Origin of the sequence: Bradyrhizobium cosmicum, from assembly GCF_032290525.1 — a bacterium.
Taxonomy (GTDB): Bacteria; Pseudomonadota; Alphaproteobacteria; order Rhizobiales; family Xanthobacteraceae; genus Bradyrhizobium; species Bradyrhizobium cosmicum_A.
This window is the reverse complement of sequence record NZ_JASXTA010000031.1, coordinates 1-57,411: the sequence shown is the minus strand read 5'-3', so window position 1 is coordinate 57,411 and position 57,411 is coordinate 1. Positions and strand designations below refer to the sequence as shown.

Genomic DNA, 57,411 nt, shown 5'->3' with positions numbered 1-57,411 from the left:
CGCATTCTCGTGGCCGACGAGACCAATTTTACCAAGGACAAGCGGCAGCGTTTCCTGTCGCGTGCCGCGACGGCGACATGGGACGCGATCATCATCACACATTCGGCGTTCCGGTTCATTGCCGTCCCCTCGGCGTTCGAGCAGCGGATGATCCAGGACGAGCTGGAGCTCTACGAAACCTTGCTGACCAGGGTCGAGAGCGACGACCGCGTCTCGCGCAAGCGGCTCGAACGGCTCAAGGAACGCCTGAAGGAGCGGCTGGAGTCGCTGTCGACCCGCAAGGACGATCTTCTGACCATCTCCGAGATCGGCGTTGACCAGATCATCGTCGACTAGGCGCAGGAGTTCCGGAAGCTCAGCTTCGCGACCAATATGAGCACCTTGAAGGGTGTCGATCCGAACGGCTCGCAACGCGCCTGGGACCTTTATGTGAAGTCGCGTTTCATCGAGACCAAGAACCCTGGCCGGGCGCTGGTGCTCGCCTCCGGCACGCCGATCACCAACACGCTCGGCGAGATGTTCTCGGTGCAGCGCTATCTTGGCTACGCGGCACTTCTCGAGCGCGGCCTGCACGAGTTCGACGCTTGGGCCTCGACCTTCGGCGACGTCTCGACCGAGCTCGAGCTCCAGCCCTCCGGCAAATACAAGCCGGTCACCCGCTTCGCCACCTTCGTCAATGTGCCCGAGCTGATCGCGATGTTCCGCTCCTTCGCCGACGTGGTGACGCCGGAAGACCTGCGTCAATATGTGAGGGTGCCGTCACTCTCGACCGGCAGGCGCCAGATCCTGACGTCCAAGCCGACGGCAGCCTTCAGGCGCTATCAGGTCCTGCTCGACGAGCGCATCAAGGCGATCGAGATGCGTGATCGGCCGCCGAAGCCCGGCGATGACATTCTGCTCTCCGTCATCACCGACGGTCGCCACGCGGCGATCGATTTGCGTCTGGTCGATTCGGACAATGTCTCCGAGCCGGAGAACAAGCTCAACAATCTCATCTCGAACGCCTTCCGCATCTGGGAGGAGACCGCGGAAAACACCTATGTGCGCTCGGACGGCAAGTCGTTCGAGCGTCCCGGGGCCGCGCAGATGATCTTTTCCGATCTCGGCACGATCAGCGTCGAGAAGAGCCGCGGCTTCTCCGCCTATCGCTGGATTCGGGACGAGTTCATCCGCATGGGCGTGCCCGCATCGGAAATCGCCTTCATGCAGGACTACAAGAAGTCCGAAGCGAAGCTGCCTGTTCGGCGATGTGCGCGCCGGTAAGGTTCGCTTCCTGATCGGCTCCTCCGACACGATGGGAACCGGGGTCAATGCGCAGTTGCGCCTCAAGGCGCTGCATCACCTCGATGTGTCCCCTGGTTGCCGTCGCAGATCGAGCAGCGCGAGGGCCGTATCGTGCGCCAGGGCAACCAGCACGACGAGGTTTTTCGCCTATGCGACCGAGGGCTCGCTCGACGCGACGATGTGGCAGAACAACGAGCGCAAGGCCCGCTTCATCGCGGCCGCGCTCTCGGGCGACACTTCGATCCGGCGGCTCGAGGACCTGGGCGAGGGGCAGGCGAACCAGTTCGCCATCGCGAAAGCGATCGCCTCGGGCGACCCGCGCCTGATGCAGAAGGCGGGGTTAGAGGCCGATATCGCACGGCTGGAGCGTTTGCGCGCCGCTCATGTCGATGATCAGCATGCCGTGCGCCGCCAGATCCGCGATGCCGAGCGCGAAATCGAATACGCGACACGGCGCATCGCGGAGATCGGACAGGACATCGGTCGGCTTGTGCCGACCGCGGGCGATGCCTTTGCGATGAGCGTGCAAGGCAAGCGCTATGCCGAGCGCAAGGAGGCAGGCCGCGCGCTGATGAGGGAGATTCTGTCTCTCGTCCAACTTCAGCAGGAAGGCGAAACCGTGATCGCTTCGATCGGCGGCTTCGACCTCGAATATACGGGCGAGCGTCTCGGTCGCGACGGCTATCGCTACACCACGATGCTGTTGCGGACCGCCGCCGAATACGAAATCGATCTGTCGGTCACGGTAACGCCGATCGGCGCGGTCTCCCGCCTCGAGCATGCGCTAGGTGATTTCGAGGGGGAGCGGGAGCGCTTTCGTCAGTGTCTTGCCGATGGACGCCGGCGCCTTGGGGCCTATCAGGCACGCGAAGGCGGCGACTTCGCCTTCGCCGACGAGCTTGCCGAGAAGCGTCGGCAACTGGCGGAGGAAACCGCCGAAGCGGCGTCTTCTGCCGGTTCCTTCAAGCTCCGCATCGCGGCATCGACAATGTCCATGTCGTCACCGACATGGATGCCTTCGCCCCCATCGTCCGGATAATACCCCGGCAGTTCGACCGTCATGCTCTTGCTCTTGTAGGTGACGATGAACGGGCGAAGGCCGCGGCGCGGCGTCTCTCCGGAGATTGGAGAAACCATCGTGTCCGGCAGGTCCGTCTTCGATACGGCCATGGTCATTTCTTCTGGGACGGTATGATCCGCTAGCGCGAGAGGCGGTTCTCGTCGTCGATCAGCACCAGCCGGGCCGGGGCCTCCGCGCCCCATCGCCACAGCACGAGGTTCAAATCCTCCGCGGTCGCGCCCGGCGCGAAGCTTCGCACCAGCAACGCATCATAGCGTGCGTTAATGAGTCGGCGGACGAAGGCTTGCGTCTTTGCCTCTCCGGTCGCCTTCATCTGGTCGCGCCATGTCGTATCCGCGAGCGCGGCGGCGTCCATGTCATACTTCAACAGTTCGCTGTCGTCGCGGCTATCGAACACGTGCTCAATGTCGGCATTATATGACACGAGCGTCGTCGGTTGCAGGTTGCCGACTTGGTTGGCTTCTCGCAATGCCGTCATGATCGACAGGGACGTGTAGAGCGCCGGCATGCCCTTTGGATTGAAGCGACCGCCGTAAAGCTCCGCACCCCGGCCCGACAACGGTTCACGCGCATAGATCGGGTTCAGTGCCCGGTAGAGCTTCCCCTCAAACCGGATCGCCACGGTCAAGCGTGAACGCCGGCATCGACTGCGTCGATATAGTCGAGCACCTCATCGGCACGCCCGCTGCGTACGAGCTGCATGGCTGTCTGGCCAGAAAATCCCGGCAGCGGCTCCGAGCGATACCAGGCATAGGCCATCAGCGCCGAACCGAAGCGCGGCTCGACCTTGTTGATGACCTCGATCATCGCGCGCAGCCGCCGTTGCGTCCGGTCGGATCGCACCCGCTCCTTCCGCTGCACCGCGTCCCGGCCGAGCCCGGCCGTGCGGGCGACCTCTTCGCTGGTGGTGCGCAGCGCCTCGGCGATCTTGCTCGGGGCGAAAAACCCGTCATCCGCAAATTGAGACAGGCCCATGGTCGACCTCCATCACACATTATGACCCAATATAGCGTCAGAATGAGAGGATTCAAGAGGGGAAAGGCGGGGAGAAAGGCCCGCTCGCGGAGCGGGCGGGCCGCCGGCGCTGCCGCTCAACCGCCGCCTGCGCGATCCCGGCCCCTCGTCCTACGCAGGGCTTTGGCCCTGCTGGTCCTGCAGGGCCGGGATGCTCGGCCGCAGTTGCACCGGCCCGCTCGCTCCGCAGGTCCAGGGGATGTCTTCGGAAAGAAGACGAGAAAGGCCGGCCGAGCCGGTCCGCAATCCCAAAAGGAGCATTTCCATGCATCTCATGAAGGTCGATCCGCGCGCGTTGAAGGAGAACCCCGACCGTCTGCGCCAGACCAAATCCACCCCGCAGGCCGACGCGCTGCTGCTGGCCACGATCAAGGCCGTCGGCATCGTGCAGCCGCCCCTCATCACGCCGGAAAGCGGCGGCGGCAATGGCTTCGTCATCAATGCCGGGCATCGCCGCGTGAAGCAGGCGATTGCGGCGGGCCTCAACGAGATCGACGTGCTCGTTGACGAGCCGGCCAACGACAACGGCGCGATGCGTTCGATGGTCGAGAGCATCGCCTTCGAACCGCTGAATCCCGTCGATTCTTGGCGTGCGGTCGAACGCCTTATCGCCCTCGGCTGGACCGAGGAGGCGGTCGGGGTGGCGCTCGCCCTGCCGGTCCGGCAGATCAGGAAGTTGCGCCTGCTCGCCAACGTCCTGCCGGCCATGCTCGACCGCATGGCCAAGGGCGACATGCCGAACGAGCAGCAGCTGCGCACCATTGCCGCCGCCTCGCTCGACGAGCAGAAGGAGGTCTGGAAGAAGCATAAGCCGTCGAAGGCGGACCCGCAGGTGTCTTGGTTGAGTGTTGCCCAGGGCCTCCAGAAGACGCGCACGTATGCCCGCCACGCCTGCTTCGGCGACGATCTCGCGCAGGCTTACGGAATCCAGTGGGTCGAGGATCTGTTTGCTCCGGCCGACGAGGACAGCCGCTACACCACGAATGTCGAGGCCTTTCTCGGCGCGCAGCATGAGTGGATGGCGAACAATCTGCCGAAGAAGGGCATCATCGCTGAGACCACGAACTGGGGCGAGGTGAAGCTGCCGCCGAAGGCCGAACGGATCCACGGCAAGCCGACGAAGTCCGATTGCACCGCTCTATATCTCGACCGCGAGGGCCGCGTGCAGACGACGCATTACCGTATGCCCGAAGCGAAGAAGCCGAAGGGCAAGGCCGCATCCGGTTCGGAGAGCGAACCGGACGACATCGGCGCGATGTCGAAACCCCGCCCCGATGTGACGCGGAGGGGCGTCGAGATGATCGGCGATTACCGCACTGATGCGCTGCGCGAAGCGCTCGACCGTGCACCGATCGAGGACGACATGCTGATGGCGCTGCTGATCCTCGCCTTCGCCGGCCAGAACGTCTCGGTCACGACGGGAAACGGCGGTTTCCACCACGGCCATAGCCGCCTGGCGAAGCACACGGCGGTGCTGTTCGACGGCGACGGCAAGCTCGCCTTTGACATCGACACGTTGCGCGTTGCAGCGCGCGCCATGCTCATCGACGTGTTCTCGTGCCGGGAAAACGCCACCAACAGCGGCATCGTCGCCCGTATCGCCGGTACGATGATCGGCGCCGACGAGTTCCTGCCCAACATGGGCACCGAGGACTTTCTCTCGTGCCTGTCGCGCCCCGCGCTCGAGGCGTCGTGCAAGGACACGCCGGTCCTGCCGCGCCAGCGCGCGAAGGACACCCGCGCCGCGCTCGCCGAGCACTTCAAGGACGGACGATTCGTCCACTCCGTCGCGCTCTTCGCACCGGACCCGACGAAGCTTTCCGGATGGCTGGCGTCCAGCACGAAGGCAGCCGATGCCGCCGAGGACCCGGATGACGTCGATGACGAACTTGATCGCATCGCCGATGACCCGACCGAGGAAGACGTCGGGCCGTTCAGGGAAGCGGCTGAATAACAGCTGCCCCCTTTTCTTCTTCCGAACGATCTGCCGCCGCCGGCCATGCCGGCGGCGGTTCTGTTTCCACGCTTGCGCAAACATGGAGGACAAAATGTCCGCGCACAGGATTTTCGACAACGCACCCATCGGCTCGATCGTCGCCTGGTCGGACGGCACGCCGCGGCCGCCGACTCGCTTCACGAAGAAGCTCGCGGCCTGGCAGACCAGCAACAGTCGGGGCCGACTGATCCGGAAGCAGGGTGAGCGAGGTGTCGGCAACATCTCACTCTCGGCGTCTTTCACACTGCACGAGGCAGATTTTGGCGCCGGCGGTGTCACCGCGATCCGCGTGCATCGGACGTTTTCGCTGGATTCGAAGCTCGACTTCACCGTTGTCGAACGTCCGGCCATCGGGTCGGTCGGCGTGTTCGACCGTGCTGATGACGGCGCCGAGCTCGTCTATCTCGCGACCAACGAGGCCGACGCGACGGAGTGGCTGACGCGCCATGGCTATCCAAACGCTGTGCGCGAAGAGGTGACGGCCGACGAGGTCGGGGCAGACACTATCGAGGGGAGGACTGAGGCATGAAACCGTCTTTTCTCGCTTGCATAGACAGCGATGCCCCCGGATTTCCGGGGGTTTCTTTTGGACGCAGCGCTGACGGTCTTCTCGTCGCGCTCGTGGGCGACACGGCCTTCGCGATGGCGCCCGCCCGCGATGGCCGGCATAATCTCGTCACGGCGTGGCGCATCTCCCGCCCCATGGGCGAATGGACGCGCGGCGATTTCTGCGGCCATTCCGGCGTACTTGCCGATGAAGCGGCATTCCGTGCCCGCGTTCTCGAAAGCGCCGAGCATCAGCGCGAGCGCAAGATGCTTGGCCGCGTCGAAGTGCCTTCGCACGCCCACACGCCGTGGGGCGCGTCGCAGGGTGCGACCGTCTATGCCGAAGGTGTCACGACGCATTCCACGGCTGGCCACGGTGGCTTCAAACTCTCGGCCGAGCGAAACCGCAAGGTCCATCCCATGCTGCGATCGAAGGGCGGTTGGTATGAGGAAGATGCCGAATGGACGATCGTCGCGATCACCTTTCCGCATCTGTTCACCGCGTTCGAACGCCGCGGCGCCGAGCGCACGATCAAGAATTCATGGCCGGACGCCTGGGAGACGATCTTCGGCACCCTGCTCGCACCGGGAGAGTCCTACGAGAAGGATCGTCGCACTTTCCAGCAAACGCATGCCAGCGACTGGATCGTCATCTCGGCGATCACATCCAGTCACAGCAAAGGATTCGTGGAGTGCGTTGCAACGCCCGGCGGCAGGCGCGGTGCTGGAACGGAGGAGCGGCGCTTCCTCGTTCCATCCGCCGAATATGAGGCCGGTCGCTTTGGCTTCGTGATCAACCCGAACCGGCACCAGGTCTATGGCGGACCGTCGGAGTTCGTCGGCTGGCAGGCCGGGAGGGTAACATGAGCCGATGCCCGGATCACATGGTGCTCCTGCATCGCATGCACGAGGCGCGGCGGCAGATTCAGCGCCAGCTCGACTTGATCGATCGCCAGATCACGCGGCGGATGACGGCGCTGATCCCGCAGCTGAAGCCAAAATGCGCCGGTTATCGGCGGGGCAGGGCGCCGGAACCGAGTGCCTTCCTCGAGCGGTATCGCTCGCATCTTGCGGCAATCACGGCGGAACGCCAGCCGGAGATCGACGCATTGTCCCGCAAGCTCGTCCGGCAGGATACGGCCATCGCGGCGTGCTGCCTTCGCAACGGGCTTCCATCCGATCAGCTCGATCCGCGCGGCTCGTGCAATCGGCCCGGCCTTGCTGTGCGGTCGCGCAGCCATGGGGAGCGGCACCATGGATGACAACGCGCGGCATTCGAGCGTCTCCGCATCGCCACGATCGATGCCGGCCAGTCGTGCGGCGTCGCGAACTTCATCTCGACCTTGTGGAACGCCGACAGCCTCGGCGGATTCGACTTGTCCTATATCGACGCTGCCGATCGCGATATCTGAAGCGATGCGTGAGTTCGCGACAGGTCATGGCGATCCTTGCCGCCCGGCTTTCTCTTCATCGTTACCGGTCCGCCGGATCTCCCCTCGGGTTTGTCGCGCTCGTAAACCGGCGGCCGGGCGCTTCAAGGCCGCTATCGCGCCGCGTTGCGGCCGGGACCGCCGATCTCGGCAAAGCGGGTCCGCGTCCCGCGCGAGGGCTCAAAGCCCTGCTTGTCCGCAAACCCGCTCCGCTCGATCGGCAGCCCCGGACCCTGAAGCGCCCGTCTTTCCGCCGGTTTTTTTCGATCGCACCCGAAGGGAGGACCGGCCGGAGCCGGCCCAAGCCTTCAGGGAGAAACCGAAGGAAAGGATGTTCCCATGACCAAGACCGCTCGCGCTCCCCGCCAGCCCGCCAAGGTCGTCCAACTCCGCAAGGGCACCACCCTCGAAATGGTCAGGCTCGCCTGCCCCGACGCCGCCCAGGCAACCCTCATCTCCGAGAGCTTTGGCCTTCCCGTTCTCGATAGCGACGGCATCCGCGATCTCCATGAGCGCCTGATCGTCGAGACGGCCGCGAGCCTCAGCGAAGGCCTTGGCGAGCGCGCGATGCAGATCCATCTGCAGCGGATCGTCGGCGCCTATGTCGGTTCCGCCCACGGCGCGGGCCAATTCTATAGCCGCGCGGTGACGGAAGCCCGTGACGCTACGGCGAAGGCCGCCAACGACGCTCGCGACGAGGACCTCGATGGTCCGGTCGGCTTCAACGGCACCGCGCAGCGCAAGCGCGAGTTCGCCGCCGACATGGCCCTTCAGTCACACGCACTCCGCATGGCAGCCGAAGGCGCGATCGCAGCCTACGAGCAGGTCGTCGGCGAGCACTGGAAGCCGTTCGAGCGTCCGATCGAGAATCCGGGCAACGCCGTCGATCGCAAGGCGGCCGCGCTCCAGATGGAAGCTCTCGGCTGACTAGCATCGGGCGAGGCTTCGGCCTCGCCCCTCTTTCTATCGCTGCATCTTTAGGGCCGGTCCCGTATGGGTCCGGCCCTTTGTTATGTCTCCGCCGTCGCCATGCGGCGCGCGTTCGCCGAACGTCCAGATCGTGATGCTCGAAAGAGAAAGGCGAACGGCGAGCGAAGGAGAGCAGGCCGCACCCACGGGCCGTCCCGGCTGTCGGTCCTGCCAGGGCCGGAGGTCGGCGCAGCGGCTTCGCCGCCCTCCACTTCGTTACGGCCAGGGGTGCGCCGTCCTCCTGAATTCCCCGGCAACGGACCGCCGTGACGGGCCGCGATGGGCGCGGCCTTCGAAACGGAGATTCAGGAAAATGAGTGGGAAGAAAGAAGGCGGGCGCGCCGACATCTATGCGCTAATCACAGAACGCATCGTCGCCGATCTGGAGAAAGGCGTGCGGCCTTGGGTGCAGCCCTGGAGCTCCGGCAATGCGAACGGCCGGATCACCCGACCGCTGCGCCACAATGGCGAACCATACACTGGCATGAATGTGCTGCTGTTGTGGTCGGAAGGGTTGGCGCGTGGTTTCACGTCCCCGATCTGGATGACCTTCAGGCAGTCGATCGAGCTCGGAGGCCATGTCCGCAAGGGCGAGTCGGGATCAACTGTCATCTATGCGAGCCGGTTTATCAAGACCGAGACGGATGAGCAGGGCGGTGAAGTCGAGCGTGATATTCCGTTTCTCAAAGCCTACAGCGCGTTCAACGTCGAGCAGATCACAGGTTTGCCCGAACACTTTTATCACCGGCCGACGCCGATCCTCGATCCCGTCGAGCGGATCGAGCACGCCGATCGTTTCTTCGCCAACACCGGCTCCGTAATCCGGCATGGCGGCTCGAAGGCGTTCTATTCGCCATCGAGCGATCACATTCAAATGCCAATCTTCGAGAGCTTCCGTGATGCCGCGTCATATGTGGCGGTGCTGAGCCATGAACACATTCATTGGACGGCGGATTCCCGTCGCGTCGGCCGCGATCTCAGCCGCTACGCGAAGGACCGAAGTGAGCGAGCGCGGGAAGAACTTTTAGCCGAAATTGGCTCCGCCCTGGTTTGCGCCGATCTCGGCATCGTCCCTGAGCTGGAGCCGAGACCGGATCATGCGGCCTATGTGGCAAGTTGGGTCGCCGTTCTTTCCAACGACCGTCGCGCAATCTTCTCGGCAGCCGCCCATGCGCAGCGTGCTGTTGCGTATCTCCACGGCCTTCAGCCGCAGGCCGAAAGCGACCAGGAGGCTGCCTGATGTTTCATGCTCCGTGCATGCGAGGGGTGGGCCTCGTGCCCTTCCCGATCGCTCTGTGCGCGATTGACCTCCACGCGGTCGTGCGTTCCACCATGCTTGTGGCCCTTTGCACATGGCGTCTTTGTAGGTCGCAAGCCACGCTCGAAAAGAGAGAAGACGCCGCCTTGCGGCGGAAGCGCTGGACGTATTCGTTCGCGATTGCGTTTGTGGCCAGATCGCTTGTCTTCGCCTCCGCAGATGATCGATGGCATGGATCTGTTGTGGCGAGGTTGCATCCGCGCGACAAGCACGTCTGCTGGCTCGTTGGCGATCTTCGGCAGCGACCTCGACAGATGCGCCGTGACTGCTGAGAGCAGCGCTTCTTTCGCGTGGGGATGCGCGGAACCAGAATGGCCTGGTTGAGGAAAACCGCGTTTCGTCGCCTGTGCTCGTTGCCTCGAGATCCGAACGGCCAACGGCGCCTGTCTTCATTCCCCGTGTTTTCGCGACGGGCACACCCATCTGCGTCCTCGATAGAGGCTGGTCTGACCGAAGGCCGCTCCCGCTGCGCGGGCTCTCGATCTTGTCCCCGCAACGTCCGTCCTCGACTTTCTTCCCCTGGCGCTACGCGCCATTCCTCGCGGTTCAAGAAAGTCGCTCCCGGCCGCCCTCCACTTTGTTTCGGCCCTTCGGGTGCAGGTCGATCGCCTCCGGTCTCACGACCGCCATCGAGGTCGCGATAGGCGCGGCCCGAGAAAACAAAGGAATGAGACAATGGCTACCATCGGCACCTTCACCTCGAACGGCAACGGCGGCTTTGCGGGGACGATCAAAACTCTCAACCTCAACGTCAAGGCCAAGCTGGTCCGCGTCGAGAACCCCTCCGAGAAGGGACCGCACTTCCGCATCTTCGCGGCGGCGAACGTGGAACTGGGCGCTGCCTGGCAGAAGGTTTCCAACGAGGGCCGCGACTACCTCTCGGTCAAGCTGGACGACCCGAGCTTCCCCGCTCCGATCTACGCCACCCTGATCGAGGTGGAGGGCGAGGAAGGCCTGCAGCTGATCTGGTCCCGGCCGAACCGGGACTGAGGCTCCCGCCAGAGGGCTCCGCCGCGAGGCGGGGCCTTCTTCCTTTCAATCGGAGACGCCCTCATGACCGTCGACACCATCGAGGAATTGCGCGCCGAGCTGCGGGAATGTCTGTTCACGCCCGCGGAGCGCAAGGCGCTCGAAGCCGAACTGGCCGACCTCATCCGCCAGCGCAACGAAGCACTCGCGGCCGAGCAGGAGGGGGCGTAAGCCCCCTCGTCTAACGACTTACGGCACGACTGTGAAGGCTCCGCTCATCCGTTGAGGACGTCCTTGATGGCTTTGGCTGGCGCAAAGGTGAGCTTCTTGGAAGCTGCGATCGTGATCGTTGCGCCGGTCGACGGATTACGCCCCTCGCGCGCAGGCGTGTCCTTGACCTTGAACTTGCCGAAGCCGGCGATACTTGTCTCGGCCCCGCTCACGGCTGCATCGGCGATCGCCTTGAACACGCCGTCGACGATGGCCTTCGCCTGCGTCTTTGTCAGGCTGTTCTCGGTGGCAATCTTCTCGGCAATCTCATTGGCGGTGGTCATGGAACAGGCTCCGTCTTGCTGTGATTTTCCTCCGTCTGACATGAAGAGCGCCGGACGGGTAGGGTCGATATCACAGGCAGAGCCACAATCCCCGGAAAACTGACGAACTATCAGACCTTCTCCTCTACACCCGCGTATCCACGTTTGCGCTTGGCGCGTTCCAATCGTCCGAATGCGTCGCTCGCTTCATCGCCGCCGTCAAAGGTCTGCACCATCGTCTGGCCCTTGGTGCCGATCCGGCCCCAGTTGCGGATCAGCGAGAGCCCGCCGAATAAGGTCGGCTGGATCGAAAGCAAGTAAAACCGCCGCATGTTGCGGGTGGCGTCGATGCGGCGAAGATGAAGCGGCGCTGGCTTGAAGTTCGGCATGCGCGGATTCTCGCTTCCTGCAAAAGCGAGGTCCAATGCTTTCTATGAATCGATCAGGGCCAAACGATTCAATCTCTCGATAGGTCAGTTGCACCACGGATGCCGCGATCCGCTCCATCGTCGCGCGAGACCTTCTTCCACGAGAGTCTCATCGATGGACCGGCCCTTACGCGTCACCGTTTACCATAGCGATCCATGACAGCTGCCTCCGCGGGTCTCAATTGGTTTTGGCATTCCGTTTTTCGAATATGGCCGCATGGACGCTCGAAGGTCGAAGTTTGCTATTCCAGCCGCACGATCTCAATAGGCTAGCCGCCGGGTCCAGAGAGAAAAAGCCACGGCCAACGCTTCGAAAGCCGCATTTTTGGCAGAAGCCTTCGGCGACTGATCGTCGCCTCGAGCTTGATTGTAAGACTCCGGAAGTCAGCGACGGACCTGTGGCGGCGCCGCGGGTTCAAGACAACGGTCGCCTCAGAGCGGCGAGGTATGCTTGAAGCTCTCCGTGCACGAAGATGGAGCCATTCCCGACCCTCATCATAAAATTGAGAGCTTCCGCGCTCCGCAACAACGGTCGTAACCGAAGAGGCAGTATTCCGGCAAACTTTAGGAGCAGCCGCAAACAAGCGTGTTTTCCGAAGTCGAAGGCCCCGTACACGAAGAAGGCTCCGGCGCCGATCACCAGACCCTTCGTCACTGCAGCTCGAAGCCAAATACCTGCATCGAAGATCATGGTCCCCCGGACAAGCCAATCGACCACGCCCAGGAAGAACACCGCGCCGGTAACCGCTCCGCCAAAAATCAGAAATGACTTGAGCGCATTTCGCAGCCAGAGTCCGGGTCCCAGCTTCTTGAGTTCATCCGACGTCGGTCGCCGATTTCTTATGCCTGCCCACGACGCGCCGAGCATCGCGATGATCGCGAGATAGATCCCGCTATAGGCGAGGTCGCGACGATCCAGATAGTTGACGAGGAAGATTGCCGTGCCGACAAACAGTCCCCAGACCAATCCCTTGGCGGCCCGCTTGGACGAGAAATGCAGGAATTGACCTAGAGGGATGTCGTTCGAATAGACCGGCGTGGAGGCGCACGTGCCGAAAAAGATGCCAATCGCGAGCGGAAACAGAAGTGCCGAGTCCGTGCCCTTGAGGACTCCCATGCGTTCGCCGACGAGATAGCTCGACGAAACAGTGAATAGGACGAGCGCCGCGCTATAGCCGATGACGAATTTCTTCTCCTCTCTTGGTCTGGGCCGCCGGCGCCACAGGCGATACGCCTCGAAGATTCCGACGATGAGACCCGTGACTGCCGCGATCGCGAGACTCTTCTCCACGTCGACCGGCAATCTCTGTGAAACCGGCCATGCCGGGAATTTGCCCAAGGCGGCGCCTAGGGGCATGCCCGTGCCCGCGGTGACGCCGGTCAGAAGTCCCATCATGACGATGGGCACAAAGCGCGATAGGAACGCATAGGAAGCGATCAGCGTCGCCGAGCGCAGAACGTTTGGCTGCACGCGTTCGATCTGGAAAATAGTCTGCCTGTTGTCCGAAAGGATCTTCGCGAGCGAGGAAAGGCGAGCCAGGAAGCGCTTTTCCGGCACGTATCTATCCGAGGACCTGGCGCCGGCAAGCATCGCCTCAATGTACAGGCGGAACGTACGCCCACGCAGTTCGGCTGGATCCTCGGGGATATTCGAAAGCGGGTCGTCGCCGGCGCTCTGGTAGGAGCGCATCAGGAACCGCAGCATCAGTGGCGAACGCGCCAGCTTTAGAAGGATGGCGGATTCTTCCAGGTGTCGCCCGAGTGTCTCCGATACTTTTTCGGCGTGGTCCCGCACGTCCTGGGGATGGAAGGTGTCGATCGCCAACAGGCCGCCGAGACGCAGTATTTCCTGGATTTCACCGGTTCGGCCACAAATGACGAAATCCGGCTTCGGAAACTCCTCCAGAAAGTGGTTTATGCCTTTCAATGCTTCGGCGCGTTCTGCCTCGTCGATCTCGTCCAGTCCGTCGAAGAGCAAGGTCACCCGACCTTCGAGCAACCATCTTTCCGACACGTCGCGGCGAATTCGGTTGCTGCGCTCTAGCTCTCCATGAATCCAGTCGACGAGATCCTGGCTTCGCGGTCGCCAGGTCTTCAGCAGAAAGATCGCTGGCCCCGGCTCGGATGCGGGGCGCCCCACCTCGTAGCGCCAGCAGAGGAACTCCGCGATCCGCATCAAGGCATGTGATTTGCCGACGCCGGCTCTTCCCCTGATGAACAATGCCCGTCCCGAATCCAGAAAGGCCGCCACCGGATCGATTTCGGGGAGATCGGCGCCCAAGGAGCCGGAGCCGAGCGCGTCCGGATCTGCATCCTTCTGCTCGAAGTGTCCGCGGATCGGAAGTGGCTTGTCGCCGTCCAGGCTTTCGGACAGGACGCCGGATATCCAATTGGCACGAACGTATTGGACGAACTGCTCAAGGTCGGCGTCCCGATTGCTCGGTAAGGCCAACGGAACGGGCCATGTGCGCGCGGCGATCCTCGAAGGATCCCAGAGACCGCTGAGTTTCGCGAAGTCGGCGATGTCGGCTCCGCCGTCTAACACATTCGACATAAGCGTCAATTTGAGGACGTCGTTGCCCGAAGAACGCTTCGCGGACGATACGATGCCGACGAGCCGGCCTTCGTCGTCGAACGCGACCGATCCGGAAAGGCGTTCCCAGCCCGTACCCGCGAATTTGTCGTCGATGGGCGCGCCCGATAGCACTTTCCCCTCTGTGAAGGGGCTGTAAAGTTGAGGAGCCGGCTTGGCCGTGACGTGAACGACGTGTGGCTCCAGCAGTTTGCCGACCTCGCCGGCGTCGAGCTCGCTCCACCGCGGAAACCCCAAGGCTCTTATGGGGGTACCGTCCTCCGCGGTGCCGACCAAAGGAGGGACGACGAAAGCGAGCGGTCCGGTGGACGAGAACTCGGTGAACTCGAGGAGAGCGACTTCGAACCGCGGTACGGGATCGCCGACTTCAGGCCAGATCAGCTTGACCGATCTCCACGACTTTCTGGATCTCTCGGCCATCTCTGCGGCGGCACGCTTCGGATCGACGTGGGCCGATCCACCTTCTCGTACGAGTTCGCCGATCAGCCTGACCTCTATCGTCGCGGCAACGGGCCCCAAGGCCGGCTGGTGCAGCGCTGCTTCACCGGTGATCACGTGAAGGGCGGTCAGAATCCTCCCCGGCGAGACGAGAAAGCCCGTCCCTCTCCGCTCGCGGCCGTCCGGCAGGGAGACGCGGACGTCCGTCACGCGATGGTCGAGGGGAATCGACATGGCTCACCGCGCGGCCGGCGAGCTCTCCTCGCTGACGAATGCATCCTTTCCGCGATAGCTCGGCACGAGGCCGATTTTCAGCTTCTGCGTTCTCTTCGATTCGAGTTTGGCCTCGCCGCCCGCCGAGGCGTCGAACACCAAAAGCTTGAACTTGCCTCCGGCCTTCACTGCGCTCGACGCGTCGAAGACGACCTCGACCTCGAGCTCGACCTTCTCGAGTCCGAATTTGAGGTCGCTGGTTTCGGCGTTCTCGATCGCCACCAGCAGCTCGTCCCTCAAGCTCGCGATGTATTTGGACAGTTCGATTTCGGCCATGTCCACTCCCTGCAATGTCATGAAGAATTACGACGGTATCCGGCATTCCAAAGCGATTGGGACGTCTCAATGCAAGATGTGATTACAAACGCTCCAAGCTCGCTCGTCAACGGGCCGCGCATTCGTTTCTTCGTTTTTGTCGGGCAAGCTTGACCGCGCACGCGATATATGTAGGATCAGCAATCAAAGATTGCGTGCGTTTTTTGATCGGGAATTTATTGCGGGGCAGAATATGTCGCGGCACTTGGAGAGCCCGGCGGTTTCACGAAGCGCGAGCATTTGGGCGATAGGCGACAATTTTCAACGCGCTCTCCAGTGGACCACCGGATGCAACATGCTCCTGACGATATTTTGTGACGTTGTCATGACGTAGAGATGTCCGAATGTGAGGAGCGCGGTCGCATCCACGGGTCAGCTCAACGCGCTTTCGATCGGGGTAGGCTGACCCATGGAAATCGATCAGGCGCGTTTTCGGAACGTCGTCGAGCAGACGCGCGAAGATCGCGATCGCGTGCGCAAGCTCGTGGAAGGCAAGCAGTGGCGCCAGGCCGAGCCGGACCGGACGCGTATGGCGATGTTCAGCTTGCGGGCCGCGCGACAGACCATGCCGCGAGGCGCGGAGGCCGTGCAGGGTCCTGACGACATGCAGGCGTCGTGGTTCCTGCCGGGCGGCGCGACGGCGCGGCGGGCAATCGCGTTCGTCGAGGCGACGGCCGGAGGCAAATGGACTGCCGGCACTGGCTTCATGATTAGTCCCACGCTTTTTATGACGAACCAGCACGTGATCCAGAACGAAGCCGCCGCGCTTTCGGCACAGATCACTTTCGATCGGGAGATGGGCGAGGACGGCTCGATGCGGCCCACCACCATCTTCCGTTTGGCGCCCGAGCGCTTCGCCCTGTTCTCGCAGCAGGAGGAATTGGACTACGCCCTCTTGGCTCTCGGGCAGAAGGTAGCCGGCGACGCTGACCCACGAGATTTTGGATTATGCGTCCTGTCCGATCGGCCAGACAAGCACGTGATCGGAATGAACATGAATATCGTGCAGCACCCGAACGGTCTGCCGAAGATGATCGCGATCCGGAACAACATTTTGCAGTATCGGACCGAGCGTACGCTTCTGTACGAGACCGACACCGACCACGGTTCGTCGGGAGCCGCGGTCTTCAACGATGCGTGGGAACTCGTTGCGCTTCACCACTTCGGTGAGCCGTTCCTCGAACGCAAGGATGAGAACGGTAATCCCATTCCGACGAACGTCAACGAAGGCGTGCGAATCAGCGCCATCTATCGACATCTCTCGGACAGGCTCGCGAGCCTCGACGGGGAACGTCGCGACCTGTTGCGGGCCGCGCTCGATCTGTCGAAAACGGCTCTCGCGCAGACGGGCGGAAAGCGACTCTCGCCGCCGCATCCTTCCGCGGATGCACAAGAGAGTCTGGTGATTGGGGAGGAGGGCGTCATGGCCAGCGAAGCCGGTGGAAACGAGATCAAGGTGACGATTCCGATCGAGGTGAGCGTCCGGGTGGGCGGAAGCTACGCGACCGCCGCATCGATCGGGCCAGCGCCAGCTCCCCAGAAAACGCTCACGCGTGCGGCGGAAAAGATATCGGTCGACGAGGACTATTCCAATCGCGACGGCTACGACCCGCGGTTCGTGCACGGCGTGACGTTTCCGCTGCCCACGCCGGTCGGCAAACTGGCGAAGCAGATTGCTCCCTTGAGGGCCGGTGAACAGAACGCCGAGGCCGGTGAACTGAAGTACGAGCACTTCAGCATCAAGATGAACAAGGCCAAGAAGATGGCTCTCTTCACGGCGACCAACGTCGACGGCAAGAGTTTCCTCAATGTGGATCGCTCCACAGGAGAGGTCACCGACGGCGCTGAAGGAGAGACATGGTACGGGGACCCCCGCATCAGCGCGAGCTTCTTCATCGACCAGACCTTCTATTCTGGTTGGTCCAATCTCTTCGATAGGGGCCATCTGACTCGCCGGATGGATCCTGACTGGGGAAGCAAGGAAGAAGCCGAACGCGCGAATGCGGATACCTATCATTTCACCAATTGCACCCCGCAGCACTTCCGCTTCAACGAGAGTACGAAATTCTGGCAGGGCGCCGAGCAATACGTCCTCGAAAACGGGGCCATAGCCGAAGAGACCGCAAACCGCATCTGCGTCTTCCAGGGACCGATTTTCGACGACAAGGCCGATCTTTGGGCTGATGACATCCAGATTCCGTCCTCGTTCTTCAAGGTGATCGCCTGGAAGGGCAAGAACGGAGTGAAATCTGTCGGGCTCGTCGTCGATCAGCGACAACTGCTGTCCGAACAGCGCAAGGGAGGAATTCCGCCGAAGCCGCCGGCCTTCGTCGACGTCTCACAATGGCGCGTCGCCATCACCGAGATCGAACGCCGGGCCGGCCTTGACTTCGGCGATCAGGTCAGGTCGGCCGATACGTTCGAGAGCAAGGATCAGCCCGTCGTGGGCGAGGCGCGGCCGGCGATTCCAGTGAAATCCGAGTCCGATCTTCTGCCTCGCAACCTTTGACGATCGCGACATCAGGCACGATTGAGGAGGAACGCGCGTGAAGAAAGCCGCCGCGATAACGTTGTTGTGCCTCATCGCGCTCGCGCCGGGCCGGGCGTTGGCGTGGTGGGACGAAGGGCACATGCAGATTGCCTACCTGGCCTACAAGCGGCTCGATCCCGCGATCAAGGACAAGATCGATGGCCTGCTCAGGCTTAGTCCCGACTATCAGGTCTGGACATGCGGTGCGCAAGACGAAGCTTCCCGAAGGACCCATGCCTTCGTCCACGCGGCGACATGGACCGATGACATCAAGACGAAGAGCGAATACCGGGAGGATCGCATTACGGACGCGACCGCCGGGCAGAACGTAGCTTACGACAAGCTAAAGCACAGCTATTGGCACTATGAGGATATATTGTTCTCGCCCGACGGCACGACGCTGCCCACTCCGGATCCGGTCGATGCCGCGAAGATGGCGAAGATCATGATCGCTACGCTGCCCGCAGCTTCCGGCGCCCCCGATCAACTCCGTTCTTACGACCTCGTCTGGTTGCTGCACCTCGTCGGGGATCTCCATCAACCGCTTCACGCGATCGCCCGCTATACCGCCGAGCTTCCGCACGGCGACCGCGGCGGCAACGCTGAGATTGTCGTCCCGGCCACCGGCGAAACGATCGCGCTGCATGCCTATTGGGATCGTCTCTTCGGCGGATATTCTTCCGTGTTCGGGGCCATCTTCGACGCCGACGATCGGGGCGGTCTCGGCTCCGTTGCGGTCGACCCCGACGCGGAGAAGGTGCTCGATCCCGATCAATGGGCGCAGGAGAGCTTCGAGGCCGCGAAGAGCTTCGCATACGCTCAGCCGGTCGGGCTCGGATCGACCGCAGTCCAACTTACGCGCGACTACGAGACGAACGCGCGCAACGTCGCCCGCACCCGCGCGGCCCTTGCCGCGGCAAGGCTTGCGAGAGTGCTGGACGCGGCGTTTCGCTAAATCCCGAGGGGAGAAGTTCGATGCTGCCGACGATGCTTCAGAGGCTGTACACGGCGTCCGACCTCCTCGATGGCTTCAATCCGTTCGACGAATTGGGCTTCACGCTCACCCGCGACTTCGAGGTGTTCCGGCAATTCGTGTCCGACGGAGGACCCGTGCCATCCTCGCTGGAAACGCGATTGGAGCAAGCCCGACACGACGCGACGATCGCCGATGCTCTCAAGAGGTTCCTGAAGGTCGGACGGCCGCTCGTGGGTTTCATGGGTGGCCACACCGCCAAGCGTAATTCGCCCGCGTTTGCCGACATCGCCAAGCTCGCCTGGAGCGTGGCGCAAGACGGCTACCTCATCGTGACCGGAGGTGGTCCCGGCGTTATGGAGGCTGCGCACGTCGGAGTGGCCTTTAGCAGAAATGGAATGGACGATCTCGAAAGGGCCTTGGCGAAGCTTGCGGCGACCCCGGATTACGGCAATCTGGACGATCTCTTCGAGAACGACGGCAGCCTTAAGAAATCGAAGCGGAAGGACGTGATGGCCGCCCGCGATTGGCTCGCGGCTGCGCTCGACGTGCGTTCGGCCGCGCCGTCGACGCTGCCAGTCAGGCTGGCCATTCCGACCTGGCTGTACGGTGCTGAGCCCACGATGCCGTTCGCGACGCACTACGCCAAATATTATCAGAACAGTCTTCGCGAGGAAGCGCTCGTCAACAATTCGCGGGCTGGGATCATTTACGGCCGAGGGGGCGGCGGAACGCTGCGCGAGATTTTCCAGGACGTGGAAAGGAACTACTACGCTAAGGACGCTGAAAATTTCACTCCAATGATATTCTTCGACAGGGGCGCCTACTGGCTGCGCTCCGCGGTCTACGAGAGCGGCAAGGTTACGAGCTACGGCTTGAAATTGGACGAAGCCGTCGCCGAAATCCTCAAGTTCGGGATCTGCAGCCGATTGAGTCCCGACGAAGCCGCATTGCGGCAATTTCTCGATAAAATGGCTTTCACGGACGACGTATCTGTCATCAAGGATGTCTTGGCCAGGCATTTGGGCGTTGCGAAGCGGAATATGTCTTTCGCGCTTGCCGGCGAGTCGTTCAGGATACCTACGCTGCGCATGAACCGGGCGTAAACCAAAATTCCGCTGCGCACGGTGGTCCTCTGGACATTCCGGAAGGGTATCGCCGATGCTGTCCGGAACTCCCGCGACCGCGATCACCGCGGCCTGAGGCGGGACACCCTGCGGCGGATCTTGGCGTTCGATATTGAAACGCGCGCGGGCTAACGATCTCAAATGTGTGAAGCGTTCCTATTATCTTTGCTTCGCGGATCGTCGACTGGCCGACTTTCAGCGCCAATACAATCCAGGTCGCGCGGCAGAATAATTCATCTGCCGGAGCGACGAATGATAGGAAAAGCCTGTGTAATTTCGAGGGTTGGTGACAGCCGCTCCCACAGTTTGCTGTTTTCGCATGATCCAGCGTATCGAACAGGACAGGAATGAACCTAGTAACGACATCCTCGACATGTTCGAGACCTTGCATGGACGGCTGGTACGCGCCGCGGGCGCAATCGCTGACGAGATTTCGCTGCGCAGGTGATGAAGAGCACGGGTGAGAAAACGCCTGACCGCCTCTAGCTGTGTGACGTCCTCTGTGCTTGAGCTCAATGCCGCTGATTGTGCGACCAGCACCGGCGGGAGCGCATCGGACGCAACCCTGCTCCGGATTCGCCCAGCTCGTCGCTCATGTTCGGATCAAAGTCTTGCTCAAGATTGCCCTCTACATCCGCGCGCGCGGTCCTGGCAACCTCAATAATGGACTGCCCAGCTTCTGGGCACGCAAGTTGGAGCATCTCGACATCGCGCGCGGCGATCGCGTGCTCCAGGTCGGTGCCGGGACCGGGTACTACTCGGCGGTGTTGGCTGAGATCGTCGAATGCGCCGGTCGTGTGACGGCCATTGAAACCGACCCAATGCTGGCCTAGTGACCTTCGCGGCGCCCGTACCTGAACGTCGCGCGGATCATCTGCCGCCAACTGTCGATCGTAACGCGTCGGTCTTGCGATGCAGGCGAAAATTCTACGATGCTATCTCGTTTCGTAATGAACTGCCGTTCGTTGCGCGGTAGGCAGGCATTTCTATCTATCGGGCAAAAAAGTCTTCCGTGAAAGGTGAACGAAGATGCGGCCGTCCGTCCTAATGAAGACCTGGGATATCGCCTCGCAGAAGATACTTATAGCCCACCTCGGTCATCCATTTGGCGCGCGCAAGATGACTGTCATAGACCTGCCGCGCGTGGTGCGGTTCGCGCGCCGGATCGATGCGGAGGACAATCCGACTGACCTCGCGCCAGTCTGCCCCCTCGCTATCCGCGTCCAACAGACGCCAATAAGTGACAAGATGCACGAAGTCATAGGGCGTCACGATCGAATCGGCAGGAGCCAGATCCGCTACATTGCGTTCGAGCGGTCGTTTCCGCATAGCAGTTTCCCGAGATGAAGTAGCATCATCAGCAGATTCCGATACCTGCCATTTGGGCAGGAAGCTGTGTCGTGTCTAGTCCAAGATTTGGTATCACGTGATGCTCTAAATGCATCACCTACGTCGGTTGCCTCCGAACAGCGATCGCGCGTCGCTCCAGCCGCAGCGACGTCTATCTGCTCAGCCAAGCTTCAGCGTCGGCGGCTCCAACGAGGACGCCCGTCTGGCGCAGGAGATCGAGCCCCCGGTTCGGCAAGTCCAGTTTGGATGTGGGATCCGTCATGCTTGGCGTTTAAATAGCCAAGTCGCTGCATGCTCGGTCATGGAACTACGACCTAGTCCAGCGCCGACCTAATATGCTTTGATGAGTAGGATGGAAATGAGACGCGTGGTGCTTCAATGTACATGGTCATTCGCAGGTACACCAAGGTTCATTCGGTTGCGGATGCCGCCCGCCGCGCGAAAAGCGGCATCGGTCAGATACTAAGGGAATCGCATGGATTCAGATCGTACTATGTGCTGAACGGAGGTGAAGGCGTCGGTGTCGCTGTGATGATATTCGAGGATCGCGAAAGCGCCAATGCAGCGAACAAAAAGGTCTTGGAGTTCGTTCAAGCGAGTCCGCATGACCTCCATCTTGGGGACCCCGAAATCGTCGCCGGCGAGATATTGGTGAATATCCAATCCGATCAGTAGCGCGCGCCCCCTTTCATAGAGCAAACGCCACGGCGCGGAACGATAAGCTCGGTACTGAGAGCCCTTGTTGAAAAACGCACGATCAATTTGGCCGCAGCTCGAATCCTCTGCCTGGCGGGCGCGAACAAGCGCGTAATTGAGGCCGTGCCGCTCGTCGTGCCGATCATCGGCTTTCCGGGAGAGACAACAAGGGGCGGCCGGATGTGTCATTCGAATTCTGGCTCTTCCATCATGCAGCGGAAGGGCCTCGGGGGTGAGCTTGAGGCAAGGACGTAGCTGTCCTCCGGAGAGCGGGAGCGAACGAATTGGATATGCGAGCGACGCAACGACTTTGCCTTATTATTGGTTTTTCCTCGGCGTCGTTCTTCATTGTCGGCGTCGGCGTCGTCTTGCCGGCGTGGATTGCGTTCCACGCCGGAGGATCGAGCCTGGTTGGCCTTGTGCTGCTGAGCTCCAGCGTCGCTGGATTCGTTCTCGCGCCGCTCAGCGGGTACATCGTCGACCGACATAGCCGTCTCACAGTCACCGCAGCGGGACAAGCGATCAGGACTTTCGGCCTTTTTACGCTGGCATTCGTGGAGGTCCTGCCCGAAGGGCTCTCACCTCCACTCCTGGTTTTGTCGGGCGTTCTCGGGGCGTTCGGCTATGCGCTCCTGGCAGGCGCCATGAGCGGCCTGCTCCAGTCGATCATTCCCGAGTCTGAGCGCATGGCGTTCAACACGCGCCTGTCCTTCTTCAATCAGGCAGGGCTCGCCATGGGGACAGGTGTAGCCGGCTACGCGATCGATCGTCTCGGCAGCGCTACGGCGGCCGTCCTGTCTGCCTGCATCGCGTTGGCCATTCTGCCTCTGCTCGGGACGCTGACGAGGACCCCAAGCGGTCGCCGATCGATGAAGGGGCTCAATCCGCTTTCCGCCTCGCGTGAAGCGTTCCGCTATCTTCTGGACGAGCCGCAAAGCCTGTCCGCCGCAATCACGGTGGGACTGGCGTTCGCCGTGATCCAGATTACAAACCTGTTGTTGCCTGGTTTCGTTATCCATTCGCTTGGCGGCGGCAGCGATCTCTTCGGCATGCTTGAGATGACGGCCGCGATCGCCGGCATGACCGCTCTCGCCATCGCTGGGATACCAGTGTTCGCCAGGAAGATGGCCGGAGCAACAGCGACTGTTCTCGCAGGGGCAGCGGCCTCGTTGATCGTTCTGTCCTTCGTGACGAACCCGCTGGTCGCGATCCTGCTCTATGCCCTCGCTGGAATGCTTTGGAACCTGTCACGGGCTGCGGCCAACGGACATCTTTTGACCGTTGTGGATTCGGCCCTGATCGGACGCGTCCAGGCATTCACGACCTTGCTGACGGGCGGGCTCGGCGCTCTCATCTTCCTTCTGCCAACCTTGGTCCCCAACGCTACTGAAGCTGGCCTCTACATGGCCTGTGGGGTGACGATCTTCATCGCCACGGCGCTCGTTGGCCTGTGGACCGGCCGCCGCAGACACGTGCGCATCTGAGTGCTCATGCGTTCAGAGCGCATCGTATTGGAGCTCGGCTGTCTCCCGCAGACTGACGGCCGCGACGATGTGAGGGATGATTTGCCGCCTTTACGTTCAAGGTTGGGCTTTGCGCCGGTGAACGTCGATGTTCACAATTCCATCCGCACAATTTCAATAGGCTCACAGCCGAGTCCATGAGAGAAGAAAGTCTCGGCCCGCGTTTCGAAAGCCGCATTTTTGGTAGAAGCCATCGGCGTTGATCGTCGCCTCGCAGTCTGATTGGGCCCGCTATGGCCCGTCCGCTATCCCGATTTCGAGCAGCCGACGGCCGAGTCCAACACCTGCAAGGCCCGCTCTATCGCGGCGATCACGGACGCTGCCGGGCGCCCATCGTCATAAGCGCTTGAGTTGGGACGCAATCAGGGAAATCGCCGTGTAACCGGTTTCGAACTCGGCCCAGACCAGGAAGGCACGATCTCCTTCTGAACAGGAAGGCGCAGCTCCCTTGCGCGCTCGATGCGCTCGGCTTGCTGAAATGCAATCTCTTTGCGTACAAACTTCTCTAGTTCGTCTTCTGCGGTTCGCCTGAAATGCTCGCGCGGCGTTCTCGCAATCCCTTTCCGTTCAGTCATAATCCCGCTCCCTGAAGGCTATCACAATACGGCAACAGGGAACCCGGCGCTAGGTTCTGGGCGCTGAATGCATGCCAGCACGGCGGGCTAGACGTCCGCCAGCGGCCATAAATTGAAAAAACATCAGACGCTGGACGACTTTGCGAGCTTCTTCCGATATTCGGCACGGGCATGCCAGCCCTAGGCCCAATTTTCCATTTCGACTTCCTCGATGACAACGAAGGCCGCCCCCAGCGGCTTATTGAGGACATCCAGGAGCAGCTGGCTTGCTCCCCTGTGTGTTTCGGCATGGAATAAGGGCTCTTCTGACTCATATGCGGAACGGCCCGGGCTGCAAGATCTTTCTCTGGTTGAACAAGGGATGACGGTGCGGTCATATGTTCGGCCTGTGAAGCGGCGCCTGGCCGCTGGCCACGATGATATCCGCGGAAGCAATCGCCCAATCAATTTCTCGCGCTCGAAGCGCAGTGAGTCAGGCGGTCTGATTGCTACCGGGAATGACGTCATTCGGGGTTCATCCAGATTTGCACCTTGCCTCCTCGGCAGCTTTCTTCTTCCGCCGGAGAGCTCTTAAGATTAGGATTTCAGCATTGCGGCCGGCGCCTGATAGATGCCGCCTCTGACCAGCAAGGCCCAGATCGTGCGCGCAATCTTATTGGCGAGCGCGACCGATACGACCTTGACCGGCCGTCTTTGCAGCATGGTCCGAATCCAGAGTGGGACTTTCAAGCCTCGTTTAGCAAGCTTGATGATAGAGGTCGCACCAACGATCAAGAGCGTCCGTAGTTGCCGATTTCCACGCTTTGATATCGCGCCGAGCCTTTCTTTTCCGCCGCTCGACTGTGCCCTCGGTGTGAGCCCCGTCCAAGCCGCAAAATCTCGTGCAGTCGCAAAATTGCGAGCATCCAAAACCGATGTCCGAACGGTAGCGGCGATGAGAGGACCGACACCCGGAATGCTCATCAGACGCCTTGCATCGGGGTCCTTTCTGACGGCAACCAAAATCTCTCTGTCGAGCTTCTCTATGCGGGTTGTAAGCAGCTCAATCTGTTCAGCGAATAGGATCAGGGCAAAGCGGGCGGCGCCGGGGATCCTATTGTCTTTTTCGTCCCGGAGAAGCACCAGGAGTTTTGCGATGCTTGCCATGCCTGTGCCGGCGATAATGCCCAATTCGGCCATATGAGCACGTAGGGCATTTGCAGTCTGGCTGCGCTGCCTCATCAGCAGCTCTCGCGTTCGCAAAATCATGCTGGCCGCTTGTTGTTCGGCAGTCTTCACCAGTACGAACCGCATTGTCGGGCGGGTGACCGCCTCACAAATGGCTTCAGCATCCGCCACGTCGGTCTTGTTTCGTTTGACGTAAGGCTTCACGTAGGCTGGCGGCATCATGCGGACAGCGTGGCCCAGCGCCGCTATCTCGCGTGCCCAGTGATGGGCACTCGCACAGGCCTCCATACCTACCAAGCAAGCTGGAAGGCTCCGAAAGAAGGGCAGAACCTGCGATCGCCGCAATGTGCGACGAACCAAGACTTTCCCGTTTTCGGCGATGCCGTGAACTTGAAAGATCGACTTGGCCAAATCCAAACCCACCGTGATAATCTTCTCCATGGAACGGTCCTTCCTTTGTGGCGCCTCTCTACGCGACCACGTTAGGCACTTTTGATGCCGGTTCGAAGGGCCGTTCCACACCATCACTTTTGATGCAGTTCGAGGGATGTCTGGCGCTTTGATTTGGGGGAGAATCAGCGCCATGCAGCAGGCACTCCAGCGCTCCAGTCTGGTGCCGAGTGGATTTGTTGTAGAGAGTGCGTACTACGAAGGTGATAAGGCTGTTATTGCGGTCCGGGCGTCGGGAAGCATTGGTCTGTGCCCATCTTGCGGAACGGTTTCCCGACTGTCAGACGCGTCCATAGCCGATACCGGCGTCGTGTGACTGATCTTCCCCTTTCGGGCCGGATCGTACAGCTTCTGGTGATTGCTCGTCGCTTCCGTTGCGGCGCCGTCCTATGCGGGCGCCAAATCTTCACCGAGCGCTTCGCCGAAGGGGTGCTGGCACCGTCGGCGCGACGCACGGCAAGGCTGGACTCTATCGTCCATCACCTTGGTCTGGCGCTTGGCGGTCGACCGGCAGCAGGCTTCGCAAAACGGCTAATGCTGCCGGTGAGCAAGGATACGCTCCTTCGCGTGGTCCGACGCCGTAGCCGTCCGCCAGCTGATCCGCTCAGGGTTATCGGCATTGATGATTGGGCCTGGCGGCGCAACCACCGATACGCCAGCATCATCTGCAACCTGGAGCGGCGCCGAGTAGTCACCCTGCTCCCGGATCGGGAGCCCGCAACTGCCCAAGCCTGGCTCGCTGCTCATCCCACGATCGCGATCGTTGCCCGTGACCGTGGTGGGGGATATGGCGAAGCGACAGCAAGAGCCTTACCGCATGCGGTACAGGTTGCAGATCGTTGGCATCTGATGGAGAACGCCAGTCGGGCCTTCCTCGATGCCGTTCGCAAATCGATGCGCCAGATACGCACAGTGATCGGCGCGACCACGATTGATCCCAAGCTGCTAACAGCCGCAGAGCGGATCCAGTATGAGGGTTATCTGCGCCGCGAGGAGACCAATGCGGCTATCCTGGCTCTGTCGAAGAATGGCATACCCATCAAGCAGATCGTGCGTCAGACTGGTCACAGCAGGAAGCTGGTACGGCAGGCGATTCGCGGCGAACGACACGATGTCTTCCGGACCCGGCAAAGTTCGTTGGACTTACACTTGCCGTGGCTCGACGATCAGTGGGCGTCCGGCTGCCGAAACGGGGCTGAACTTTGGCGTCGTTTAACGGCGCGTGGCTTCAGAGGCTCGCTCCGCGTCATCAGCGAGTGGGCGACCCGCAGACGAAGGGCTGAAAAGCCCGACGCACGAAACCTTCAGCGGATTCCATCGGCCAGAACGATCGCGCGCCTCATGACAATCGGCGGAGATCTGCTCACGAAAGCAGAGACCGTCACGGTCGCGGCAATCGAAACTGGCGTACCATCCTTTCGAGGCTCGCGAGATCATCGCCGAATTCCACTTGATGATCCGGCGCAGAGCCGAAGCAGGGCTCACGCCGTGGATCGACCGCGCCCGCGCCAGTCTCGTGACTTCCTTCGCCAGCGGCGTCACGAAGGATGAAGCGGCGGTTCGGGCGGCAATCACATCGCCCTGGTCCAACGGACAGACTGAAGGTCAGATCACCCGCCTCAAGCTCGTGAGAAGGCAGATGTACGGTCGCGGGAAAATCGATCTCCTTCAGGCCAGGCTAATCGGTGCAGAATAATCGGAGCTGCACCAAAATTGCGTCAGAGCCCCCTTTGGATGCCGATCGGGGGTCCCAGTCCAACGCCGATTGACACCCCTGTCCAATTTGGTGCGCGCAATGTGTCCTCCTGTGATCAATGAGGGATCGCGCGAGCCCCTTTGGGGACGGCTCTACTCGCGCCGCTGAACGGCTCTCCGGAGCCCTCGACCGGTCTCCGAGTATTCGCGTGACGATCCTCTTGCGGGTCATCGCCGCGTTTCGCGATCATCAGCTACGCCCACCAGCTTCTCTCCGGTAGAACCTGTTCTCGCCGACGCAGGCTCGCATGTCGGAGCGCCGGAACCAGATGGCCCGTCCGCACCGCAGCGGCGGGTTGCCGGCCGTGAAGATGACCTGCTCGTCGGTCCGCATCCGCAGGACCTCATGCGGCAGCATGAGCGGCCGGCGCGCGAGCTGCTTGGACCGCGTCCGGGAGGAACCCGACACCTGCGAGGACCGGGTCAGTTGATCAACCTCGACCGTCGTGTCGCCACAGCGCTTTGAGATGTAGTCTGCCGTCTCGGGATCGTTGATCGCCGAGAAGGAGATCCAGGACGCGCTCTCGAACCACTTGCTGGTGGCATCACGTCCGCCATAGGCCTCGCGCATCTGGCCGATCGATTGGTAAAGGATCAGCAGGATGATGCCGTATTTGCGTCCCGCATCGCGCGCAGTTTCGAGAATGCGTAAATATCCGAGGCGAGCGACCTCATCGAGCAGGAACAGGGTGCGGCCGGTCACTTCGCCATTGCGATTGTAGATGGCGTTGAGCAGCGAGCCAATGATGACCCGGGCGAGACCGGCATGGTTCTCCAGCGTCTTCAGGTCGAGATTGATGAAGACGTCCGTCCGGCCCTCCGCGATCTCGGCCGTCGTGAAGCTCGAACCAGACACCAGCGCGGCATAGTTGGGATAGGAGAGCCAGTGGGTTTCCTTCACGGCATTGGCATAGACGCCGCTGAATGTTTCCGGCGTCATGGCGATGAAGGGCGCGACATTCTCCTTCACGAACCCCGACTCCGAATTGTCGTAAATCGTCTGAAGCCGCTGGCGCAGCTTCGGCTCCGGCTCGGACAGGTTGGCGCGGACCTGGCGGAGATGTTGATCCTTCTTTTCCGTATGACCGGAAAGGCAGACATCGCCGATCAAGGCTGTCAGCAGTTGCAGCGCCGAGGCGCGAAAGAAGTCGTCCCGCGCCGAGCCTTGGCGCGGATTGTCGGTCATGACCCATGACGCGACGGCGGCAATGTCCTCCTCCTTTGTCGCGCCGTGCTGGCCGATCCAGTCGAGCACGTTGAAGCCGATCGCGGAAGAGCGCGGATCGAGGACGAAGACCTGGCGACCTGCCTCGTGCCGGTGTCCCGTGACCATCGGTGCGACCTCGTTGGAAGGGTCGAGAACGACCAATCCGCCGCCCCATTTGAGCGCTGTCGGCACCGTCACGGATGTCGTCTTGAAGCCGCCGGAACCAGCGAACACGATGCCGTGCGACGAGCCGAAGGACGCATCGAAGCAGAGCAAAGGAGACTTGCCGCCTGCCCCCCATGTCCCGCCGTCTTCGGCGCGGAAGGACTGATCAGTGATCGCATCCCGATCGACGCGATAGCGCTCCCCGACCACGATGCCACCTGCCTCCGGGAACAGCCGCGCAGCCGCAGTCATCGCCATCCAGTCGGACTCGCCATGGATGGCGCGTTGCCCCCGGATGCGGCGCGGCTCAGCGGCCGCGAAGGCGGCATTGCCCCTCATGGCCACCCTCAACCCGAACACGGCCACGAGCGCAGCGAACGTCGCTCCGATGATGGTGGAGGGATCGGCATAACTCAAAAGCCGGTCTCCAGAGGGCAGGGCGTTGGCGAAGGAATGGAGCCGTGCGATCTCGCGCGAGGTGGCGATCACGACCACAACGAAACCACCGAACACGACGCTCCGGCCGGCGAAGCGGATCGCCGTCGCACCCGCCGCCGCGAGCAGGAAGACCACGCCGATCGCCGCGGCCATGAGGTAGGGCAGGGCGATGCCGATCCGGCCGAGCATCAGGCGCGCGTTCGGGCTCGCCCCGAACTTGGAAAGCCACGCTTCGACGCCGGTGAGGGCAAGGCATAAGCCCACCATCAGCACGGCCGGCGCGAGCGTCATCGCGATCTTATTTGCTCTCATGACCGAACGCTTTCACGCCGATCGCCATCAGCCGCTCGCGTTCCGCCTCGTTGCCCCGCAGACGGTCGGCGGCATCGATCAACAGGCCGAGCAGCAGCGCGCGCTTCTCGTAGCGAAGCCCGGCCTTCGCGATCAGGCCGCCGAGCTCGATCTTCTTCCGCGTGTCCTTCTTGCGGGACTCTGTGGCGTCAGAGCGGCGCATGCGCTCAGCCCTGTTCAGCCACGCCCGAAGACGCGCCAGACGCGACGGCCGCCGCCGCCTTCGCGGTTCGGGTCCCGCCTTTGCGAAACCGGCTGGCGACCTCCTCGAAGGCCGACAGCAGCGCGTCCTCGTCGATTTCGATCTCTCCCATCCCGGCCTTGAGCGCGATGCGGCCGATGCGCTCGGCTTCCCGCGTTTCAGCCTGCTTCAGCTGCTCCTGGAGGCGTGCGATTTCGTCTCTGATCTGCCGCGAGGGCTTTTTCATTCCGGAAGACCTTTCCTGTCATGACTTGCGCGAAGCGCTCGACAGGAAAGCCGGGGTGAGCGCGAAGCGCGACCCGTGTAATTAACGGGGTCGGCGAAGCCGACGCTTTGGAAGATCATCCCGCCGTTCCGAAGGAGCGGCTCCAAGGGCGCAGTAATACGTCGCTGACGCGACGTCCTGCTTCCCGCCCCGAATGGGCGGGCCGATCCCGATGAACGGCATGTGCATTTGTCTTATGGATCGCTCCAGCCGTGGCCATCACCCATTTCACGCCCCAGCTCATCGGACGCGGCGATGGCCGCAGCGCCGTGCTGGCCGCTGCCTACCGGCATTGCGCGAGGATGGAGTTAGAGGCCGAGGGCCGCACCGCCGACTATTCCAACAAGCGCGGCATGATCCACGAGGAGTTCCTGGTGCCGGCCGACGCGCCCGCCTGGCTCCGGACCATGATCGCCGATCGCTCCGTTGCGGGTACCTCGGAGGCCTTCTGGAACAAGGTCGAGGCCTTCGAGAAGCGGGCGGATGCGCAGTTCGCCAAGGAGTTCATCATCGCGCTGCCCGTCGAGCTGACGACCGAACAGAACGTCGCGCTGATGCGCCAGTTCGTGGTCGAGCAGGTGCTGTCGCGCGGGCAAGTCGCGGATTGGGTCTATCACGACGAGCCGGGCAATCCGCATGTCCACCTCATGACGACGCTGCGGCCTCTCACCGAGGACGGATTCGGGCCAAAGCGGGTCGCGGTCCTCGGCGACGACGGGCAGCCGACGCGTATGAAATCCGGCAAGATCGCCTACCGGCTTTGGGCCGGCGACAAACAGGAGTTCCTCGAGCAACGCAACGGCTGGCTCGACCTGCTGAATCAGCACCTCGCGCTGAACGGCCACGAGATTCGCGTCGATGGGCGCTCCTACGCCGAGCGCGGCATCGATGTCGTGCCGACCACCCATATCGGCGTTGCGGCCAAGGCCATTCAGCGCCGGGCGGAGCGCGAGGGACGCGATCCCGACCTCGAACGGCTGCGCGTCTTCGACGAGAACCGGGCCGAGACGCTAAGACGAATCCAGCGTCGTCCAGAGATCGTGCTCGACATGATTTCGCGGGAAAAGAGCGTGTTCGACGAGCGCGATGTCGGCAAGGTCCTGCATCGCTATGTCGACGATGGTGGAGCCTTCCAGCAGTTGATGGCGCGGGTGTTGCTAAGCCCGGATGCGCTCCGGCTGGAAGGCGAGTCGGTCGATTTCGCCACAGGCGCGCGGGCGCCCGCGAAATACACGACGCGCGAGCTGATCCGGCTCGAAGCGGAGATGGCGCGCCGCGCGGTCCACCTGTCGGGCAGTGCGGCTTTCGCGGTGAAGGCACCGGTCATCGCGGCCGTCTCCGCGCGGCACGCCAACCTCTCGGCCGAGCAGCGCTCCGCCATCGAGCACTTAGCGTCCGGAGAAAGGATCGCCGCGGTTGTCGGACGGGCGGGGGCGGGCAAGACCACCATGATGCGGGCCGCGCGCGAGGTGTGGGAGGCCGCTGGCTACCGCGTGGTTGGCGGCGCCTTGGCGGGCAAGGCGGCCGAGGGATTGGACAAGGAGGCGGGCATCGAATCCCGCACGCTCGCCTCCTGGGAATTGCGATGGAAGAGCGGCCGTGACGGCCTCGACGACAGAACGGTTTTTGTCCTGGACGAGGCCGGCATGGTCGCGTCGCGGCAGATGGCGCTGTTCGTCGAAACAGCCTCGAAAGCCGGAGCGAAGCTCGTCCTGGTCGGCGATCCCGAGCAGCTCCAGCCGATCGAAGCGGGCGCGGCGTTTCGCGCGATCGTCGAGCGCGTGGGCTATGCCGAGCTCGAGACGATCTATCGCCAGCGTCAGCAATGGATGCGCGACGCTTCGCTCGATCTTGCCCGTGGCCGGACGGCGCAGGCCCTGTCCGCCTATCGCCATCAGGGACGTGTGTTCGGCTCGGAGTTGAAGGCACAGGCGATCGACAATCTCATCGCCGATTGGAATCGCGACTACGATCCATCGAAATCGACTTTGATCCTGGCGCATCTGCGCCGCGACGTCCGCGCGCTGAATGAGATGGCGCGGGCCAAACTCGTCGAGCGCGGTCTCGTCGAAACGGGACATGCCTTCCGGACCGAGGACGGCGAGCGCCGGTTTGCGCCGGACGACCAGATCGTCTTCCTGAAGAACGAGGGCTCGCTTGGCGTCAAGAACGGCATGATCGGCAAGGTCGTCGAAGCCGCGCCGGCACACCTGGTCGCCGAGATCGGTGAGGGCGAGGGCCGCCGCCGCGTCGAGGTCGATCAGCGCTTCTATCGCAATATCGACCACGGCTATGCGACGACCGTGCATAAGGCGCAAGGAGCGACCGTCGACCGGGTCAAGGTGCTCGCAACGCTCTCCCTCGACAAGCACTTGACCTATGTCGCGCTGACCCGCCATCGCGAGGATGTGGCGCTCTATTATGGCCGGCGTTCGTTCCAGAAGGCCGGTGGCCTGATCCCGATCCTGTCGCAGCGCAGGGCGAAGGAGACCACGCTCGATTACGAACGCGGCAGCCTCTACCGCGATGCGTTACGCTTTTCCGCGAACCGTGGACTGCATATCGTTCGGGTGGCGCGCACGCTCATGAGCGACCGCCTGCGCTGGACGGTTCGTCAAAGGCAGCGCCTTGCCGACGTCGGCCGTCGGCTGCGCGCGCTCGGCGAAAAACTCGGCCTCGTCGATGCCCGCAAACCCACCATCAGCACCGTACACAAGGAGGCGAAGCCCATGGTCACTGGGGTGACGACATTCCCGAAATCGCTGATCGACACGGTCGAGGACAGGATCGTCGCCGACCCCGCCATCAAGAAGCAGTGGGAGGATGTGTCCACCCGCTTCCGCCTGGTCTTTGCCGATCCCGAGCGGGCGTTCAAAGCGACAAACTTTGACGCCATGCTGAAGGATTCCGCCACGGCGACTTCGACGATCGCTCGTCTCGCCTCGAGCCCAGAATCCTTCGGGGCGCTGCGCGGCAAGACCGGTCTGATGGCAGGCAAGGCCGACAAGCAGGAGCGCCAACGTGCCGAGGCTAATATGCCGGCGCTCAAGCGCGACATCGAGCGTTACTTACGTCTTCGCGCCGAGGCTGAGCACAAGCACGAAGCCGAGGAACGCGCGATTCGGCATCGCGTCGCGATCGACGTCCCCGCTTTGTCGCGCGATGCACGTCGCGTGCTCGAGCGTGTACGGGATGCCATCGACCGCAACGACCTGCCGAGCGCGCTCGAATTCGCGCTCGCGGACCGGATGGTGAAAGCGGAGATCGACGGTTTCAACAAGGCCGTCGCAGAGCGCTTTGGCGATCGCACATTCCTGCCGAACGCCGCCAAAGAACCCAACGGGCAGACCTTCGAGAAGGCGGCCGCCGGCATGGATCCGGCGCGGCGCGAGCAGCTGAAAGAAGCCTGGCCTGCGATGCATGCGGCACAGGAGCTCGCAGCCCAGGAGCGCACCGCGCAAGCCCTCAAGCAGGCCGAGGCGCAGCGTCTGACCCAGAGCCAGGGACGGACCCTGAAATGAGCATACGGCGCTCCCCCTTGGTGATTCTGGTGGCTGCCGCCGGACTCATCCTAGCCGTGGCGGGCGCCGGCTGGTGCGCCGGGCTGCGCATCAACATGACGCCGAGCTATCCGCGGGGTCTCTGGCGCATCGAGACGCTGGATCGGGCAGTCGCCGCCGGCGATCTCGTCTTCGTCTGTCCGCCTGACACGGTCGAGTTCGAACGCGCATTCGCGCGCGGTTACGTCCGGCGCGGACTTTGCGAGGGGGGCTTAAGCCCGCTCATCAAGACCGTCGCCGCCATCGGCGGACAGCGGATCGATGTCGCCGAACGAGTGTCGATCGACGGGCGTCCGCTCCCCGATTCCGATGTCTGGCATGCCGATGCCGCCGGCCGTCCTCTCGCGCCGTTTGCCGGCGGCGTCATTCCCGCCGGCGAGCTCTATCTCCACTCCGATTTCGCAGGTTCCTATGATTCCCGCTACTTCGGCCCGATCCCGTCATCGGGCGTTCTCGGCCTCGCCCGGCCGGTGTTCACCTTCGGTCCCTAGCGCCTGGCGTGGCGTGGCGATGGTCGTTGCCGCGGCCGCGGCCGGGGCTACTGCCTGGTGCGGTCACGCGCTCGCCCTGCCACTCGCCTGCGCCTTCCCGACGCTGTGGGCGTTCGCGCCGTCGAGGGTGATCTCAGCGGGTGTGAGCGCGGCCTATTTCCTCGCGGCATCGCGCGCCCTGCCGCAGGGCGTCGTCAATTTCTACGGCACCGATGGCGTCGGCATCGCCTTGTGGATCGGCGCAGCGGCCATCTTCGTCCTCGTCCACGCCGTGCTGTGGCAAAGCCGGCCGGGATGGGAGAGGGCGCTTTGCTTTGGGGTTGCGGCGCTCCTCATGAGCGTGCCGCCCTTCGGGATCGTCGGATGGGCGCAGCCAATCACCGCGGCCGGCATTTTGTTTCCCGGATGGGGATGGTGGGGACTGGGCGCGACCACAGCCATCCTGCTCACCATGACGACCGGCAAGTGGCCCATCGCGGCGATCGTCGCGGCCGGCTTCTGGACCTGGTCGGCCGCGCACTGGATCGGGCCAGCGCAACCGGGCGGCTGGACTGGGCTCGATACCAAGCTTGGCAGTGCGCTTGGTCGGGCTCCGGACTTTGATCAATCCCGGGCGCTTCTCCAGCGCGTGCGCGAAGCGGGCGCGGCCGGAGCGCGTGTTGTTGTGCTTCCCGAGAGTGCGGCCGGGCTATGGACGCCGACCATGAGCGGCTTCTGGATGGACGGTCTTCGCGAGACCGGCATCACGGTGATTGCCGGCGCGGCGATCGTCGATCGCGCAGGCTATGACAACGCTATCATGGAGATCAGCGCCGGTCGCACGCGCCGGCTCTACGGCGAGCGCATGCCGGTCCCCGTCTCGATGTGGCAACCCTGGCTCGCATGGACGGGGCAGGGCGGAGGCGCCAGGGCCACCTTCTTCGGCAATCCCGTCGTGGAGTCCGCCGGCCGGCGCGTCGCGCCCTTGATCTGTTACGAGCAGCTGCTCGTGTGGCCCGTCCTGCAGTCGATGCTCACGTCGCCCGATGTGCTTGTCGCAATCGGTAACGACTGGTGGACCGCCGGAACCAACGTGCTCGCGATTCAGAGAGCCAGCACCGAAGCCTGGGCGCGCCTCTTCGGGCTGCCGCTGGTTCTCTCGTTCAACACCTGAAGGGGATGACAATGATCGATGCCGCCACCATTCATCAATGCGCCGATCCGGGTTTGCAGCCTGCGATCGTCGAGAAATTCATCCGCGCGGTCGGGGCACCCGATCCGCTCGGCGTCACCGTCCGGACCGGAAACCGAGTCATCCTGGTGACGCCGCCCAAGAGCGCGGATGACGCCATGGAGCTGGTTCGCCGTTACGTCGGCCAGGCCATGGTCCGCGTCGGCGTGACCCAATATCCGGCCGGGCTCGGCGTCGCCGACGTTGCCGAGCTCAAGCCCGATCTGGTCGATGCCTGCGCCAATATCAGGATGGGTACGGCGCTGTTCGGCAAGGTCTATCGCATCGTCACGAAATGGTACGGCGCGCCGGTCGACGAGGTGTTCGGCGATGCGATCGACGCCTGGAAGACCGGCTATTTCGACGGGAAATATGTATTCGACGAGCCCGATCCCGGCAGCCTGCCGGCCCGCAAGGGGGCGTCGGACGCTAGCGACAAGCCCGCGGACGGTGATGCGGCGAGCCCTGCAAGCGGTCCCGGCCATGAAACTCAGCAGGCCAAGGAGGAGCCGGGCGATCCCAACAAGGCGGGCATCCGGATCGATCTGACCGGCATTGGCGTCAGCAAGCCGAAATAGGCCTTCGGATTGCAACGACCTCGGCACGTAAGCCAGGGTCTGGTGGATAGGCGGCAGCGCGACCCGGTCGCCGGTAGCCCGCGCGACACTCCCAGTTGAGCCACTCGATTCATCCGAACGAGCGCTCGATCGTGCGGCGCACACGCACCTTGCCTGGACCGACGTGGTACTCTTTTACGACGCGGCCTTCCATTGCTCGCTCAGCCTGAGTGGAACGGTTGCGCTGGCGTAGGTAGTCGTTCCATGTGTGGAAGTGATAGCGCTCGATCCACATTTCTGGATCCGCCATGTTTCGCGCGATCGACCAGTCGTGGGCGCCGTTGCGCTGCCGGACCAACCGAAGTTCTCGCATGATGTCCCGAAACCCAGGCGAGTTTCTCTGCATAACCTGATATTCGATCTCGATCATCACAGGTCCGTCGCGCCCGGTGATGGGCACCCGCACCTCTGGATCCTCAAGGAGGCTTCCCTCTTCCGCACGCGCACTCACAGGAGGCATTCGTAGCCATAAGCCAACCAGTGGCGATGCAAGCATCAGTGCGGCTGCGACGAGGAGGGCTATTTCAACACCGGCGATGTCCGCCAAATGCCCCCAACCCCAGCTGCCGAGCGCCAGCCCACCTGCTGAGGCCGCCTGATAGGCAGCCAGAGATCGTGCTGCGACCCAGCGCGGCGCCGAAAGCTGTACGCCAATATTCAACAGCGTCCAACAGAGGGTCCACCCAGCGCCGGCCACGACCAGTCCCAGTCCAGCGATCACTGGATTTCGGCTGAATGCCACAACAGCAATGCCCGTGCCCATAGCGAGCGCGCAGCAGCGCATAGCTGCTTCACCGGTCAAGTGCTTGCGCACCAGCCCGATATTTGCCGCTCCGATGACGGCTCCCAAACCAAAGGCCCCTAGCATCAGACCGTATGTTGGTGCGCTGCCAAGGAGGAGATCGCGCGCCACCAGCGGCAAAAGCGCGAGAATCACTCCACTGATCAAGCCCACAATGATCGTGCGGATCAACACGATCATGATCGAGGGTGAGTTCGCGATGTACCGGACGCCTAAAAGAATCGCGCGGTCGAGCCGTTCCGGCGGCAGGCGCGACCGTCCGGCCGCGCGCTTCCACAGATAGGGCGCGGCGACGAGCGGCAGATAGGACACCGCATTGAGTGCGAACGCCGCAACGGTCCCTGCAGTGGCCACAATGATGCCACCGATTGCCGGACCTACGCTTCGTGCAATGTTGTAGCTGATTCCATTCAGCGCGACGGCGGCTGGCAGAGCTTGCGCTGGCACCTGCTCGCTGACAGCCGCCTGCCAAGCGGGGCCCCACATCGCGGCGCCACAGCCCGCTGCAAAGCAGAGCGCGAGCAAGAGGTCCGGTGTGAGCAGCCCCAACGAAGCGAGCGTAGCCAACGTGGTAGCAGCCGCCAATGCAATGCCGAGTGAAATCAAGGCCACGATGCGTCGGTCATGTAGATCCGCAATCGCGCCCGCCGGAATTGCGATCAGCATCACTGGCAATCCCAGAGCAGTTTGCACCAGCGCGACCTTGTCCACCGATGAAGACATTTCGGTCATGGCCCACGCCACTCCGACTCCCTGCACCAGACTGCCCAGATTTGACACCAGGCTCGCGATCCAGATGCGCCGGAACGTGCGGTGGCGCAGGGGAGCGGTAATGCGATCAGCCTTGGCGGAGCCGAGCAGACCTGCACGGTCTCGCGCGCCCGGCTCTGTACTCTCCATCTTCGGCCGGTCTATCGGATCACCTGGAGCCGGGGCGGGACGGTTCAATGAGCAAAGTGAATTATCTGGACACACGAACGGTCTGCCTTCCGGAGGCCGCCTTGGAGGCCCGACCGATTCTACCTCATCATGTATGCTACCGGTACCCGCAGCAGAATTGCAGTAACGAAGACCTTCTTGGCGCCGGATTGCTGCGCACCCTGGGGACGAGTGCCGTAGGCTGAATGAGCCATATTCGACGCGCCAATGGCATGATTGGCAAGTATCGGGCGTCACCAATCACCCGCGCGGCCTTTTATGTCGCCAGGCTTTTGGCCACTCAGACGACACCAACCTGGTTGAATTCGCCGCATTCTCCCCCGCTGGCGTCGAATCCCTCTTCAATCTATAAGGCACCGCAGGGCAGTACGCGCTGCCCTGGGGCTTAGAAACCCCTCGATTAGCGGTTGGTGCCGGCCGTGACGGCACCGGGATCCTCTGACCTAACGGCCGGGGGCCTGTGACGTATGTCCAGGCGCCTCGGTGCTAAAGGTCGCAGGGACCGTCTAATCGCGGTTTTCTAACCCCCGGCTTGGGATCAAGGGGATTATCGTCGGCGGGGGCGCACCGCGGACCAAGTCTGTGTGAGAATTGTGGCATCGAACAATGATGATGAATCGCCCGGCGTTGGGCTCAAGCACGATCTTGAGCAGATATTCGGGGGAATGGCACAACCTGAGCTTGAGCGCCTGGCCATCGACGCCATGCGCAAATACCGTGCCAGCGTCGCGCTCGCCGAGACCGCCCGACTGAAGTGGGTAGCAGCAGAGGCTGACACAGGCTGTTGTCCCAAACGACGCGCGGAGCTCCAACGAAGCCATGAACATGCGGAGACTGAGCATCGGGCGCGTCAGCTTGTCTTGAACAACCTGATCAATCGGCTTGGCTTCGTTCCGAAGGTGCCGGCCGGATAATCGACACGGCGACTCGCAGACCTCACGGATCAGCGCGACGCCGGGCGAGAGGCGGTACCAATGTGAAAGTGAGTGCTGCCCACGGGCGCTCAGGCTGGATTAAATCAACTTTTTCTCCATGGCGATGCGGACGGCCTGCTGAAGATTGCTGGCGCCGAGTTTGTCGCGCGCGTTATCCAGATAGAACTGGACTGTTCGCGGCTTGATCCCAAGCAAGTCCGCGATCACGTTCATCGACTTGCCGTGTGACGACCAGCTGAGGGAGGTGGCTTCCTGCGTCGACAGCGTCACATCTACTGTTTTGAAGGACGACCCAGACACCAGGCTGAGGCGAACGTGAATGTAGGCGAGCGCCAATGCCGCCTGCATCGGATCCCATGGCGGGAACTCGACCCGCCGCCGATCTGATGCGAGCGTGATCATCGCGGTGCGGCCATAGCTTGTCCTGATCGGAACGGAAACGCCGGAGCGGATGCCGAAATCAGTTGCCTCCGAATAAAATTGCTTGATCTCGCGCGAGCCGCGCTCCTCCGCCGACCAGGCGAACATCCGCATGCTGCGCTTGGCGGTCGTCACGACCGGGTCGATGATCGTGTATCGCTTCGCAAAATAGAGGTTCAGCCATTCCGCGGGATAGTCGCTGAAAGCAACCGCATCATCAGCGTGAACATGAATGTAGGCATAGCGATCGAAACCGGAGGAGACAGTAAACTTCTTGAGCGCATTGCGAATGGAGCGCTCGTCGTTTGCCAGATCGATAGCGTCGATCAACCCCTGCAACTGCCCGTCCAACAGAAATCTCCCCGTCTTCTTATTCTTTATTCCGAGCGTCAGCGCGCTGCCGACCATGCTCGGACGAGCATCACGATGCGCTCATCCTTCTGACTAATTTCGAGTGACCTGGAATTCAACCTCTCTTACCTATTGATCTCTCCACCCACCCGATGGTCCTGCGCATAGCTCCACGCAGTTCTGATCCGGCCGCAGGCCAAACCGCGTTCTCCAAGACTGGATTCAGTTTCTATCGCGGTGGAACGGACGCCGATTCTACATTGCTTGCGCGGGTGCAGGCCAGTGCGATTTTCATGCAGATGAATCGGGAATTCGTACCTTCGGTATTGGTCGAACGCCGTGACGGGAAACGCTTTACGTTTTCGAACGGCGGGCCCGTCCAGAGTCATGAGTATTGATGTGTCCTCCATCGCTATATTCGATTGGTTCTCTCGCTGTTGGGAATTAGCTTACCAAGGTGCATGACGCGATCGAGGCCGGCGCAAAGCTCAATGAGGGGATCGTCGATGTCGCAGAAGCAGGACAGAAATGACTATGTCATCTGGGATGATGAACTGCCTGGATGGGCGGGCGGTCTCAAAGTTATGTTTCTCATTTCTGCTGCACGAATCGATGTGCCGTCATACGTGAGGACTGCTCGTGATGGTCCTCAATTGTCCGCAGGCGCGCAGCGCATCGACGAACCGATCGCCCGCGACGTTCACGCAACCGGCGTTCTCTATTTGCAAAACGTTAATTTCTTCGATCGCAGTAACGTCCCGCGCAAGACGCTGCTTCAATGAGGATTCGCTTTCCCGTCCGCGTCCCTTAAGGCGCTCGGACAAGACTTCAACGGGTGCGGTGACATTGATGACACATAGTTGCGGATAGCGCTGACGGGCGAGGGGCACGACTGCTCGGGAGCCGTTCGCGACGACGACTATACCGCGATCGAGGTGGTCTTCGACTACCGCAGGAATCCCGTAGAAAAGCCCATGCGCGTGCCAATGCAGGGCGAACCTGCCGGCGCTGGCTCGGCGTTGAAATTCCTCAACACCAATTGATTCGTGATTCTCTCCGATGGAAGGAGGCCTGGTGATGATCCGGCGGACAAAATGAAAACTTGGATCGGACTGCAATTGTGCGCGAGCATAGTCGATCAGGGTGTCCTTGCCCGCACCGCTGGGTCCAACCACGAGAACCAGATGGCCGCGCCCAAAGGTCATCGGCTCATACCGCCTCTCTGAGGAGGGTAGGGCCCCTCAAGGCGAACTGAGATCGCACGACAAAATCGGCCCCGGAATGTTCTTGAACGAAAAGGGAAAGGGCATCGGCGCTGTAGTCTTCACAGAGCAAGGACCCGAACACCGTATCCAAGTCCCGCCGCACTACAGGTTGGTTTTCGGCGGGAAGGCGATCGGTCAGGGTCATGTGGAAGCGAAAGCAATCGAAAACGTACGGGTAGCCCCATTGCACAAGATGGGTGGTCTCGATCTCGTTGAGCTGACTGCATAAACGCCGTTGAAACTCGACTTGGCTCAGCGGCGCTCGAAAACGGTCGAACTCTTCAACGATGCACGAGGCAAGGCCCTGCAGAGTGGGAGCCGGATTCACAGGAACCAGCGCAAAGAAGCCACCCAGCAGATCGATTTTCAAAGGACCGATCGGGCATGAAGGCCAAGCTGCCACGAACTTGCGGAGCGCCCGCTCCAGTACCTCGACGGAACACTCCTTCTTGAGCCGGAACGGCGCCTTGAGCGTTGCGTGGAAGCCGTAGCGGCGGGGCGCTCTGGTGAGAGCGCCGCGAATTTGGTTCGTTGCGGTGGCAACGAATCCACCTGACGCCATGGGCGAGCATCCAGCGAAGGCGTCGCGCCCAAGCCAGGCCCTCGCCGCCACGGTTAGTGGGTGTTCCGGAGCCGGCGTGTAGTAGATCGCGTACCGAGGATTATCCGACATCAGATAACGGCTTCCTAGCTCACTCCAGTCAAGCGTACTTTAATTGCGTCGCGTCTCTTAAGCTGAAAGGCTTGTCAGCGGCATTACTCCTACCCTCATCGCGATTGATAAGGCGATGATCGCAGTACCGATGCTGTGCCAAAGTTGATGAGGCCGGCCAAAGTTCTTGCGGTTGGCGCTGTCGAGCGGAGCGGTGGGGTCGGATGCTGTGGGGGCGACAATTTGAAGTTTTCCGTTGAAGCACGCCGACTGCGTTACGACATTCGCGGCCAACGAAGCCTCTCTTCAATCGAGCGGCGATTAGGATGCAATGTTCGTCTGAGAAGTCGCCGCATGATTCGTCCGCGATGCCCATTTCCAATATTTCCGGTTAGATTCTATCAGCAATCAACAGCACATGAGAGACAGTGCCATTACAGATCGTGTCACTGTGACGCATTCGTACCGATGATTCTCCAATCAGTCGTGACATCTTCGAATTGAGAGGCGATATCGATATGCCAGATCCTAGTCTCATTTGCCGCTGAGCGACTGCTCCTCGGGGTCGAGTAACTGCCTCAACCTGATTGAGGCAGGCTGCACTTCCAGCGGGTAGGCTGTCGATTGAGTCGAGCAATTCGATCGCTCCAGCGGTTTGAGTGTGTCGCGATGATCTTTCTGGTCGAGCGCCGCAAGCTCCTCTGTCGGGACACGCTATGCCGTGGACGGCTCCTCCGGGCACGAGAGTGCCAAGGAGCGGACGCTGTTTGAGGCTCCCCCAATTCGGAGGAGCAGCCTATGCAGTCAATTTCGACGATTGGTCTGGATATCGCGAAGTCGGACTTTCAAGTGCATGACTCGATGCAGCCCGGTCAGGTGTAATCCGCCGCCGGCTTGAGCGTCGTTTCATGCTGTCGTTCTTTGAGAAGCTGCCGCCGTGCCTGGGGGATCGAGGCTTGTGCGTCATCCCACTATTGGTCCGCCACGTGCCCGAGCAAACTCCGCAGCTCGTGCGGGAGTTCCGCCTCGCTGCCAGGTATAGCTCTTGCACCTCAGCCTCTCACCTTGCTTTTCCGAAAACGTCCGGACGGAATGTCTCTCGACTCGAACCATTGTACGACTCGATCAAAGGGACACGATTTGTCATGGCGTCGTCTCTCACGCGCCGTTGATTGCTGCTAGAACCGAGCCGGTCCAGTGGCATAAAAGAGGCGCGCTCCGATGGGGCTATCGGCAAACTCTCCAATTCAAAGAAGACAAAACGTCCTTCAATCCAGCGAAGTTGTCTTGACCAACGCGAACATCGTGGCGCGGTCGGCGTGTTTCAACGGGACAGTTCAGATTGTCGATGGGATGATCGCGGACGTATCGACCAGTAAGACGACTGCGTCGGGGGCGCTCGACTTCCATGACCGCCAAATTCATGGAATCGATCGTCTAGGGCGTCCTTCGTTGAAAGAGCCGGCTTACTCGTAATGTCAGTATTTAGGGGCATTCGTTAGCTAGCTACTTTCCGGCGCAAAATTGATGCTTTTGGAAGAGTGTTCAAGGACGCGCAGCAACGCAAGACCCGCCGGGGGCGACCGGCGGGGTTTTTGACAGAGCCTGATGGTGAGGGCGGGCGGATTTACCGGGCAGCCCGCTTTTCCATTGCGCGGCCGATGTTGATGAGGTTGTCGGCAATGACGCCGAGGCCGACCCAACGTTTCATCCCGGCGTCACCTTTGTAGCGACAACGGTTAAGCCCATGCCGCCGCTTAGTCACACTGATGCGTCCCTCGCATCCGGTCCGCCATTTCTGGCCGTTACGGAACCAGCGCTTCTTCTGCTCGCGCCTGCGTTCAATGTTCAATGCTCTTGGTTGAGCGGTTGGGAATGCAAACGCGTTTGACGCCTTTTGCTTTCGCCGCTGCCTCCTGCTTCATGAGCAGCACCATCGCATCGAGTTCCTGACCCAGGCCCTCCAGCACCAGCTGCTTGCGAATGCTCGAAGCGCGCTTCACTCCTGCGGCGATCTCTTTGGAGAACCGCTTTGCCTGTCCCACCACCCGTCTGGTCGAGTTGAGCAATTTGCCGTACGCCCGCGTGAGCTTCTCCCGGCTCCGCTTGGCTTTGGAGCGCGCCGCGCGCGCGATATCCAGCACCCGCAGCTTCACCGTCCGACTACGGTCGCACTGTCTGGCTCCAGCCTCGCCAGCGATCGTTGTGATCTTCTGCATGGCGCGGATCAGCACCCGAACCCCGTCTCCCAACAAGCTCGAGTCGGTCGGATAATGGATGTTGGTCTCCACCACCGTCGTATCCACGCGCATTCTGCGCCCTTCCATCGCCCCCTCGTCCCGTGCGAGCCTTACAAGTCTTTCGTGAATCTGTTTGACCACGTCCGGCCCCACCGCTACTCCCCAGCGGCCCATGGTCTTGGCATCGGGCGTCTTGGCGGCGCCCACGCGGGTAAAGTCGCGGTACACCAGATTGGCGCGCACCTCGCGCTCCAGCACGCCATAGCTCCAGTTACGGATGTGCTTGAGGATCAACAAGCGCAGCACCACTTCCGCCGGAGCGCCCGGCCGGCCGCGGCTGCGGCTCTTGGGATGCCGTTTCATCAGCGCTTCGTACACGGCGGCTACTATTTGCTCGTCCGCCAGCACCTGATCGGCGTGTGTCATCCAGCTCTCGCGGAGATCGCTCACCTCCTCAGCGATCAATCCATCGCCGAAGCTGAGCTGCGCGCGTCGCATCTTAATCACGGCTCTTCCCCCCGCGCTTTGCCGCCGTTTTCTCCGGACGCAGCAAATCGTGATTGATCTCGCAGATCGTCTCGATCGTCTCCTTCAGTTTCTGATAATTATCGAGCCAACGGCGAACCTCGGGAACCCGTTCACGACGCACACTGATTTGCCGGGTGCGTCCGCCGGCATAGCTCACCGTCAGAACGAAGACCCGGTGCCCTTCGCCACGCGCGCATTTCGGGCAATCTTTGGTATGCCGGATCGTGCGCTCCAGCAGCGAGCCACGAAGTATTTCGCCAGTAATCGGCAATTTGCCGACCAGCTTTTGGCGCGCTCGCAGGGTTCGCTCTCGAATCATCCACAAGAATGAATCAACGAAAGCAACCAACGTCAATTCTGTTTCCGTCCGACCTGGCAGTTTTCCGCATATCGCGCGATTCTAGTCCAAGGCCAACCAGATTGAATTTTGCGCCGGAAAGTAGCTAGATCGTCCGCATTCTTGCAACGCATGTTGAATCATTGCGACAGGTGCCGCCCGTATTGTTCTCCGGTACCGACAGTAACTTATCGTCCATCCTCGAAACCTTATCGGCGGTAGACGCTGGGAAAGACCATGTCCTGGTCGACGAGGACGTTAAACGTATAGCCCGGTCGAATCTCCAGTGTGGGCTGGACGTTCAGGTTCTTGCCGATCGTCTGTTCGGCGACGCGGCCAAATGTCTCAGCAAAGCTGTTTCGTGCGGCGTCCGACGGTGTCTGCCGATACCCATACGGCGAACTCGCCGGCACCGACATATCGATGCCGGCGCCAATCGCGGCAATCAGGATCGCGGAGCCGAATACCTGGAAATAATGATTGTCGACTTGGTCATTGAAGCCGCCATAGCCGTCCGCGTCCGTGCCCGCCATGCCTCCGATCTGCAACGTCGAGCCGTTCGGGAAGATGATGTCAGTCCAGACGACAAGGATGCGGCTTTGCCCGAATGAAATCTTGGAATCGTACCGTCCCAAGAGTTTGGCGCCCTGCGGGATCAGCAGCTGGTGGCCTGTGGCGCTGTCATAGACGTTCTGGCTGACCTGGGCGGTGATGCGACCGGGAAGATCGGAATTGATGCCGGTGATCAGCGTCGCTGGAATGACGGAGCCGCGTTTCAATTCGTATGCGGATGTCGGCGCGACCACCTTGTTGGGAAGGTAGCCGAGCTTCTTCAGATCCGCGTTGAAGAAATCTTCTTTCGCCGCCTGCCCGTTCGGATCGATATTCTGCGTACTGAGGCCGGCGCGAAGCGCCGCCGCATAAAGGTCGGACGCTCCGCCTCCAAGACCGGGTGTCGTCGTCTTCGATGGTGCTGCATTGCTCATGGGTGCGCTCGATGTTTGCAGCTTACCGAGATTGATGGCGAGCGGGGAATCATGGGCGGCATCGTTCGCCTGCACGCGGGCCATGCGCTCGCGCTGCTGCTCCCGCAGATATTGTTCATGCGCCTCCCGCTCGAGGCGCGCCCGCCATAGCGCTTCCGGCTCGAGCTGCGAGCCGGCCGGCGCCTCGGTGTGCTGTCGGCCGGCGAAGGGATTGTTTGCCTGCTTCGGGGTTTCGGATTGGGCCGGTGCTGGCTGGAATGTCTGTGTTTCCGGCTGGTCGCCGATGATGCCGTTGGACACTCCTTTCTTGAGTTGATCGGCATAGGTCGAAGCTGAGTTGGAAGAGGCGGTGTCGATACCGGCCTCGCGACGGAAGTACAGTCCGCGTGAGGTCAGGCCGTAGAAGATGACGGCGAAGAACACGATCACCAGCACGATGGCGACGATGATCGGCAGCCGGTTCAGGCGACGGATTCCTCTGCCCTCCGCTTCCTCCGGAGCGCCGCCAAGCTTCAGGGATTGCGCCATGATGACCCCCTTTACCCGCGCTGCATGACGGAGAGCGGGCTGGCCGGCGACGCTCCAGCGGCGGTTGCGCTATAAGCGCGGCCGAGCTCGACGCTGCCCGTCGACAAGCGCGCCAGGACCTGACCGTTGTAGGACTCGATCACATAGGCGAGTGGAATGGTCTTCTCGCCCTTGGTCTTCTGATCGGTCGCAACCGCATATCCCCAGCTCTTGAGCGACGTCTCCAGCGCCTGGCCGAAGGGCGTGCCGTCGGGCTTCAGGATGATCGTGCCTGTGCCGGGACCGACCTGCTCGGCGAATTTCGTCACCATGTCGCCGGCGATCGCAGAAGCCGCGGGTCCGGACAGATCGGCCGGCGCCGAGCTCGCCACCAGGGCGCCGCCGCCGATCGACGCGCAGCCGGCGAGCGGCAGGCTGAGGATGGAGAGAAGGACGAGCCGAGGCATCGAGGAGACCAGCCGCATGATCAGCCTCCCCTCCGAATCGTCACCTTGTCCTGGTTCCAAAAGCCAACGCCGGAGACCAGAATGGCGGTGTCGATCTGATAGTCGACCACCATCATATCGCCCTTCAGCCGGTAGTTGACGATGCGGTTCTGACCACCCGACTCCACGAAGAGAACAGGCGCATCCTGGCCAGAGAGCGCCGACGGAAACTGGATGTAGGTCTTCACGCCATCGCTGTAGACGCGCGTGGGCCGCCAGGACGCGCTGCCGCTCACGCTGTAGGCGAAGCTCAACTGCTCGGCGGGAACACCGGCGCCCGGAATCACCTCAGTGCCAATACGCGCGTTGACGTCCGCGAGCCGGCTGCCGACATCCGCCGGATATTCGAAGCCGACGCGCGCCATGTATTGGGTCGCATTCGACTTGAGCTGGATGTGATAGGTCCGCCGCGACGTCGTCACCACCATCGAGGTGACGAGTCCTGGCTCCGACGGTTTGACGATCAGGTGGATGGCCTGTCCGCCGACCGCTCCGGACGTCGCCGGTTCGACTTTCCAGCGTACGGTGTCGCCAACCAGTACATCGCGCACGACCTCGCCGGCCTCGAGCTCGATATCACAGACCTCGAGCGGCGAGCAGACGACGGAGGGCTGGACCTCGCCGTACAGGAAGACGACCTTGCCGTCCGTTCCGCGCGTCACAAGGCCGGTCGATCCGCGCCACTGGCTCGAGATGCTCGTGCCCTTTCGCTCCTTGGCGTTCATCGCCTGTGCGCGCGCACTGACATCCGCAAGCAGCAAGCCGAAGGCGGATGCCCCTAGAACAATGCATGTGTGAAGTCTGATCATGTTTGGGTGCATCGGTGTCCCCGCCCCTTTCATAGTTGCGCCGTCCAGTCGAAATCACGCAGGTAGAGGCCAATCGGATTGAGCCGGATGGTCTGCTCGTCCTGGGGTGGAGTCAGCGTGACAGTGGCGATGCCGCGAAATCGGTGCTCGCCGGTTTCCTTTCCCTTCCTGTCGCGCTCGAATTCGGTCCAGTCGATCTGATAGGACTGGTTGGACAGAGCGACGATGTTGTTGACCTCGACGCCGACCGTCGCTGTCTTGGCTCTCTCGAACGGCGAGTTGCTCCGGAACCAGTCATTGATCTTTTGCGTGGCGGGATCGGAGGTCCGCAGCAGTGCATAGGTCCGATCGATATATTGCTTCTGCACGACCGCATCGGGCGTCACTGATCGGAAGTTCGAGACGAAGCTGCCGAGCGTCGCGCGCACCACCCGCGGATCCGCATATTCGATCTGCTGCGGATAGCCGGCGCTAATGGCCGTGCCAAGCTTGTCGACCTCGACGATGTACGGGACGAGCTTGACCTGCGTACTCTGGAACAACGCATAGGCGAAGCCGATCACCGCCATCACCATGGCGACGATGCCGATGGTGCGCCACGTCGCGGCCGCCGTCACATAGGAGCCGTAGCGCTCGTTCCATTCCTGACGGGCGGCGAGATAGGGATTGTCGGGCGGATTACGCGCGGCCATTCGAGAAAGGATCTCCACTCTTCACCTGTCGGGTTGAATCGGCTCAAGTCTTTCCAGTCGATTGTTGCTGCGAGCGCCGCTGATCGAGCTTGGCGTTGGCGAGGCCGAGCGTCGACGTGCCGAAGGAGCCGGGCGCGCCGATCGCCTGGTCGCGAGCGGCGGAGGCGAGCGCGCCGCCCGCCGTGCCGATGCTTTGCGTCATCGCCTTGAGAGCGGCCGCGCCAAACGAGGCGCCGTCGGCACGCGCGGCACTGAACCCGGCTGCCCCGGCCCTTGCGCCTCCCATGGCGAGGGTGGCGCCGCCGGCCGCGAAGCTCGCCGCCTGTCCCGCATGCTTCACCACTTCCATGCCGCTGCCGACGGAGACGCCCTGCACGACGCCTTGCACGATGTTCGGCACGTAGATCGAGATGATGAAGACGACGACGGAGATGCCGCCGATCGCCAGTGTGCCGACGAAGGCGTCGTTGCCGGTACCCGTCTGGTTGGCGAGGTTCAGCAAGGCGTCGGACCCGATCTTGGCGATCATCACCAGCGCCATCAGCTTCATGCCGACCGAGAAGGCATAGACCAGGTAACGGATGGCGAAGTCCTTGGTAAAGGACGAACCGCCGAGACCGAGCATGATCATGCTGGCGAGCAATCCGACATACATCTCGACCATTACCGCCACGAAGATCGCCGCGACCAGCGAAAAGGAGATCACCACGATCACCATGGCGAACACCGAGGCGATCGCGAGCGCATTGTCCTGGAACAGCCCGAACTGCGCATTGTGCGACATCGCGGAGGCGACCTTGAGACCCGCATTGAACACATCCGCCGGCGACGCCGAGCCGCCGCCTGCGCCGATCTGATAAAGGCTGTCGACGACCGCCTTGGCGAAGTTCGGGCCCTGGTCGAGCACGAAGGCGAAGAAGCCGATGAACATGATCCGCCGCACCATCTCGGCGAACCACGCATCGAGAGTCGCGGTCTGAATGGCGAGCCACACCGCGGCGAGGCCGACCTCGATCCCGGCAAGGATCCAGAACAACGACTTGGCCGCCTGCATGACGGTCGTCTGCCACCCCTTGGCGGCCGTCGTCACAGAATTTTCCAGCGTCGTGAGAACGCTGCCGTCCTGTTGCGCAAGCGCCGGATGCGCAACGACGACGATTCCGATCGCGATGATCAAAATGAGCCCCGGTCTAAGTCTTGGCACCCCCCTGCCCCTCCCCTACCAACGCGGTTTCATCTGTTGGCCGCCGGACGTCTTGTAGTCCTGCGGAGGTTTGAAGAAGTCGCTGGCGCGCGATGCAGTCCCTTGTCCTGGCACCAGCGCGCGCGGCGCGAAGAACAGCCAGGCCCCTGCGGCGCAGGCGCCAATCGCGATGACGACGATAATGATCGTGGACGGTCTCACCAACGCGGCTCCATAATCTGGCCGCCGGAGGTGGCTGGTGCGGTCGCGTTGAAGAACTGCTCCCGGCGCGCCTGCGACAGGTCCTTGCTCGCCTGCGAGGACTGGAACCAAGTCGCCATCATGGTGGTCTGTTGCGCAATGAGACCCCGCAGCTTCTGCATCTGGGCGACCTCCTGCGCGGCGATCTCATGCCCAACCTGCAGGGCCTTCATCTGTCCGTCGGCGCTCTCGGAGGCTGTCTGGAGTTGCGCCATCGTCGAGTTTTCGGTCGCGAATTGCTGCGAGGTCAAACCCGCCGCCTGCAGCGTGCTCGAGATCGTGTCGCGGTTCGTCGTCGACCACGTCTGATAAGTCGGCGCGAAGCTCGCGCCGTTTGGCAGATTGGTCTTGAACTGCGCGTAGCTCTGGAAGCGCTGCTTGAGCACGTCGTCGATGTTGCCCATCGAGAAGGCCATGCCCTGGCCCTGATTGACGATGTTCTGTAGCTGCTTGAGATCGTTCTCGGCCTGTCCCCAGACATGCGACGGCAACTGCGCCGTGTTCTGCAGCATGTTCTGGTAGATCTTCAGCTGGTTCTGGATCTGCTGGGCGAGCTGAGCGATCTGTTGAATCTGGTTGTTGATCTGCGTCGTCGACTGGCCGACGAGGCTTATCAGTTCGCCGTTGTTGAGAATCTGCGTAAACTCGGTGGCGCCGCCGGCGGCCGCGCCGGCGAGCGCCGGACGGATCGATGCCGAGGCAACGATCATGGCAACAATGAGCGTCTTACACGTCGGCGAGAAGTGCTTTGGCATGGCCGATTCCCCTTTCCTTGAGCCAGAGAACAGGCCAATCTGCCCCGGCAGTCTTCAGCGCCAGGATGCGCTTCAGGTCGTCCTTGCCGGACGCACCGACGAAGGAGAGCGCGACGGGGCCGAGCGCCATGTTGAAGAGACGGCGGCCCTCCGGCGAAGCGACGTAGTATTCGCGCTTGGGAACAGCGGTCGTGACGATCTCGATCTGACGTTCGTTGAAGCCGATGCGCTCATAGAACTCGCGCGTGCCCGACTCGCGCGCCGCGCCGTTCGGCAGGCAGATCTTCGTCGGGCAGCTTTCCTTCAGCACATCGATGATGCCGGAGCGCTCGGCATCCGAGATCGACTGCGTGGCGAGCAGCACGGCGCAATTGGCTTTGCGCAGGACCTTCAACCACTCGCGAATCTTGTCGCGGAAGACAGGATGGCCGAGCATCAGCCAGGCCTCATCGAGGATAATGAGGCTGGGCACGCCGGTCAGCCGCTTTTCGATTCGCCGGAACAGATAGGTCAGGACCGGGACGAGGTTACGCTCGCCCATGTTCATCAGCTGCTCGATCTCGAAGGTCTGGAAGGAACCGAGCAGCAAGCCGTCCCTCTCCGCATCGAGCAATTGGCCCATCGGACCGTCGACCGTGTAGTGGTGCAGCGCGTCCTTGATCTCGCGCAGCTGCACGCCCGACACGAAATCAGATAAAGATCGCCCACGCGCCTCGGCCATGAGGCCGATCTGCCGCGAGATGGCGTTGCGATGATCGGGCGTGATCAAGACGCCTTGGACGGCAACCAGCGTTTCGATCCATTCGGACGCCCAGGCGCGATCGGTGTCGGTCGACAAGTCCGACAACGGACAGAAGGCAAGCGCTGCCGCGCCGTCCACCTCATCACCGCCGATCTCGTAATGGTCGCCGCCGGCGGCCAGCGTCAGCGGCATCATCGAACGGCCCTTGTCGAAGGCGAAGATCTGCGCGCCGGCATAACGGCGAAACTGCGCTGCGATCAGCGCGAGCAGCGTCGACTTGCCGGAGCCTGTCGGCCCGAACACGAGCGTATGCCCGACATCGTCGACATGCAGGTTCAGCCGGAAGGGTGTGGAGCCGGAGGCGACCTGCATCAGCGGCGGCGAGTTCGGCGGATAGAACGGGCATGGCGCGGTCGGATTGCCCGACCAGACCGAGTTGAGCGGGATCAGGTCCGCGAGATTGCGCGTGTTGATCAGCGGCTCGCGGATATTGGCGTACCAATTGCCGGGCAGGCTGCCGAGAAACGCCTCGGTCGCGTTGAGCGTTTCGATGCGCGCGCCAAAACCTTCGGCCTGGATCAGGCGACGGACTGCCTCCGCCTTCTCCTGCAGGCGCGCGCTGCTCTCGTCGAACAGGACGATGACCGGCGTGTAGTAGCCATAGGCGACGAGTTGCGAAGAGGCTTCCGCGATCGCATCCTCGGTTTCTGCCACCATGGCCGCCGCATCCTGATCGATCGAGCGGCTTTGTGTCTGGAAGAGCTGGTCGATGAAGGGGCGCACCTTCTGCTGCCACTTCTTACGGGTGCGCTCGAGCTTCTGCCGGGCGTTCTGATCGTCAAGGAACATGAAGCGCGACGACCAGCGATAGGTCAGCGGCATCAGATCGAGCGAATTGAGGATTCCCGGCCAGCTCTCGGCGGGAAAGCCGTCGATCGCCACGACGCCGAGAAAGCGGTTCTCGACCATGGGCGACAGGCCGTGCTGGAGTTCGGCCGTGACGAGCCAGTCGAGATACATCGGGATATCCGGCAAGCGGATCGGGTGATTCTCGCCGGTGATGCAGAAGCGGATGAACTGGAACAGTTCATCATAGCGCGCCATGCGCGTGCCATCGCGCTCCTCAATCTCGCGGGTTTCCATGCGCCGGATGGACAGGACGCTGGCGAGATATTGCTCGACCTCGCGGATCGAGGTGCGGAAACTGTCGATCGCGGTGTCGGCATAGGACGCCGACCGGCTTTCGACGTCGGAGTAGATGTAGCGGGCGAGTCCTGCCCGCCGGCGTTCCGGCGGCCGCCAGGTCAGGATGATGGCGTGCCGGCTCTCATAATGTCCCCGCTCCTGCTCGAAGCGGCTGCGACGCTCATCGTCGATGGCGCGTGTCACCGGATCGGGAAAGTAACAGTCCTGCCGCGCCGGATAGTCCGTTGTCGGCACGCGTACAGCCTCGACCTGGATCATCCAGCCCGAGCCGAGACGCGCGAGGATGGTGTTGATCTGGCGTGAGACCTCGTTGCGCTCGGCATCCGTCGAGCTCTCGGAGTCCGGGCCCGCAAAATACCAACCCGCCATCAGCGAGCCGTCCTTCAACAGCAGGATGCCGTTCGCGACCAGCCCGGCGTAAGGCACGAGATCGGCGAAGGATGGGCCGGAGTGACGGAAGGAGCGCAGCGCGACCATGGGGGACCTCAGAAGCGACGCCAGGGCGTCGAGGTCGCGCGGTAGTGAGGGCGATAGGAGATGTGACGGGCATAGACCCGCCGCATCATCGGGTCGGCCTTCGCCATCATCCGCAGCGCGGCGACGACGACGATCCAGATCGCTGCGCCCAGGATCGCCGCGTACCAGGTGAGCACGACGAAGATCAAGATGACGGCAGCAAGGCCGGTCAGCAGCACGAGCTCGCGATCGGCGCCGAACAGCAGGTTCGGCCGCGACAGCGCGCGGTGGATGCGGTTGCGTCTGAGATTGGCGCCGACCTCAGCCATGACCGGGGTCCCCTGCCCTATCAGCGATGGGCGTTGTGCGCGCGACGTCCCCGATCGACGCGCCGCTCGCACCGAACAGGGCGACGATCTGCGTGGCGCCGAGGAGAATGCCTGCGACAAGCACGACATACATGAGGCGTCGCGCGAAATCGTTGAGCTCGCCGCCGAAAATCAGCATGCCGCCGGCAACCGCCACGGCCGCAAGCGCAAGGAACCCGGCCACTGGGCCGGTGATCGATTGCTGGATCTGCTGGAGCGGACTCTCCCAGGGGAGATTGCCGCCGCCGCTGGTCGACGCAAAAGCTGGATCCAACATCACGAGTGCGAGCAGCAGGCCGCCGGCACCTACGATCATCATGCGGTTAAGCGACATGGCGCTCCTCCTTGGGGGCATAGGATTGGGTCTGGTATTGGCCCGCCGAGAAGCTCTCGACATGGAGCACGTCGCGGACCTGGCGGCCGCGATCCGTTCGTTCGATCGAGACGATCAGATCGACCGCCTCGCCGATGACCTCGCGCATGGGCTGGTGACTGACTTCGGCCGTGAGTTGCTCGAGACGGCGCAGCGCCGAAATCGCGCTATTGGCGTGGATGGTGGTGATGCCGCCGGGATGGCCGGTATTCCACGCCTTGAGCAGCGTGAGCGCCGCGCCGTCGCGCACCTCGCCAACGATGATGCGGTCGGGACGCAACCGCATCGTGCTCTTGAGCAGACGGGCCATGTCGATCGTGTCGCTCGTATGAAGCGAGACGGCATTCTCGGCAGCGCACTGGATCTCGGCAGTGTCTTCGAGAATGACCAGCCGGTGTTCCGGCGCATGCGCGACGATCGCCGCGATCACGGCATTGGCGAGTGTGGTCTTACCCGAGCCCGTGCCCCCAGACACGACGATGTTCAGGCGCGAGGCGATGGCGTTGCGAATGACCGCGAGCTGGTCGGCGGCCATTATGCCCTGCGCCGCGTAATCATCGAGATCGAAGAGACGCGAAGCGCGCTTTCGGATCGTGAACGTGGGGCCGCCGACGACAGGCGGCAGCAAACCTTCGAAGCGATGACCGCCGATCGGCAGTTCCCCTGAAATGATCGGGCGCTCGTCGTCGGCTTCGGATTGCAGCGCGTGGGCGACGCTGCCGATGATGATCTCGGCGGTCGCCCCAAGCATGGTTCCGGCAGCTGTCATCCCTTGGCCTAGTCGTTCAATGAACAACCGGCCATCAGGATTGAGCATGACTTCGACGACCGCCGGATCATCGAGCGCGGCGCAGATCTGGTCGCCAAGGGCGTCCTGGAGTTTGCGGACAAGCCGCGGATGCGAACGAAGTTCGGCCATAGCAATCGCCCGCCGCTCACGCAGCGGTGCACTGAAGGCGGCGCAGGTCGGATCGATAGCCAGGCGGATGGACCCGGTCGAAGCTCGCCTGGTCGGCCGGCAGGACGCCGGCGACGCTCATGGTGTCGCCGATGTGCTCCACGCTGCCGAGTCGCCTCATCGGCCAGCCCGCCCGTTGCAGGATGCCTTTGACCCGCAGATCCGTTGCCGTGGCGATCTCGCCCAAGCCATTCGACATCGACCACTCGATCATCCTCTCGAAGATCGTCAGCGTGGCATCGTGCAGGAACCGGCCTCCCCTACCCTCGCCCCGCCTGTCGACGCAAAAGCGCGAACTCACGACCATGGTGGATTTGGCCCGAAGCCGGCCGCCCGGGAGCAGTTGCGGGAAGGTCCGCGACAGCATGGTTGGGCCTGTGGTCGGAAGCAGGCGGGGACAGCCGGCGACGGCGCCGCGGTCCGTCTCCGCCAGGATGGTCAGGTCGAGTGCGTCGTATTCGTCGCGCTCGCGGATCTTGACCCGCGAACCGAACCTGCCGGCGAACACCCGGGCGCGCAACCGATGCATCTGATCGACCAGAGACCCCAATCCGCTATGTTCGTTCGCATCAATCGCAATTGCCCGCATTCGCCGAACCCCCCGTTGCGTCCAAGTGAACGGAGGCAAGTCAACACAGACGGGCGATCTTCATCCTCTGTAGGATTAACGGGGGGGGGGGGGCGGCGAGCCCGCTGAGCCGGGGTGAGTCGAGAGTGCGTCGCCCAAAAAGGCTCGCTCGCCCGCAAAATCGGCCGTCGAAACCGGCCTCCCGGATGTAGGATTAACGGGGTGCTGAACTGCCATCGCGACATTGTTGGCGCGAGCAATAACCCCTCGAAATGATTGCGCGATTCCGAACGAATCACGGCGCGGCGCGGCGTGGCGGCGAACGGTCGTTAAGTATCTGTTAACCTTAAAGGACTGGACGGAAGGTGAGAATCGTGACGTAGTTTAGCGGGCAAATGGCGACAAACCGCCTGTTGACCGACAACGAAGGAATGAATCGGCAATGTCTGCGCAGGCCCTGACAAGTGTGCAAAGCGAAGACCCGGCGGACAAGATTGTCCGGCACGCCGGAATGCTTTCCGAACATCTGCAAGCCAGGCGCCAGCAGATGTATCCCCCAGATGCTCAGAAGAGCCTTCGGCATTTCATGACTCATGAGGTCTCGAAGCTGACGTCGATCCCGGAGTCGACGCTAAAGCTGATGTCAAACGAGGGCAAAGGGCCTCTCCCCGCCCGACTGGAAAATAATCATCGCGCTTACACGCTCGCTCAGATCAACGAGCTTCGCGAGCTTTTCGCTGCTCAGCGGCCGGGAGAGGTGTTGAGGTTTTTGCCGCATCGCCGGCCGGGTGAACATCTGCAGGTGCTGGCGGTGGCGAATTTCAAAGGCGGAAGCGCCAAGACCACGACAAGCGCGCATCTGGCCCACTATCTCGCTCTCCACGGCTATCGTGTCCTTGCCATCGACCTCGACCCTCAAGCTTCATTGTCGGCGATGTTCGGCGCCCAGCCGGAGATCGACGTGCAACAGAATGAGACGATCTACGCCGCGTTGCGTTACGACGATGAGCGCCGGCCGATCGAAGAGATCATCCGCCCGACGTACTTCACTGGGATCGACCTCATCCCGGGAAATATCGAGGTCATGGAATATGAGCACGAGACTCCACGGTTCCTGTCGAAACAACAGTCGCGTTCGGACAGTATTTTCTTCGAGCGCCTACGTCTGGCTTTGGCAGAGGTCGAAGACGCCTATGACGTGGTCATTCTGGACACTCCCCCATCCCTCGGCTTCCTGACCCTTGGCGCCATCTATGCGGCGACTGGCCTCCTCGTGACCGTACACCCCGCGATGCTGGATGTGATGTCGATGAGCCAGTTTCTGCTCATGATGGGTGATCTCATATCGGTGATCCGAGACGCCGGTGCGACGATGAAGCAGGACTTCCTGCGCTACGTCGTGACGCGGCACGACCCGTTCGACCAGTCCCAGGTCCGCGTCGTCACTATGCTTCGACACCTCTTCGCCGAAGATGTGCTTACAGCCACCGCGATAGCGAGCTCAGCAATCGAAACCGCCGGGCTGGCGAAGCGGACGCTTTACGAACTGGAGCCTGGCAATATCTCGGCGGCGACCGCCAAGCGGGCGCGGGAGTCTATTGATGCGGTGAACGACCAGGTCCTCGTACTGATAGCCGAATCCTGGGGGCGCACATGACGAGCAAGCGTCGATCAATTCTGGCCAACTTTGGGTCTTTCTCGGATCCGGAAGCAAAGAGCGCCGATCCTTCAGCCGCCCTGCCCTCAAGGGTGGATGCGCCGGTCCAAGCGCCGGCACGGGTCGGCGCCGGCGTCATTGGAGCCACCCAACGATCGCTGGCCGAGCTGCGCGAGGAGCGCGATAGGCTCCAGGCGCTCGTGGATGCGGGAGGCGGTTCGGAACTTGATCCTGCGTTGATCGACCCCTCGCCGTTCCCGGACCGGCTTCCGGACGACAGCAACGCTGATTTCGACGCGCTGAAAAAGCTGATTTCGGAGGAAGGCCAAAAGGTCCCGATCCAGGTGCGGCGCCACCCGGACGCGGCTGATCGGTATCAGGTCGTCTACGGGCATCGACGCTGGCGTGCTGCGTTGGATCTCGGCACCAAGGTGAAGGCCACGATTGTTGCGCTGTCAGATAGCGAACTCGTCGTTGCGCAGGGTATCGAGAACGCGGCTCGTCAGGACCTCAGTTGGATCGAACGCGCGCTGTTCGTTTGGCGCATGGACGAAGCCGGCATCAAGGCCCGCGATATCCGTGCCGCCCTATCGATCGACGATCCTGAGCTTGCTCGCCTACGGACTGTCTGTCGTGCGCTTCCGGTTGACGTCATCGAGGCTATCGGCCGCGCCGGGAAGGTGGGACGTCCGCGATGGGTCGCGCTAGCGGCGGCCGTGGGAGAGGATCCGTCCGCGCTTGTCCGGGTGCGGGCAACCTTGTCAGCTGACAAGGTTTCGACTTTGCCCTCGGACGATCGATTCAAGCTTGTCCTCGGGGCAGTGAAGAAGTCGGCCATGCGATCTCATAGCGAGATGGAGCTGCGGTCCCCGTCCGGGCAGGTCGTTGGCAAGGCGACATTCGCAAATGGCGCCATCAAGCTTGCGGTCTCGGACCAACATGCGACCGGCTTCAGCGCCTTCCTGGAGGAAGAGTTGCCAAGCCTGGTGAAGAGGTTTTTTGCCCGCGAGGGCAATGAGTAAGTTTTCGTCGTGCGGCCAAACCTTGTCAGCTGACAAGGTTTGGCCGCTCAATTA

The 57,411-nt window shown here is 62.1% G+C and carries 50 protein-coding genes and 3 pseudogenes (1 of these 53 only partly in view); 24 read left to right on the top strand and 29 right to left on the bottom strand.

Annotated elements, in window-relative coordinates; all coding sequences use genetic code 11:
* Window positions 1–2,323: pseudogene (locus QSV46_RS35385) on the top strand (DEAD/DEAH box helicase family protein); it begins 2,823 nt to the left of the window's first position.
* 160 nt (window positions 2,324–2,483) lie between these two features.
* On the opposite strand, the gene QSV46_RS35380 reads toward QSV46_RS35385, so the two are convergent.
* Window positions 2,484–2,981 (bottom strand): RES family NAD+ phosphorylase, encoded by a 498-nt coding sequence (locus QSV46_RS35380; protein WP_314962686.1) that lies wholly within the window; start codon window positions 2,979–2,981, stop codon window positions 2,484–2,486.
* Between the two features lie 8 nt (window positions 2,982–2,989).
* Complete coding sequence (locus QSV46_RS35375; protein ID WP_314962664.1) at window positions 2,990–3,340, bottom strand: MbcA/ParS/Xre antitoxin family protein; 351 nt, start codon at window positions 3,338–3,340, stop codon at window positions 2,990–2,992.
* 304 nt (window positions 3,341–3,644) lie between these two features.
* Here QSV46_RS35375 and QSV46_RS35370 point away from each other — a divergent pair, with 304 nt between their 5' ends.
* The 8 genes from QSV46_RS35370 to QSV46_RS35335 all read left to right on the top strand — a co-directional run bounded on the left by QSV46_RS35370 (window position 3,645) and on the right by QSV46_RS35335 (window position 10,838).
* Window positions 3,645–5,333 (top strand): ParB N-terminal domain-containing protein, encoded by a 1,689-nt coding sequence (locus QSV46_RS35370; RefSeq protein WP_314962662.1) that lies wholly within the window; start codon window positions 3,645–3,647, stop codon window positions 5,331–5,333.
* A 94-nt stretch (window positions 5,334–5,427) separates the two neighbouring features.
* A complete protein-coding gene (locus tag QSV46_RS35365; RefSeq protein WP_314962661.1) occupies window positions 5,428–5,904 on the top strand; it encodes a hypothetical protein in 477 nt (158 codons plus the stop codon).
* Window positions 5,901–6,788 (top strand): DUF7007 domain-containing protein, encoded by an 888-nt coding sequence (locus QSV46_RS35360; protein ID WP_314962658.1) that lies wholly within the window; start codon window positions 5,901–5,903, stop codon window positions 6,786–6,788. Before QSV46_RS35365 ends, QSV46_RS35360 begins: the two co-directional genes overlap by 4 nt.
* On the top strand, window positions 6,785–7,183 hold the full coding sequence (locus QSV46_RS35355) for a hypothetical protein (protein WP_314962655.1): 399 nt from the start codon (window positions 6,785–6,787) through the stop codon (window positions 7,181–7,183). The genes QSV46_RS35360 and QSV46_RS35355 overlap by 4 nt, the downstream gene beginning before the upstream one ends.
* Window positions 7,184–7,690: 507 nt before the next feature.
* Window positions 7,691–8,278 (top strand): hypothetical protein, encoded by a 588-nt coding sequence (locus QSV46_RS35350; protein ID WP_314962653.1) that lies wholly within the window; start codon window positions 7,691–7,693, stop codon window positions 8,276–8,278.
* A gap of 355 nt (window positions 8,279–8,633) precedes the next feature.
* Window positions 8,634–9,560, top strand: a complete 927-nt coding sequence (locus QSV46_RS35345; protein WP_314962650.1) for an ArdC family protein — start codon at window positions 8,634–8,636, stop codon at window positions 9,558–9,560.
* 753 nt (window positions 9,561–10,313) lie between these two features.
* Window positions 10,314–10,628, top strand: coding sequence for a DUF736 domain-containing protein (locus QSV46_RS35340; protein WP_314962648.1), 315 nt, complete (start codon window positions 10,314–10,316; stop codon window positions 10,626–10,628).
* Window positions 10,629–10,691: 63 nt separating this feature from the next.
* Window positions 10,692–10,838: a hypothetical protein gene (locus QSV46_RS35335; protein ID WP_314962646.1), complete on the top strand. Its 147-nt coding sequence runs from the start codon at window positions 10,692–10,694 to the stop codon at window positions 10,836–10,838.
* Between the two features lie 44 nt (window positions 10,839–10,882).
* On the opposite strand, the gene QSV46_RS35330 is transcribed toward QSV46_RS35335, so the two are convergent.
* The 4 genes from QSV46_RS35330 to QSV46_RS35315 all read right to left on the bottom strand — a co-directional run bounded on the left by QSV46_RS35330 (window position 10,883) and on the right by QSV46_RS35315 (window position 15,148).
* Window positions 10,883–11,161 carry an HU family DNA-binding protein gene (locus QSV46_RS35330; protein WP_314962644.1) on the bottom strand — a complete coding sequence of 93 codons (279 nt, stop codon included), beginning with the start codon at window positions 11,159–11,161 and terminating at the stop codon, window positions 10,883–10,885.
* Window positions 11,162–11,271: 110 nt separating this feature from the next.
* Entirely contained in the window at window positions 11,272–11,529 is a 258-nt protein-coding gene (locus QSV46_RS35325; protein WP_314962642.1) for a WGR domain-containing protein, read from the bottom strand.
* A gap of 454 nt (window positions 11,530–11,983) precedes the next feature.
* Window positions 11,984–14,833 carry an NACHT domain-containing protein gene (locus tag QSV46_RS35320; RefSeq protein ID WP_314962639.1) on the bottom strand — a complete coding sequence of 950 codons (2,850 nt, stop codon included), beginning with the start codon at window positions 14,831–14,833 and terminating at the stop codon, window positions 11,984–11,986.
* A 3-nt stretch (window positions 14,834–14,836) separates the two neighbouring features.
* The gene (locus tag QSV46_RS35315; protein WP_314962636.1) at window positions 14,837–15,148 is read right to left on the bottom strand and encodes a trypco2 family protein; all 312 of its coding nucleotides are present in this window, start codon (window positions 15,146–15,148) and stop codon (window positions 14,837–14,839) included.
* A gap of 448 nt (window positions 15,149–15,596) precedes the next feature.
* On the opposite strand from QSV46_RS35315, the gene QSV46_RS35310 reads away from it, so the two are divergent.
* The 5 genes from QSV46_RS35310 (at window position 15,597) to QSV46_RS35290 (ending at window position 20,650) form a co-directional block, all read left to right on the top strand.
* A complete protein-coding gene (locus tag QSV46_RS35310; protein WP_314962633.1) occupies window positions 15,597–17,696 on the top strand; it encodes a DNA/RNA non-specific endonuclease in 2,100 nt (699 codons plus the stop codon).
* Window positions 17,697–17,733: 37 nt separating this feature from the next.
* Window positions 17,734–18,672 (top strand): S1/P1 nuclease, encoded by a 939-nt coding sequence (locus tag QSV46_RS35305; protein ID WP_314962629.1) that lies wholly within the window; start codon window positions 17,734–17,736, stop codon window positions 18,670–18,672.
* 20 nt (window positions 18,673–18,692) lie between these two features.
* Window positions 18,693–19,796: a hypothetical protein gene (locus QSV46_RS35300; RefSeq protein WP_314962627.1), complete on the top strand. Its 1,104-nt coding sequence runs from the start codon at window positions 18,693–18,695 to the stop codon at window positions 19,794–19,796.
* 340 nt (window positions 19,797–20,136) lie between these two features.
* Window positions 20,137–20,265: a hypothetical protein gene (locus QSV46_RS35295; RefSeq protein WP_314962624.1), complete on the top strand. Its 129-nt coding sequence runs from the start codon at window positions 20,137–20,139 to the stop codon at window positions 20,263–20,265.
* A gap of 163 nt (window positions 20,266–20,428) precedes the next feature.
* Entirely contained in the window at window positions 20,429–20,650 is a 222-nt protein-coding gene (locus tag QSV46_RS35290; RefSeq protein ID WP_314962622.1) for a hypothetical protein, read from the top strand.
* 211 nt (window positions 20,651–20,861) lie between these two features.
* Here QSV46_RS35290 and QSV46_RS35285 read toward each other — a convergent pair whose 3' ends face one another.
* Window positions 20,862–21,146 (bottom strand): DUF2285 domain-containing protein, encoded by a 285-nt coding sequence (locus tag QSV46_RS35285; RefSeq protein ID WP_314962620.1) that lies wholly within the window; start codon window positions 21,144–21,146, stop codon window positions 20,862–20,864.
* A 399-nt stretch (window positions 21,147–21,545) separates the two neighbouring features.
* On the opposite strand from QSV46_RS35285, the gene QSV46_RS35280 reads away from it, so the two are divergent.
* Window positions 21,546–21,842 carry a hypothetical protein gene (locus QSV46_RS35280; protein WP_314962617.1) on the top strand — a complete coding sequence of 99 codons (297 nt, stop codon included), beginning with the start codon at window positions 21,546–21,548 and terminating at the stop codon, window positions 21,840–21,842.
* Between the two features lie 311 nt (window positions 21,843–22,153).
* Window positions 22,154–23,347, top strand: a complete 1,194-nt coding sequence (locus QSV46_RS35275; RefSeq protein WP_314962684.1) for an MFS transporter — start codon at window positions 22,154–22,156, stop codon at window positions 23,345–23,347.
* Window positions 23,348–24,537: 1,190 nt separating this feature from the next.
* Here the strand turns inward: QSV46_RS35275 and QSV46_RS35270 are convergent.
* Window positions 24,538–25,569: an IS110 family transposase gene (locus tag QSV46_RS35270; RefSeq protein ID WP_314962615.1), complete on the bottom strand. Its 1,032-nt coding sequence runs from the start codon at window positions 25,567–25,569 to the stop codon at window positions 24,538–24,540.
* 142 nt (window positions 25,570–25,711) lie between these two features.
* On the opposite strand from QSV46_RS35270, the pseudogene QSV46_RS35265 reads away from it, so the two are divergent.
* Window positions 25,712–27,274, top strand: a pseudogene (locus QSV46_RS35265) (ISL3 family transposase).
* A gap of 249 nt (window positions 27,275–27,523) precedes the next feature.
* On the opposite strand, the gene traG reads toward QSV46_RS35265, so the two are convergent.
* The 3 genes from traG to traC are packed head-to-tail and all read right to left on the bottom strand — an operon-like array spanning window position 27,524 to window position 29,922.
* The gene (gene traG / locus QSV46_RS35260; protein WP_314962612.1) at window positions 27,524–29,455 is read right to left on the bottom strand and encodes a Ti-type conjugative transfer system protein TraG; all 1,932 of its coding nucleotides are present in this window, start codon (window positions 29,453–29,455) and stop codon (window positions 27,524–27,526) included.
* Window positions 29,442–29,657: a type IV conjugative transfer system coupling protein TraD gene (traD, locus tag QSV46_RS35255; RefSeq protein WP_314962610.1), complete on the bottom strand. Its 216-nt coding sequence runs from the start codon at window positions 29,655–29,657 to the stop codon at window positions 29,442–29,444. Before traD ends, traG begins: the two co-directional genes overlap by 14 nt.
* Window positions 29,658–29,661: 4 nt before the next feature.
* On the bottom strand, window positions 29,662–29,922 hold the full coding sequence (traC, locus tag QSV46_RS35250; RefSeq protein WP_314962606.1) for a conjugal transfer protein TraC: 261 nt from the start codon (window positions 29,920–29,922) through the stop codon (window positions 29,662–29,664).
* Between the two features lie 251 nt (window positions 29,923–30,173).
* On the opposite strand from traC, the gene traA reads away from it, so the two are divergent.
* Genes traA through QSV46_RS35230 form a run of 4 tightly spaced genes read left to right on the top strand, consistent with a single transcriptional unit; the run spans window position 30,174 to window position 35,800 of the window.
* A complete protein-coding gene (traA, locus tag QSV46_RS35245) occupies window positions 30,174–33,482 on the top strand; it encodes a Ti-type conjugative transfer relaxase TraA (RefSeq protein WP_314962604.1) in 3,309 nt (1,102 codons plus the stop codon).
* Between the two features lie 2 nt (window positions 33,483–33,484).
* Complete coding sequence (traF, locus tag QSV46_RS35240) at window positions 33,485–34,012, top strand: conjugative transfer signal peptidase TraF (RefSeq protein ID WP_409997251.1); 528 nt, start codon at window positions 33,485–33,487, stop codon at window positions 34,010–34,012.
* Complete coding sequence (locus tag QSV46_RS35235) at window positions 33,933–35,165, top strand: conjugal transfer protein TraB (protein ID WP_314962598.1); 1,233 nt, start codon at window positions 33,933–33,935, stop codon at window positions 35,163–35,165. The genes traF and QSV46_RS35235 overlap by 80 nt, the downstream gene beginning before the upstream one ends.
* Before the next feature lie 11 nt (window positions 35,166–35,176).
* Complete coding sequence (locus tag QSV46_RS35230; RefSeq protein WP_314962596.1) at window positions 35,177–35,800, top strand: TraH family protein; 624 nt, start codon at window positions 35,177–35,179, stop codon at window positions 35,798–35,800.
* Window positions 35,801–35,909: 109 nt separating this feature from the next.
* Here QSV46_RS35230 and QSV46_RS35225 read toward each other — a convergent pair whose 3' ends face one another.
* On the bottom strand, window positions 35,910–37,541 hold the full coding sequence (locus QSV46_RS35225) for an MFS transporter (protein WP_314962594.1): 1,632 nt from the start codon (window positions 37,539–37,541) through the stop codon (window positions 35,910–35,912).
* Window positions 37,542–38,164: 623 nt separating this feature from the next.
* On the opposite strand from QSV46_RS35225, the gene QSV46_RS35220 reads away from it, so the two are divergent.
* Window positions 38,165–38,494 (top strand): transcriptional repressor TraM, encoded by a 330-nt coding sequence (locus QSV46_RS35220; protein WP_314962591.1) that lies wholly within the window; start codon window positions 38,165–38,167, stop codon window positions 38,492–38,494.
* 99 nt (window positions 38,495–38,593) lie between these two features.
* Here QSV46_RS35220 and QSV46_RS35215 read toward each other — a convergent pair whose 3' ends face one another.
* The 17 genes and pseudogenes from QSV46_RS35215 to QSV46_RS35135 form a co-directional block, all read right to left on the bottom strand.
* The gene (locus tag QSV46_RS35215) at window positions 38,594–39,286 is read right to left on the bottom strand and encodes an autoinducer binding domain-containing protein (protein WP_314962589.1); all 693 of its coding nucleotides are present in this window, start codon (window positions 39,284–39,286) and stop codon (window positions 38,594–38,596) included.
* 620 nt (window positions 39,287–39,906) lie between these two features.
* Window positions 39,907–40,491: a phosphonate metabolism protein/1,5-bisphosphokinase (PRPP-forming) PhnN gene (gene phnN, locus QSV46_RS35210; protein ID WP_314962588.1), complete on the bottom strand. Its 585-nt coding sequence runs from the start codon at window positions 40,489–40,491 to the stop codon at window positions 39,907–39,909.
* 4 nt (window positions 40,492–40,495) lie between these two features.
* Window positions 40,496–41,224 (bottom strand): DUF1045 domain-containing protein, encoded by a 729-nt coding sequence (locus QSV46_RS35205; protein WP_314962586.1) that lies wholly within the window; start codon window positions 41,222–41,224, stop codon window positions 40,496–40,498.
* Window positions 41,225–42,830: 1,606 nt separating this feature from the next.
* A pseudogene (locus QSV46_RS35200) lies at window positions 42,831–43,941 on the bottom strand (transposase).
* A gap of 1 nt (window position 43,942) precedes the next feature.
* Window positions 43,943–44,326, bottom strand: coding sequence for a DUF6788 family protein (locus QSV46_RS35195; protein ID WP_148741338.1), 384 nt, complete (start codon window positions 44,324–44,326; stop codon window positions 43,943–43,945).
* 191 nt (window positions 44,327–44,517) lie between these two features.
* Window positions 44,518–45,822, bottom strand: coding sequence for an IncP-type conjugal transfer protein TrbI (trbI, locus tag QSV46_RS35190; protein WP_314962581.1), 1,305 nt, complete (start codon window positions 45,820–45,822; stop codon window positions 44,518–44,520).
* A gap of 11 nt (window positions 45,823–45,833) precedes the next feature.
* On the bottom strand, window positions 45,834–46,286 hold the full coding sequence (trbH, locus tag QSV46_RS35185) for a conjugal transfer protein TrbH (RefSeq protein ID WP_314962578.1): 453 nt from the start codon (window positions 46,284–46,286) through the stop codon (window positions 45,834–45,836).
* Between the two features lie 2 nt (window positions 46,287–46,288).
* On the bottom strand, window positions 46,289–47,116 hold the full coding sequence (gene trbG / locus QSV46_RS35180) for a P-type conjugative transfer protein TrbG (protein ID WP_314962575.1): 828 nt from the start codon (window positions 47,114–47,116) through the stop codon (window positions 46,289–46,291).
* A 29-nt stretch (window positions 47,117–47,145) separates the two neighbouring features.
* A complete protein-coding gene (locus QSV46_RS35175; protein ID WP_314962572.1) occupies window positions 47,146–47,808 on the bottom strand; it encodes a conjugal transfer protein TrbF in 663 nt (220 codons plus the stop codon).
* Between the two features lie 43 nt (window positions 47,809–47,851).
* Window positions 47,852–49,012 (bottom strand): P-type conjugative transfer protein TrbL, encoded by a 1,161-nt coding sequence (trbL, locus tag QSV46_RS35170; RefSeq protein ID WP_314962570.1) that lies wholly within the window; start codon window positions 49,010–49,012, stop codon window positions 47,852–47,854.
* Window positions 49,013–49,027: 15 nt separating this feature from the next.
* Entirely contained in the window at window positions 49,028–49,213 is a 186-nt protein-coding gene (trbK, locus tag QSV46_RS35165; protein ID WP_314962568.1) for an entry exclusion protein TrbK, read from the bottom strand.
* Window positions 49,210–50,007, bottom strand: coding sequence for a P-type conjugative transfer protein TrbJ (trbJ, locus tag QSV46_RS35160; protein WP_314962565.1), 798 nt, complete (start codon window positions 50,005–50,007; stop codon window positions 49,210–49,212). The genes trbK and trbJ overlap by 4 nt, the downstream gene beginning before the upstream one ends.
* Entirely contained in the window at window positions 49,979–52,432 is a 2,454-nt protein-coding gene (locus QSV46_RS35155) for a conjugal transfer protein TrbE (protein WP_314962562.1), read from the bottom strand. Before QSV46_RS35155 ends, trbJ begins: the two co-directional genes overlap by 29 nt.
* Window positions 52,433–52,440: 8 nt before the next feature.
* The gene (locus QSV46_RS35150) at window positions 52,441–52,740 is read right to left on the bottom strand and encodes a conjugal transfer protein TrbD (RefSeq protein WP_314962559.1); all 300 of its coding nucleotides are present in this window, start codon (window positions 52,738–52,740) and stop codon (window positions 52,441–52,443) included.
* Window positions 52,733–53,113 (bottom strand): TrbC/VirB2 family protein, encoded by a 381-nt coding sequence (locus QSV46_RS35145; protein WP_314962557.1) that lies wholly within the window; start codon window positions 53,111–53,113, stop codon window positions 52,733–52,735. The genes QSV46_RS35150 and QSV46_RS35145 overlap by 8 nt, the downstream gene beginning before the upstream one ends.
* Window positions 53,103–54,071: a P-type conjugative transfer ATPase TrbB gene (gene trbB / locus QSV46_RS35140; RefSeq protein WP_314962555.1), complete on the bottom strand. Its 969-nt coding sequence runs from the start codon at window positions 54,069–54,071 to the stop codon at window positions 53,103–53,105. Before trbB ends, QSV46_RS35145 begins: the two co-directional genes overlap by 11 nt.
* 16 nt (window positions 54,072–54,087) lie before the next feature.
* Window positions 54,088–54,639, bottom strand: coding sequence for an acyl-homoserine-lactone synthase (locus QSV46_RS35135; protein ID WP_409997249.1), 552 nt, complete (start codon window positions 54,637–54,639; stop codon window positions 54,088–54,090).
* Between the two features lie 481 nt (window positions 54,640–55,120).
* On the opposite strand from QSV46_RS35135, the gene repA reads away from it, so the two are divergent.
* Together repA and repB are read left to right on the top strand one after the other, a co-directional pair.
* On the top strand, window positions 55,121–56,335 hold the full coding sequence (gene repA, locus QSV46_RS35130; protein WP_108522899.1) for a plasmid partitioning protein RepA: 1,215 nt from the start codon (window positions 55,121–55,123) through the stop codon (window positions 56,333–56,335).
* Complete coding sequence (gene repB, locus QSV46_RS35125) at window positions 56,332–57,357, top strand: plasmid partitioning protein RepB (RefSeq protein WP_108522898.1); 1,026 nt, start codon at window positions 56,332–56,334, stop codon at window positions 57,355–57,357. Before repA ends, repB begins: the two co-directional genes overlap by 4 nt.
* Window positions 57,358–57,411 lie beyond the last annotated feature (54 nt).

What these genes read in the sequence shown, in the direction of transcription:
- QSV46_RS35375 (WP_314962664.1), bottom strand. Translation starts at nt 3,340, where the DNA reads ATGGGCCTGTCTCAATTTGCGGATGACGGGTTTTTCGCCCCGAGCAAG.
- QSV46_RS35370 (WP_314962662.1), top strand. Translation starts at nt 3,645, where the DNA reads ATGCATCTCATGAAGGTCGATCCGCGCGCGTTGAAGGAGAACCCCGAC.
- QSV46_RS35365 (WP_314962661.1), top strand. Translation starts at nt 5,428, where the DNA reads ATGTCCGCGCACAGGATTTTCGACAACGCACCCATCGGCTCGATCGTC.
- QSV46_RS35360 (WP_314962658.1), top strand. Translation starts at nt 5,901, where the DNA reads ATGAAACCGTCTTTTCTCGCTTGCATAGACAGCGATGCCCCCGGATTT.
- QSV46_RS35355 (WP_314962655.1), top strand. Translation starts at nt 6,785, where the DNA reads ATGAGCCGATGCCCGGATCACATGGTGCTCCTGCATCGCATGCACGAG.
- QSV46_RS35350 (WP_314962653.1), top strand. Translation starts at nt 7,691, where the DNA reads ATGACCAAGACCGCTCGCGCTCCCCGCCAGCCCGCCAAGGTCGTCCAA.
- QSV46_RS35345 (WP_314962650.1), top strand. Translation starts at nt 8,634, where the DNA reads ATGAGTGGGAAGAAAGAAGGCGGGCGCGCCGACATCTATGCGCTAATC.
- QSV46_RS35340 (WP_314962648.1), top strand. Translation starts at nt 10,314, where the DNA reads ATGGCTACCATCGGCACCTTCACCTCGAACGGCAACGGCGGCTTTGCG.
- QSV46_RS35335 (WP_314962646.1), top strand. Translation starts at nt 10,692, where the DNA reads ATGACCGTCGACACCATCGAGGAATTGCGCGCCGAGCTGCGGGAATGT.
- QSV46_RS35330 (WP_314962644.1), bottom strand. Translation starts at nt 11,161, where the DNA reads ATGACCACCGCCAATGAGATTGCCGAGAAGATTGCCACCGAGAACAGC.
- QSV46_RS35325 (WP_314962642.1), bottom strand. Translation starts at nt 11,529, where the DNA reads ATGCCGAACTTCAAGCCAGCGCCGCTTCATCTTCGCCGCATCGACGCC.
- QSV46_RS35320 (WP_314962639.1), bottom strand. Translation starts at nt 14,833, where the DNA reads ATGTCGATTCCCCTCGACCATCGCGTGACGGACGTCCGCGTCTCCCTG.
- QSV46_RS35315 (WP_314962636.1), bottom strand. Translation starts at nt 15,148, where the DNA reads ATGGCCGAAATCGAACTGTCCAAATACATCGCGAGCTTGAGGGACGAG.
- QSV46_RS35310 (WP_314962633.1), top strand. Translation starts at nt 15,597, where the DNA reads ATGGAAATCGATCAGGCGCGTTTTCGGAACGTCGTCGAGCAGACGCGC.
- QSV46_RS35300 (WP_314962627.1), top strand. Translation starts at nt 18,693, where the DNA reads ATGCTGCCGACGATGCTTCAGAGGCTGTACACGGCGTCCGACCTCCTC.
- QSV46_RS35295 (WP_314962624.1), top strand. Translation starts at nt 20,137, where the DNA reads ATGATCCAGCGTATCGAACAGGACAGGAATGAACCTAGTAACGACATC.
- QSV46_RS35285 (WP_314962620.1), bottom strand. Translation starts at nt 21,146, where the DNA reads ATGCGGAAACGACCGCTCGAACGCAATGTAGCGGATCTGGCTCCTGCC.
- QSV46_RS35280 (WP_314962617.1), top strand. Translation starts at nt 21,546, where the DNA reads ATGTACATGGTCATTCGCAGGTACACCAAGGTTCATTCGGTTGCGGAT.
- QSV46_RS35275 (WP_314962684.1), top strand. Translation starts at nt 22,154, where the DNA reads ATGCGAGCGACGCAACGACTTTGCCTTATTATTGGTTTTTCCTCGGCG.
- QSV46_RS35270 (WP_314962615.1), bottom strand. Translation starts at nt 25,569, where the DNA reads ATGGAGAAGATTATCACGGTGGGTTTGGATTTGGCCAAGTCGATCTTT.
- traG (WP_314962612.1), bottom strand. Translation starts at nt 29,455, where the DNA reads ATGAGAGCAAATAAGATCGCGATGACGCTCGCGCCGGCCGTGCTGATG.
- traD (WP_314962610.1), bottom strand. Translation starts at nt 29,657, where the DNA reads ATGCGCCGCTCTGACGCCACAGAGTCCCGCAAGAAGGACACGCGGAAG.
- traC (WP_314962606.1), bottom strand. Translation starts at nt 29,922, where the DNA reads ATGAAAAAGCCCTCGCGGCAGATCAGAGACGAAATCGCACGCCTCCAG.
- QSV46_RS35235 (WP_314962598.1), top strand. Translation starts at nt 33,933, where the DNA reads ATGATTCCCGCTACTTCGGCCCGATCCCGTCATCGGGCGTTCTCGGCC.
- QSV46_RS35230 (WP_314962596.1), top strand. Translation starts at nt 35,177, where the DNA reads ATGATCGATGCCGCCACCATTCATCAATGCGCCGATCCGGGTTTGCAG.
- QSV46_RS35225 (WP_314962594.1), bottom strand. Translation starts at nt 37,541, where the DNA reads ATGGAGAGTACAGAGCCGGGCGCGCGAGACCGTGCAGGTCTGCTCGGC.
- phnN (WP_314962588.1), bottom strand. Translation starts at nt 40,491, where the DNA reads ATGACCTTTGGGCGCGGCCATCTGGTTCTCGTGGTTGGACCCAGCGGT.
- QSV46_RS35205 (WP_314962586.1), bottom strand. Translation starts at nt 41,224, where the DNA reads ATGTCGGATAATCCTCGGTACGCGATCTACTACACGCCGGCTCCGGAA.
- trbI (WP_314962581.1), bottom strand. Translation starts at nt 45,822, where the DNA reads ATGGCGCAATCCCTGAAGCTTGGCGGCGCTCCGGAGGAAGCGGAGGGC.
- trbH (WP_314962578.1), bottom strand. Translation starts at nt 46,286, where the DNA reads ATGCGGCTGGTCTCCTCGATGCCTCGGCTCGTCCTTCTCTCCATCCTC.
- trbG (WP_314962575.1), bottom strand. Translation starts at nt 47,116, where the DNA reads ATGATCAGACTTCACACATGCATTGTTCTAGGGGCATCCGCCTTCGGC.
- QSV46_RS35175 (WP_314962572.1), bottom strand. Translation starts at nt 47,808, where the DNA reads ATGGCCGCGCGTAATCCGCCCGACAATCCCTATCTCGCCGCCCGTCAG.
- trbJ (WP_314962565.1), bottom strand. Translation starts at nt 50,007, where the DNA reads ATGCCAAAGCACTTCTCGCCGACGTGTAAGACGCTCATTGTTGCCATG.
- QSV46_RS35155 (WP_314962562.1), bottom strand. Translation starts at nt 52,432, where the DNA reads ATGGTCGCGCTGCGCTCCTTCCGTCACTCCGGCCCATCCTTCGCCGAT.
- QSV46_RS35150 (WP_314962559.1), bottom strand. Translation starts at nt 52,740, where the DNA reads ATGGCTGAGGTCGGCGCCAATCTCAGACGCAACCGCATCCACCGCGCG.
- QSV46_RS35145 (WP_314962557.1), bottom strand. Translation starts at nt 53,113, where the DNA reads ATGTCGCTTAACCGCATGATGATCGTAGGTGCCGGCGGCCTGCTGCTC.
- trbB (WP_314962555.1), bottom strand. Translation starts at nt 54,071, where the DNA reads ATGGCCGAACTTCGTTCGCATCCGCGGCTTGTCCGCAAACTCCAGGAC.
- QSV46_RS35135 (WP_409997249.1), bottom strand. Translation starts at nt 54,639, where the DNA reads ATGCATCGGTTGCGCGCCCGGGTGTTCGCCGGCAGGTTCGGTTCGCGG.
- repA (WP_108522899.1), top strand. Translation starts at nt 55,121, where the DNA reads ATGTCTGCGCAGGCCCTGACAAGTGTGCAAAGCGAAGACCCGGCGGAC.
- repB (WP_108522898.1), top strand. Translation starts at nt 56,332, where the DNA reads ATGACGAGCAAGCGTCGATCAATTCTGGCCAACTTTGGGTCTTTCTCG.